The sequence below is a fragment of the Sphingomonas cannabina genome, assembly GCF_021391395.1.
Taxonomy (GTDB): Bacteria; Pseudomonadota; Alphaproteobacteria; order Sphingomonadales; family Sphingomonadaceae; genus Sphingomonas; species Sphingomonas cannabina.
Genome location: NZ_CP090059.1, coordinates 1,650,219 through 1,703,719, shown reverse-complemented (window position 1 = coordinate 1,703,719; position 53,501 = coordinate 1,650,219). Strand labels below are relative to the sequence as shown.

Sequence of the window (53,501 nt, the reverse complement as noted above, 5' to 3'; positions counted from 1 at the left end):
TGACCAGATGGTCCATCTCGTCGATCACGAGCGGTACCGGGTCGTGGATAAGCTGCTCGATGATTTGTTCGAGCAGTCGCGGCCCGGTGCGAGCGAGGCGAACGATCCCCAGCTCGACGGCAATCGCTTCGAGCAGTGTCCGCTGCGTCCAGATCGACTTCGCTTCGATGTAGCCGGCGCGGAAGTGGGCGGCGATGTGCGCAGCCGCCACCGACTTGCCATAGCCGGACGGGCCGTGGAACACCGCGAGCCGCGGCGAGCCCTCGGGCGCGTCGACGCAGTCCAGCATGGTGGACATCGCCAACCGCATGTTGGTGAGCTGTGCCGGGCCGCTCCGGGCCGTGTCGGCGAGATGGGTAATATTGGTCATAGACGGCTCTCCTTGAGCTGGGGGAGGTGCTGGGCGCGCGGGCCGCGCGCGGTGAATTCGCCGCGCAGGATCTTGTCGGCGCGGTATTCGGAGGAGCTGGCGAACAGCCGGGCAGCGGCGAGGGCTTCCGGGTCGACCGGGCGACCGGCTGCCAGGTCGGCCAGGACGCGGTCAGTCTCGGCGATCCGCTGTTCGATGCTCGCGACGGCGCCACGTTTCGGCTGGGTGAGGAGGCGCTCGGCCTTCTGCACCGCATCGGCACTCGGCAGGCGCGAGGTGTCGGACACCGGTGTGTCGAGGAGCGGTGTCGACCGCGGCTCCGCGCGCGTCGGCAGATAAGCGAGCTTGCCCGCCTGCTCGGCGTCGTGCCGAAGGATTTCGCCACGCGCGTCCTCGATGCTGAACTTGCGCTGCTTCGCGCGGATGGCGGCGCGCTGCTCGGTCATCCACGTTGCCTGGTGGCGCTTGGCCGAGGCCGCGAAAGCCTCCTCAGACAGGCCGGACCGAGCGGCATTGACGGCAGTCGCGATGTAACGACCATCCTCGTCGAACACGAAGATGGCGCCGAGATCGTCCTCGTCGCGGCGGAGCGTAACAGGCCGGCCGACCCACGCCGCCAGCTCGCTCGCCCAATAGCGTTCCCGCTTCCACTGGACACCGCGCTTGCCGACGATTGCAGTGCCGATCAGCGCCGACAGTGCCAGCTTGAGCCGACCTTCGTCAGGAGCGGCGGCCGGCGTGTGGCCGGGCGTGAAAAAGCGGGCGACCGGTGCGACGCCGATGGTACCGTGAACCCGCTGATGGTATTCGCCGTCGACCCAGGCATCGAGCACGGCCTGCAGCTCGATTTCGCTCATCTCCGGAACGACGACGGCGCGGCCGGTGATCGACTTCGCGCGGGCGCGAAGCCGTTGAGCCTCCGCGACCGAGTGCCCGATATAGCCGGCGAGCAGCTCGGCACGATCGCGGGTGAAGGTGCCGAAAAGGCGCTCGATATGCGGCTTTTTCTCTGGCGAGCCCGGCGGGCAGGGCTGATGCTCGATGCCGAGCAGCGGCAGCGCCGACGAGATCGACTGATTGATAAAGCCGGAGCCGTGGTCGGTCTTGAGCACCTCGGGCATCACGGCCCACGCCTGGATGGTGGTGACCAGCATCCGGCGCACCGATTGCGCGCTTTCGCTCGGCACGACGAGGAAACGGGCGCGGCGCGAATAGACATCGATAATGCCGAGGATCGACCGGCGCCCCTCGCGTACCAGCACGTCCGCCTTCGTGGTGTCGATTTCCCAAACCTGATGGGCGCGGGTGACGCTCGCGTCGGCGCGGCCGATCGCCACGCGGTATTTGCTGCGATACTCGTCGGGATCGCGGAAGCTGGCGAGCACCGCCGGCTTCTCGGCTTCCAACCGTGCGATATAGCGCGACAGCGATCGGCGCGACGGCAGGCGCGCGGAGGCGAAGCGGCACTTCAATGCTTTGAGGATCACCGCGGCCGAGAGCGGCCGTTCGGCGATCAGCGCCTCAACAGCGTCTGCTACGTCCGGATTGGCGCTCCAATAGTCGGATCCCTTGGGCCGTCCGCGGCGTGCAACCGGCGTGGCGTTCGCCCACCTGTCGTTATAGTCGCGGCGGGCCGTCTCGGGCAGATCGGCGACGGCATAGGCGCGACCACCACCGCGACCGGAGCGCTCGATCCAGCGCCAGCCCTCGCGCTCCGCGCGAATACGGACGCCTTGCGGCGTGGCGGGCAACCCCTCCAGCTCCAGCATCGCGATCTCGTGCGCGCTGAGATGTGTCCCCCCCAGCAGGCTCATTTCGATGGCCCCTGGAGCCGCTCCAGGCGGCGCTGATCAGTGAAGGTCGTGAACTGCTGCTCGATGCCCATCGCTTCGCCGAGACCGGCGAAGAACCGGCCGCGGTCGGTGATGATGGTCTGCGGGGTACGCGGCGCGGTGCGCGCAATCACATTGCGCAGCGCCGTCGTCGCGTCCGCCAGAGACCATCCGCTGATCGGCTCCAGCTCCACCATGCCGCTGACAGGCTCAGTGACCGCGAGCATCACGGTCCCGTCGCGCAGGACCAGGTCAAGCACCCAAGCGTGGGTAGGGGCCGTCATACCGCTGCCTCGGCGTGGGACAGCGATTCGGCATTGCCGAAGCGGCGAGCGGCCCGGTAGTTATCCGCAGGCTGCGGCTGCTTACGCCGGCCGTCGGCATGATACCGGGAGGGCCAGATCACCATGGGATGCAAATCGAGCGCCGCCGCGATGACGCGCTCGGCTTCCGCTCGCGGAAGGCTGAGCGCGAGCCGCAGCGCGTTACCAGCCATCCCCGCATCGCGAGCGAGGTCGGCCAGCGTAATCCCCTTCTTCCGGATCGCTGCTTTGATGTCCTCTGGATGCCAGTCAGACAATTTGATGTTCACCCGTCATCGTTGTGATGTGAAAACATCATGTAGAGACACCAAAGACGTGTCAACATCATTTTTGGGGCTGTCGTGATGTGGGAGTGGACGCAGGCCGCTGCTGCGCGTCTCCGGATGCTCGCAAGGGAATGGGGCAAGCAGCCCGATCTCGCTGAGAAATCGGGCATTCCGATCGCGACCCTGCAGCGGATCCTGGCGGGCAAATCGGATCCCGGTCAGGCCCGGTTAAAGGCGATCGTCGACGTGATCGGAACGACCGAGGATCACATTCTCAAGGGCACCGACCCCCTCGCGGAGTCGATCGTCAACGTTCCGGTGAATGATATTCAGGTCAGCGCCGGCCCCGGCCGATTCGCCCTCGATGAAGATCAGGCGGTTGGAAGGTGGCCGTTTCCGCGCGAGTGGCTGGATCAGTTCGGCGACCCGTCGCTGCTGCGGCTGGTCGAGGTCAAGGGCGACAGCCAGGAGCCCGATCTTCGCGACGGCGATCTCACGCTGATCAACCTCGGTAAGTCGACGCTAACTGACGGTATGCATGTCGTGCGGCTGGATGACGCGCTGATGATCAAGCGGATCCAGATCGAGGGCGGGCAAGTCCGGTTGAAGAGCGCCAATCCGAGCTACGGCGATATCGTCATCGATCTCGCCGCCGACCAGGAGAGGTTTAGGGTGGTGGCCAGGGCAGAAATGGCGGTGAAGCGGCTATGATCACGATTATCGCGGGCTTGTTGCTCCAGGCGGCAGTGGCGCAGGACCAGCCGATCGCGAACACGGCGGTCAAGGATCCGATGACCGATCAGGAGACGGTCGCGGCAGTGAGCCGCAACGCCACCGGATCACTCCTCTACGTCGGATGCGATGTGAAGTCGCAGAGCATGTTCGTGCGGTTCCAGCCGGGACCGCGGTCGCGGGTCTACATCCACCGCGGCGATGTCGTGCAGCACCGGTTCGACGACGATCCGCCCTTGAACGGGATGTGGGAGACCGACGACGTGTCGGCCGACATCAACGATGCCGAGCAGGTCGCGGCTTTCGCATCTCGTATGCTCTCGGCCGGGCGGTTCCTCGTCCGCGTCCACCAAGGCAATGGCCGTCAGGTGGATGCCTCGTTCCAGATATTCGGGGAAACGCCCTCGGTTCGTGATGCCATTGCGAAGGCGGTGAACGCCTGCAGCGCGAGCAAGGAGGCTGCGCTGCTCGCGAAGGTTGTCCCAACAACCGCGGCGTCGCTGGCGATTCCGCAGTAGCCGAATCCTGCCCGTAGAGCGCAATTCCCGCTCTCGGACCTATCCAGCCCCGCATCCGGTGCGGGAATGCGTTCTACGGGCCTGTGCGGGGCGCACACGCCACATTGATCCAAGGGCAAGCGAAAAAGGACTCGCGACTCACTGGCGGGCTCGCATATGTTCCCGATCCGTTCTCATCAACGGAGGTGAACATGGCATCAGCGTTCGGCGCCTGGCTCACGGGTCAGGCTACACGTGACGATTGGGTCGGCGAGCTGGCGGCGAAGGCGGCGCGCGATCCCGGCTTCCCCGTGGACGGCGACCCGCATAGGGTGCGCGTGCATCTGTCGGGCTTCCTCGCGAGTTTCGAGGTAGACGGCGACGTATTCGAGGCGTTGGAAGACGCGGAACGGGAGTGGTTGGCATCGTGAGCCCGGTGGAAGAACGAGCCCGATTGGAAGCGCTGATCGAGAACAGCGACGCCAGCATGGCCGCATTGTCCAAGATGCTCGACCGTAACCCGGCCTATATCCAGCAGTATCTGCGCCGGGGATCGCCCAAGCGCCTGCCCGAAGACGAGCGCGGCAAGCTTGCTCGCTTCTTCGGCGTCGACGAGCGCGATCTTGGTGCCCGTGAGCCCTGGCGCCCGAAAACCCGCGAAGCGGAGCAGGAAGCGAGAACCTCGATCTCTCGGGCCTAGTGCGTCACCAGCCGCGGAGACCGGCGATCAGCAGAAAGCTGATGAGCGCTGTGACCACGACCCACCATATCAGCGTCCTCATGGGGTGACGGGGATCGGGCCGGTCGTCTTCCCATTCCCGCAGACCGACCATTTCCCGCACCCCCTTTTCTTTTGCCCCACCAGAAAGCATAGCGGTCGCGGTCGCGATCTAGCAATCGTAACCGGGCGTCCGTTGTCGGAAGGCAAAGAGCCGGAGCGCCGCGCCCTAGAGCGGCGGGCATGGATAGCCCGACGCCCATCAAGATCCTGAAACCCGGCACGTTTACCGACATTCACGGGAAGACTGTGACGTTCGGCGCGGCCGAGCTTGCCGAAATCGTCGAGAGCTATGACGCCGCGAGCGATCCGGCGCCGCTGGTGATCGGCCATCCCAAGACGGACGATCCCGCGTGGGGCTGGGCCGGCGCGCTGGAGCTGCAGGGCGATACCATCGTCGCCATGGGCACCGACGTCGAGCCCGCCTTCGCCGAGACGGTGCGCGCCAAGCGCTACCGCAAGATCTCGCCGAGCTTCTATCCGCCCAAGCACCCCGCGAACCCCAAGCCGGGCAAGTGGTATCTCAAGCACATCGGCTTCCTCGGCGCCGCCGCGCCCGCGATCAAGGGGCTGGGCACCGTATCCTTTTCCGACGCCGACGACGGCGGCGCGATCACCCTGGACTTTGCAGAGGAGAACACGATGCCCGACGAGCAGGCGCTCGCCGAACGTGAAGCCGCGCTCGCGGCCCGCGAACAGGAAATCCGCGACAAGGAGGCGGCCTTCGCCCAGCGCGAAACGCAGGCGCGGCATGACGAGCATGTCGCCTTCGCCGAGGCGCTGATCGCCGATGTGAAGCTGGCGCCGGCCGCCAAGGATAAGGTTGTCGGCCTCCTCGACCAGCTCGCCGTGCTCGACGTCGTCGCATTCGGCGAAGGCGACAGTGCCGTCGAGCTGGCGCCGGTCGACGCGTTCAAGAGCCTGTTCGACGGTGCGCAGCCGATCGTCGCGCTCGGCGAAGCCGCCAAATCGGAAGGTGATGACACCGCTGCGGCCGTGAGCTTCGCCGCCCCCGCCGGCTACAGCTTCGACACCGGCGCCGCGCAGCTCGCGGTGCGTGCGCAGCAGATCCAGGCCGCCGAGCCGAGCCTCTCCTACTGGCAGGCGTTCAAGCGCGCCCAGGCCGAGCAGGCGAGCTGATCCCGCCCCCTTCAATCGCAGCAGGATAGACCGATGCAGCAGACCCCCATTCTCATTCTCACCGCTACCGCTTCGGCCGCGGTCGCCGCCCATCGTTTCGTCAACTTCGGTGGCGCCCACGCTGCGGCCGGAAAGGCCGCGTTCGGCGTCAGCGACTTCGACGCCGCCATCGGGGAAGAGTTCCCGGTCAAGGTGCTCGGCACCTCCAAGGTGGAGGTCAGCGAGGCCGTCGATCCCGGCGAGAACATCGAGGTCGGCGCCAACGGTATCGGCAAGGTCGCGACGACCGGTGCCGTGGTCGCGCGCGTCGTGCCGGGTGGCGGCACGTCCGGCGCCGGCATCGCCGAGGTGCTGTTGTTCCCGTCCACCGCCGCGCTCGTCTGACGGCCGGCCGCACAGTCCCCGTAGAAGGAACCTTCATCCATGATGTCCCCGAACCAGGCTCGCGTCGTCGATCCGATCCTTACCGGCCATGTCCGCGGCTACACCAACGCCGAGTTCATCGGTCATCTGCTCTTTCCGACCGTCGACATGCCGACCCGCGCCGCCAAGCGCATCGAGTTCGATCGCGCCAGCTTCCGTCGCCGCAAGACCAAGCGCGCGCCGGGCGCGACCATCGGCGAGATCGATTTCGGCTATGAGGGCAAGCCGGTTGCCCTCCACCAGCACGCGCTCGCGGCGAAGACGCCGATCGAGCATCAGGAAGAAGCCGAGAAGGTTCCCGAGATCGATCTGCTGCGCGAGAACGTCGACGTCGTGCTCGCCGTGATCGGGCTCGAGAAGGAAATCGCGCAGGCGGAGCTGGCGCGCAACGCTGCGCTCTACGCCGCCTCGAACAAGACCGCGCTGGCCGCGGGCGATCAGTGGGACAATCCGGACAGCGATCCCGGTATGCTGATCGGCGACGCCAAGGAGGTCATCCGCGCCCGCACGGGTCGCCGGGGGAACACCCTGGGGCTTCCCGGCTCGGTCGCGACCAAGCTCAAGAAGCACCCCAAGATCGTCGAGCAGTTCAAGTATACCAACTCCTCGACTGTCACGAACGAGATGCTGCGCGCCTATTTCGATGTCGATACGCTGGCGATCGGCGACGCGATCTACGACGACGACAATGGTCCCGTCGACATCTGGGGTCGCGACGTCATCCTCGCCTATGTGCCTCCGGCCGGTCAGCGCAACATGAAGTTGCCGGGCTACGGCTACACCTACCAGCTTCGCGGCCACCCCTTCGTCGAGCCCGCCTATTACGACAACAAGGTTCGGTCGTGGCTCAACAACGTGTTCGACGAATATTCGCCGGAGCTGGTCGGCCCGGACGCCGGCTTCCTCATCCAGAACGCGATTGCGGCTCCGGCCCCCTGACCCCTGACCCCTGATCCCGTCGACGCGGCGTAACGGCGTCGACGGTGCAGGAGCTGGGGTAGCGACGCCTTTCGGGCGCGGTGGCGCGCCCCAGCTCCGACCTTTCCGCCCGCTTGCGCCCGACTTGCAAGGAACCTGCAATGCCCTGGTATCTTGTTCACACGCCTCTGCGCGGCATCCGGCCAAAGCCGGTCCCGGCCGAGAGCACGATCGAGCTCGACGAGGACACCGCCGCACCCCTCCTGGCCGTGAAGGCTGTCTCGCTCATTCCTGGGCAGGTGGTCGCCGAAGGTGAGGCGGACGATCGCGGAGTGCCTTCGCCTCCGCCGCCTCCGCCGCCTCCGCCGCCTCCGCCGCCTCCGCCGCCTCCGCCGCCTCCGCCGCCTCCGCCGCCTCCGCCGCCTCCGGCTGGGTCGCAGGGCGGCAAGGGTGCCGGCAAGCCCAAGGCGCCCTCCGGTGCCAAGTCAAAGGCATCCTGACCATGATCTGCGCCCTTATCATCGCATGGCTGGCAATCGCCGCCCTTATCGCCATCGACCTGAAGGCTGACATAGGCGCTGCGGCGGCGATCGTTACGGCCATTTTCTGGCCAGCCATCGCCCTGCTCGCGGCTCTCTGGCTGGCCTTTGACGGCCTCGGCCGTCTGACTGCAAAGAGGGCGAAATGACGTCCGCTTTCTCCGGCTGGGCCATCCTCGAACTGATGGGCCATCGCCAGCGGCCCGGCTTCGTCGAAGAAGTCGAGATCGCGGGCGGCAAGATGCTGCGCGTCGACATCCATGGCGCCGATGGCGAGGTGGTGACCGAGTTATACGGCGTCGCCTCCGTCTATTCGCTTCGTCCGGTCAGTGAAGACATCGCCCGCCACGCGGCACGTCATGTCACGCTCCGTCCCCTTCGCCCGGTCGAATATCGTGATCGCCCGCAGCTCACCGGCCCGGCCGGCGAGGATGATCTCGACGATGACGATCAAGACGAGATGCCGTTCTGATGATCGTCGTTCGCGTGGAGCTATGGTCCGCGGTGACCGGCGACGTCACCGAGCTGGCGCGCATGACGCTCGACAATATCGGCGGCACCCAGCAGCTCGGCGACTACCGCGTCCGCACGCTTCGCGGCCGGTCGGCCGAGGCGCTGCAGCGGGCGATGCTGACTGGCGGAGTGCAGCGCGAGGGTAAGGTGCTCCGCCACCCGCGCCTGCGCGAGCACGTCTGGAACCTTGTCGCCAAAGCGCTGACCGGCCTCGGCTATGGCGGAGGCAGCAAGTGATCACCGCGCAGATCAAGCAGCCGGGCGAGACGCTGCAGCTCGTGCCGGCGTTCGACACGCGCGCGGATCTCGCCGAGCTGGTCGACATCGTCGCTATCGCGCGCGGCTTGGTCCCCGGCGCGGATCCGCTGAGCTACGAAGGGCTGCTCGTCGCCGGCCGGCTCAAAGTCGAGGTCTCGGGCGGCACGGACGGCGAGCGTTACCTCGTCACCGTCCGCGTGCGCGATACCGATGGCCAGATCCTCGAAAGCGAGATCGACCTCGTCGTCATCGACGGAAGCTGGCAGCTCCCCGACGGCGGCGCGCCGTATCTCTCGATCGCGGAATTCGTGAAGGCGGTCGGACTGGAGGAGGTGGTGCGCGCCACCGATCCCGATGGCTCCGGCCGAATCGATCGCGACATGGTGATCAAGGCGCTGACCTACGCCCAGGGGCTCGCCGACGCGCACCTCGCCGGCCGCTATGCTGTGCCGCTGGCGACGGTTCCGACCATCGTCGCGATGGCGATCACCGACATCGCGCGCGCCAGGCTGTATCCTGGCGGCGCGCCGGATGGCGTCGCCGGTGACGCCAAGCAGGCGATGCGGACGCTGGAGCGCATCCAGTCGGGCGCGCTGCCGCTCGGCGAAGCCGCGCCGCCGACGCCGGCCGTCAGCGACAATCCCGTCCTGATCGCGCCCGGCCGGCGCGCCTATCCTGACCTGCTGCAGGACTATTGACGTGAGCGAGCCGTTCCGCGTCGAGTTCCAGATCGAGGACGACCTCGATCTCGCGTTCCAGCGCGCGATCGACGCAGCACTCGATATGACGGCACCGATGCGCGACATCGCCGGCCACTTGGCCGACGCGGCGCGCGATCGTTTCGAGACCAGCACCGGGCCGGACGGCCGGCCATGGAAGCCGTCGGAGCGGGCGAAGGAAGAAGGCGGCAAGACGCTCGTCCTCTCCGGCGATCTCGTCAATTCGATCGTCGAGGATTGGGGACCGACCCATGCCGCGGCGGGGCCGGAGCGGTCGGGCGGCGCTGCCATCTATGCCCGCATTCACCAGTTCGGCGGGACCATCGTTCCGCGGGTCAAGCAGGCGCTGCACTTCGCCGGCAGGATCCTGGCGAAGGTGGTGATCCCGGCGCGTCCGTATCTCGGCTGGACCGCCGCCGACACCGACTACGCCATCGGGTCGATCAGCGAGCACCTGGCGCGGGCATTCCGTGGGAGTGCGACCTGATGCACCTGGCTCTTTCCCCTGTGGTCGAGCAGCTCAAGCAGGGCGGCTATCGCAACGTCGAGGGCCTGCTGGAGTTCGCGGATCTGCGCGAAGCGCCGCGGGCAATGCCGTACCTGGCCGTCGTGCCGATCAGCGAGGACGCCGAGGGCAACAAGCTCTCCGGCCGCCGCGACCAGCTCGTGTACGCCGGCCTGTCGATCATGATCGTCCTCGATGCGTCGCGCCGCCACACCGCCGGCATCGCCGAGGACGTCAAGACCGAGACCGACCGCGTGAAGGACATCGTGGTCGGCTGGACCCATCCGGAGGCGTCGCGCCCGTTCGATTACCGCGGCGGGCGCCTCGTCCAGCGCCTGTCTTCCGCTGGCGGAAGCGCAGTCGTGTGGGAGGTCAGGGTTATGGCCCCGTATCATTTGAGAAAGGCAAGCTGATGGCCAAGCGGCCCTCCACCATCGTCACCGAGCAGCGCTCGACCCAGGCGGAGCCGACGCAGCCCCGTCCGGTCGACCACAACGGCTACCAGCTCGACGAGCATGGCCTGCCGCTGGTCGGCCCTGCCCGTCGTCGCGTGCTGGAGAAACTGCGCGCCGCCGATCCCGAGCGGTTTCCCGACGATTGGGACGGCGTGTCCCTTCCGCCCGAGCGCAGCGCCCCGATCGATGATGATGGTGGCGCCGATCGCGTGCCTGCCGAGATCGAAGGAGCCTGACGATGGTCGATTGGTCCCCAATTCTGCTTGCCAAGAAAGAGCTGGTCTACGCGCAGGACGCGGCGCCGACCGCGGAGGCGAATGCATTCCTGACGCGCAATTTCCAGCGTCAGCCGATCGTCACCGATCGCTTGGAGCGCAACCTCGACCGCCCGGTGCGCGGCGGTTCGCCCGACGCGGCGACGAACGCGCGCCAGACCTACAGCTTCGAGGTCGAGATGGCCGGATCCGGCGCAGCGGGCACCGCTGCGCCATGGATGGAGCTGCATGAGGCGTGCGGAATGCTTGCCCCCGTGCTGACGGCCGGCGCGACTGCCATACAGAAGTTCGCGCCGATCGGCGTGGCGCTGTCATCGCTCACCTCCCATTCGTACATCGGTACTGAGCTGGCGAAGAGCCTCGGCGCCCGCGGCACGTTCGGCTGGAACATCACGGCCGGCAGCTATCCGTTCTGGAATTACGAGTTCACCGGCTTGCTGCCGCCGCCCGGCAGCGAGATCGCCGACGCCGTGCCGGGCGAGCCAGATCTTGACCGGTGGATCGACCCGCTCGAAGTCAACACCGCCAATACCGAGTTCACGCTCGACGGCTTTGCCCTCGTGATGCAGTCGTTCACGGGGGCGGTGAACGCGGAGATCGCCACCCGCAATCTCGTCGGCGCCAACTACATCCGCCGCGGCAACCACGCGATCACCGGGCAGATTGTCGGCGTAGCGACGACGATAACGGCCAAGAACTACTACGCGTCGCTCAGGAGCGGTGCGCAGACGGTGCTCGCGTTCACGCACGGCATCGTCGCCGGCAACATCGTCGGCCTCGACATGGCCCATGTTCAGATCACCGCGATCACCGTCAGCAATGACGGCGGTGAGATGATGGTGACCATCTCCTACCGCGCGAACGTCGGCACCACGAACGACGATCTCATCATCACCGTCAAGTAATCGGAGCCCGCGCCCAATGGCTTACAAGGTCGTCAAGAACCCTCGCGTCTGGTTCCCCGTTAAGTGGGACGGACTGGCCGAGGACGGAACCATCGTCGTCAACGCGATCGAGATGCGCTTTCGGCTGCTCAAGGTCGACGAAGCGGTCGAGTTCATGCGTGATGTCTTCGCCGCCCAGGCCGCGGTTGTGGAAGCCGAGCGCGGCGATGCGGCGGAAAAGGCCGACCTCGCGCAGATCCACGCCGAGCTGATCGCCCGCATCGCCAGCGACTGGCGCCATATCGAGTTCGAGAATGGTGAGCCGATGCGCTGGGATGTGCCCGACGACTGGCTGACGGATCTGGACGGCAAGGGCAAGCGCAAGCCGCTCAAGGCTCCCAACGTGCGGATGTTCTTCAATGAGCCCGGCACCTTCCTCGCCGCCTTCAATGCGTGGCGCGACGCGCAGAACGCCAAGGGCGAGATCCGCGCGGGAAACTGAAAGCCGTCGCGCGGGAGTGGGCCACCGATCGCGGCGGCGGGGAAAAGCCCGACCAGCCCGACGCGCTTACCGCCAAAGCGGCGGAGGCGCTGGCCCGGATCGCCGAGCGCCGCGGACGTGCACTTGCGGACACGGTGATCGAGATTGCCGAGGAGGATGAGGACGTGGTGCGGCTGTTCCGTGCGTTGACGACGCAGTGGCGGGTGCATCCGTTCACCGGACACCGGATCGGCATTGATTTCGCCGCCGTCCCCGCCGTCGCCGCCATGCTGGAGATCGCCGTTACCCCGGCCGTGTTCACCGGCCTGCGCATCATGGAGGGCGCGGCGTTGCTCGCGCTGGCGCGCAAGTGAGCGATCTCGTCCTCGGCGTCCGCGTCAATGCGGACGGCTCCGGCTTCGTCGGCCAGGTCCGGCAGATGGCCGGCGCCAATCAGGAATTCACCGGATCCGCGCACGCGGCCGGCGCCGCTGCCCAGCAGATGGGCCAGGGTGCCGGAGCTGCGACGGCGAGCGCCCGCGCGCTCGCCGCGGCCGAGACATCGGTCGGTGCCGCCGCCGAAGAGCTGGCGCGCGACCAGCGCCAAGCCGCGCAGGCCACCCAGGCGGCCACCGCCGCGACCATTGCGCATACCCGTGCATCCAACGACAACGTCCGCTCAGCCGGCCAGGTGAAGGCGGGTTGGTTCGGGGTAACTCAGAACCTGCAGGACGTGGGTGTCCAGCTCAGCATGGGCACCGACCTGATGCGCGTCATGGCGCTGCAGGGCGGACAGCTTGCCACGGCGATCGACCAGATCGGCCCTGGCGGCGCTGCCGGCGCCGCGGCCCGGTTCTTCATGGGGCCGTGGGGAACGGCGCTGTTCTTCGCGGGCGCCGTTCTCGAACCCGTAATCGCCAACCTGTTCAAGCAGGACGATGCGCAGAAGCAGGTCACGCTCGGGTCCAATGCGCTCGCCGACGCGCAGGGCGTGCTCGGCGACATGTTCGATCTGCAGACGGGCAAGATCAAGAACAACACCGAGGCGCTGCTGCTGAACGCCCGCGCGAAGGCGATCAACCTTCGCGCCGAGGCGGCGTCGCTGGAAAAGTCGTCGACCAGCACGTTCCAGAACGTCGGTTCGCCCGGCACGGCGATGACGGCGCTGGGTATTGGCGCCATCATCGCTGGCGCAGGCTCCACCGAGATCGGCGCCGGCCTGCTGACCGGGAACCGCTCGGCCCGCGCCCTCGGCCGCGCCGCGCGTGCGGCCGACCGGCTGAGTGGAGAAGATCGGACGCGTGCGTTCGACCAGTTGCTGCGGATGAGCGAGGGAGTCGACTTCGCGGGATCCGGCATCAGCAAACAGCAGTTTCAGCAGGCGATTATCGACAACGCGACTGCGCGCGCGAATACCGAGATCGCGACGCTGATCGACCAGTCGCTCGATGACGGCAAGCTCGCCGACGGGCTCAAGCGCAGTTCGAAGGCGAAGAAGCCGCCCAAGCCCAAATCCACCGCTGCGCTGGAGGAGTTCGGCCGCGATGCCGCCGACCGCATCGCCGACATCCTCGATCGGTTCGACGACACGCCCCCGGCTCAGCGCCAAGCCAACCAGGCGCTCCGCCAGCTCGACGACCTCATGGAGGATCTGGAACGGCGCAAGCCGCCCGGCTTCGAGAAGACGATCGAGCAGGCGAAGGAGGCCAAGGTTGCGGTCATGGATGGCCTCAACCGGCCGTTCGACGACTATCTCGAAGCGCAGGGTCAGCAGCTCCAGATCCAGCGGCTCGTCAACGCCGGCCGCGTCGACGAAGCGGAGGCGCTGCGCGCAACGATCGCAATCGAGCGTCAGCGCGGGCCGCTGAGCGAGGCGCAGAAGCGCACGATCCTCGAAACGGTGCAGGGTATCCGTCTCCAGCAGCGGGAAACGGAGAAGCTGCAGCGTCAGCAGCAGATGTACCTCGGCACGCTCGGCGACATCCGCTCGACGATCGAGGACACGATCTATCGCGGCCCAAATTCGCTGGCCGAAGTGCCCGCGCGCCTGTTCGACAGCTTCAAGCAGCTCTCAGCGAAGGACATCACCGAACGGCTGTTCGGGCCGATCTTCGACAAGCTGGAGGATCAGATCCTCGGCCTTGATCCGATGACGAATGCGGCGAAGGCGGCAGCGGCAGATATCACGGATCTTGGCGCCGCCGCGCGTTCCGCCGCCGCCGCGCTGCGCGGTGAGGAACCGGACATCGTCGTCACCGGCAAGCGGGAGAAGTCAAACCGCAACACTCCCGAGGGGCTGTTCGGCGACGCGATCGGCGGCATCCTCAAGAAAATCGGTCTAGACGACGAGAAGGCCGACAAGATCGGCAAGGCCGCGGGCAAGGGACTCAAGGGCGCGTTCGAGGGCCAGGCCGCCTCCGGGTTCCTCGGAATGCTGGGCATCAAGCAGTCGAACACCGGCGCGGCGATCGGCGGTGCCATCGGCTCGGCGCTCCCGATCCCCGGTGGCAGCATCATCGGCGGCCTTCTTGGCGGCACGATCGGCGCGCTGTTCGGGCCGAAGCCGAAACCAGGCGGCGTGACGATCGGCGCCGTCGATGGCGAGGCTGTTCAGACGGGTACGAGCGGCAGCAATTCCAAGCTGATCAGCCAGTCGGGGAGCTTGGGCGACGCGGTCTCCAACGGGCTCAACCAGATCGTCGATCGCCTCGGTGCCACGCTCGGCAATTTTTCCGTGTCGATCGGCATGTATAAGGACGACTATCGCGTCAACGAGAACGGCCGCCCGCTCGGCGGTGTGAAGGGCTCGCGCGCAGTCGGCTTCGACAATGCCGACGACGCGATCAGCTATGCGATCAGCCGGGCGATTGCGCAGGGCGCGGTGCAAGGGCTTTCCCCTGCCGTTGCAAAGGCCCTGAAATCCTCCTCGGACGTCAACAAGGCGCTGGAGGAAGCGCTCAAGGTCGCCGACCTGGAGAAGTTGCTCGGCGGTCTCGGCGGGCAGCTCGCCCAGATCTTCAAGGATTTCGACGCGCAGGCGTCGGAGCGCGTCGACCTGGCGAAGAAGTACGGCCTGGATCTGCTGGCGGTCGAGAAGCTTAACGCCGAGCAGCGCGTCGATCTGGTCAATCAGACGCTTAAGTCCCGCATCGGCTCACTCACCGATCTGCTCGACAACCTGACCTATGGCGACCTGTTCGAGGGTACCGCGAGCGAGCGGCGGACGCAGATCCTGGCCGAGATCGACGATGCGATGGCCGATGCTCGAGCCGGGGTTGACGGCGCTGCCGATCGCCTTGCCGAGCTGGAGCGCCTGCTCGTCGATACGTCGAAGGAGGCGTTCGGCACGGCTGGCCCGGAATACACCGGCGACCGCAGCTCGGCGACCGACAATATCCAAGAGATCATCAAGCTTGAGCAGGATCGCATCGCGGAGGCGGCGGGGATCAGCAAGGCGCAGCTTGACCAGATCATGGCCGGAAACACGCTGACCAACGGCACCAACGACCTGCTGGCGCGCGCCAATACCGAGCTTTCCGGGATCCGCGACGCGCTTGAGCGCCTTGGTGCCGGTGGCGTCCTCGGCCCCGATCTCTCGCTCACGGCTCGCTGACCATGGCGCGAACGTTCCTCATCGAGGCCCAGCCCTGGTCGGCGACGACAGGCGCCGTCGTACCCGTCCGCCTCGCTGGCGGCGGATCGCGCGGCTATACGCATCGGGGGCATGACGACTGGATTGCCGGTGTCGTTGGCGAACCGCTCGCCACCTCGCTGATCGGCTTCGATCAGACCGGGTTCACCGGAGGCGCGATCCCCACCACCACCGCCATCGCGTTCGCGCCGTCGAGTCGCGACAAGATCGATTGGCTACGCACCTTGGTGTGGGCAGGCACCGCGATCACCATCTATGTCGGCGACGATGCTCTCGCCGCCCCGGTGTGGACGGTCGACCTCGCCGGCACCGTTGCCGGCATGACGATCGCCGGGAACACGATGTCGCTGACGATCAGCGATCTTTCAGGCGATCTCGCGAAGCCTGTGCTTGTCGATCACTTCACCGGCGACGGCGGGGTCGAGGGCATCCCCGAGGCGAAGGATCGGATCAAGCGGCGGAGCTGGGGACGATGCTGGAACGTCGAGGCGCGGATCCTCGACAAAGCCAACAACATCTATGAGGTCGGCGATCCGGCACGGCCTCTACAGGGCATCACCGCGTTGAAAGACAAGGCCCGCGAAGGGCCGATCGTGGTGCTGGAGTGGGCCGGGAGTATCGCGGCGACGTTCGCGGCGCTCCAGGCCGCTCAAGCGCCAGCCGGTGGCGGCGTCGTCGCCCCGTCGATCGCGTGCGTGAAATGGTGGACTCAGGCGCCCGGCCCACTCACCGCGGACCTGCTCGGCGAGGTCGGTGGCGGTTATGTCGACACCGCGGCGCAGATCGCCGAGCGGATCGTCGCCGCGAAATCGACGCTGACGATCGCCAATGTCGCGGAGGCCGCTGGGTGGCGGCCGGATCCGGCCGGTCTCCATGTCGACAGCGACGGCGAGACCGCGGCGGCGGCGCTCGACCGGCTACTGCTGCGCACCTCGCTGATGTGGAATCTTGATCCAGCCGGCGTGATCCAACTCGGGCAGTTGAGCTGGGTGCCAGAGGGCGATCCGATCGACGCGTACCGCACCGATCGTGAGGCAGTCTACAAGCCGATCACCTCGGTCATGCTCGGGTATCAGCACAACCATCGGCTACATACCGATGCCGAACTGTCCGCGGTGTTTCAGGCGTCGGATGGCTCCTATGCCGATGGCACGCCGATCGAGGATCTGAAGCCGGCGACGCCGGGCGCTACAGCAGGTGCGCCTTCGGGCACGACGGTTGGGGGCACGATCAATCCCGATACGGGCGAGGTCGAAGGTGGCGTGCCGGCCGACGACATCGCCGAGCTGCCGCCGCGGGTGCAGACGATCGAAGACGACGTCGCCACGGTGAAGGGCAATATTGCCGAGCTGTTCGATGTGTTCGGCGATAGCGAGTCCGCCTCGGCCTCTGCCGCGATTGCCCAGCAGGCGCGCGATCAGGCGCAAGCGGCGCTCGCCGGCTCTGAGGACGCTCGCGATATCTCGATCGCGAAGGCCCAGGAGGCGGGGATCAAGGCCGCCGCTGCCGATGCCTCGGCCACCCTCGCTGGGGCGCGTGCAACCGATTCGGGCAACTCAGCCGACGCCGCCGCCACATCGGCCCAAGCTGCGCACACCGACGCGACCAACAGCGGCACCAACGCTGCGGCGGCGCTCGCCAGTCAGGTGTCGGCAACGGCGGTGGCCCGCGGGTTGCTACCCAGCGACTTCCTCTCGGACGGCAAGTTCTGGTTCGAGGGCTATCAAGGCGATCCCGCCAGCCTGCCGTCCATCGCTCAAGATGCGCGCGTCACCTTTCCGGCCATCGCCGGCATCGGGAAAGTGCTGCAAGTTAAGCCGAGTCTGCTCGGCGCCACCTATTACGACGCCGGCCAGCTCGGCGTCACCAAGCTCGTGCCGGGGCGCCGCTATCGTGTGAGCGTCGACTACCGGGCCACGGTACTTGGCGACAATCCTCGGATCGACGCGTGGGCAATCTACCTCAGTTCCAGCTACGCCTATGTGAATAGCCCGTCGACGTCGCGAACGGTTCCGGCCGCCAACACGCGCGAAACCGTCGTGATCGAGATTGCCGGGTCGACGGCGATTGCGGCCGGCGCCGTTTACCTCCGCGGCATGGCGCGGATGTACGGGAGCGGAACCTACCAACTGATCGCCGTTGTCGTCGAGGACATCACTGAGAGTGCTGCCGCGGCAGGCTCGGCCACGGCCGCCCAGGGTTTCTCCGCCAGTGCCGCGGCGAGCGACACCGCCGCGGGGCAGAAGGCGAGCGTCGCGACCGAGCAGGCGGGGATCGCCACCACGAAGGCAGGACAGGCCGGCGCGAGCCAGCAGGCAGCGGCGATCAGCGAGACCAACGCCGCTGGTTCCTCCGCCGCTGCCGCCGCTTCGCAACAACTCACCGCGAACGCCTACAGAAGTACGGTCCTGGTCGGCGGCAATCAGCAGTTCGACAATGGCACCGACGGGTGGACGAACGACCCCGCGCCGAACACCGTGATGCCCGCGGGCCAGTGGGTGTTCAACGCCTCCTATGGCGGGCGCACCAACGTCATCTCTACCGCCAGCGCTTCCGGTCGAAATATCTGGAGCATCAAGACCTACCCGATCACGGCGGGCCGCAAGTACAAGCTGAGGGGAAGCTTTCACGTCGGCACCGGCGCGGCGGCCAGAATGTACATGGGCGTCCAGTGCTACGACGCCAACGGGAACACGGTCGGCTCGAACGTCGGCTACATGTACATCCTGGTCGGTGGCTCGATCTATCCGTCCGGCAGTGGCTGGGTCGACGTCGAGAGCGCCGTCTATCCGGCATCCAGCTTCAACGCCGGGACCGCCTATGTCCGCCTGATCTGCTGGGCGAACTACGACAACGGCGCGGTTGTCACGGCGCTCGATTACCTGACCTTCGAGGACGTGACCGGCGCGGCCGACGCCGAAACGCAGGCGGCGATCTCGACCAATCAGGCCGCCATCGCCACGAACGCGGCCGCCGCGGCGCAGACGAGCGCAGTCGTGTCGGCGAGCGTCAACTCGAACGCGATCAATCCGAACGGGACCTTTTCCGACTATCCGAGCGCCGCTGTCGGTGCGCCTCCGGGAAATTGGAGCACCGGAACTGGCTTCGGCGGGATGCAGCGGGTCGTTGGCGAGAACGGCATCGGTTACGCGCTCCGCCTTCCCGGCAACGCCGGCGGCGACAGCTACATCTATTCCGCCAGTTTGAACGGATCGGTTCGGACGGGTGACTGGTTCGTGGTCGAGGCCGATGTCAGGCTCGTGTCGGGCACGCTTACCGGGGCGGCAGCGCTTTTTCAGGTGCTCGACAGTAGCGGCAACACAATCCAAAATCTCTCCCTCAACATCGGCGCCAAGTACGGCGCCGGAGTGGCGGGGCAGACGTACCGTGCTCGGCAGCTTTTCCAGGTCACTGCTGCGAACGCGTCGAAGTCATATACCTACGCCATGTCGCATTGGGCGGGAGCGGGATCGAACGCTACGGCCAACGTCATCGACTGGTATCGCTGCCTTGTTCGGCCGGCGACCGATCAGGAGATCGCATCCAAACAGGCGACCTCGGATATCGCCTCGCTGAATGCCACCGTCACCCAGAACGTCGGCGCAATCGCCGACATCAATGGCTCGGCCGCGTTCCTGGAGCAGATTGTTGCGGCTGGCGACGGCAATCCCGCGATCTTCCGCTTGCTCGCCGGAAAGGACGGCAGCGCGCTGTGGTTGATGGGCGACCGCATCATTGTCGGAAACCGGATCACTGGTCAGTGGGTCGAGGTCGCCCGGTTCGAGGATGGTGTCGCCAAGCTCAACAATGCGCTAATCCGCAACCTGTCAGTGTTCCCGAACGCCACGGCCACGTTGGGTTTTCCGGTGGCCCTGGACCCCAAGATTTTCCTGGCCAACGATGGGCAGGTGGTCAGTTATGGCGGGTCGATCGGCGCGCCCGCGGCGCGGATCGAGCCCGACTTGTCGGGTATCGCGGTCCCCGCCGGCTCCTCGCTCGACGTGCGCGCCCTGTCGTCGACCGCCAACGGGTTCACCGCCCGCGCGAAGATCATCGGCTCGCCGACCTATGCCAACCAGGCCGCCACGGGCGGCACCAACGTTGGCGGGACGCCGGCATGGCAAATGGACAAGCCGACCGCTGCGGACGCCTACAACGGGCTCTATCAGGTCAGCGCCACGGGCACGCTGACGCGGACCAGCTACTACCGAGACGACACCAACTCTTGGGTCGGCATCTATTCCGGCTCGATGAGCTTCTACGTCAACAACGGCAGCGGCTTCGTGTTCGTCGGCGCCGTCGATGGCGGCGGCGAGTTCTATTACCCGACGGTCCCCCCGGCCACGATCCCGAACACGGCGTTCAACCACACTTTCCAATACAACGGCGCGATCGGCTCTCACGGCGGGAAAGAGTTCGGCGTCGACGGGCCGATCACCGCATTCAGCCGGGTCGCATACACGACGCTGTCGGCCGCGACCGAGACACCGATCACCCAGAACATCCCGTTCAAAGTCTACCCATCTCGTTGAGGAGGGCTTGTCATGCCTGAAGGAGAAGTGACCATTCCTACCGCAGCCGAAGTCGAGGCCATGCTGACCCAGCTCCAGGCCTATTATCAGCAGGCGCCCACGGCTGAGCTGGCGGCGACGATCGCCAGTATGCAGGCGATCGTCACCGCTGCCCAGCAGCGCACCGCCGACGAGGCGGCGGCGGAACGTGCAGCGTTCCTCGCGCCTCTGACCAACGTCACCGACTCGGCCGAGTTCGCCAGCGTGAAGGCGGCGATCCTCGGGATCGACAATCGCTATGACCAGGAGCCGTTCGGGCAGCAGCTCCGCTGCCTCAAGATCGGTTTCCAGTCGCTGGTGGTGGCCTGATGCGCGCCGCGCTCGCCGTGTTGCTGTTGCTCGCCGGCTGCGACCAAGCGGGTGCGGACGGCTATACGTTCGATCGAAAGGAGCTGGACCGCAAGACGGTCTGCATCACGCAGATTGAGCACCGGTCGCTCGCCGAGCTGCGCGCGGCGTCACCGCCCAGCACGCCGGGGCGCGATAAGCTGTTCGGCTGGTCCCGCCTCCAGAGCGGCAACAGGTGCGAGATGCACGTCATGGACCCGATGATCACGTGGGCGCCGGAGCATCGTGGGCATGAGGACGCTCATTGCTTCCATGGGCGGTATCACCGGTGAGCAGCGTCGATCCAGCCGCTGCGCTCGCGTTCAAGTCAGAGGCGCTCTATTTGCGCCAGCCGACCGACAGCGTCGTCGCGTGGGGCGATCGGGGGGTCGAGGTCAAGTTCATTTCCCCGCTCGCGACCAGGGCAGGAGCCGTCGCCGAAACTCAGCGCATGGCGGCGTTCTTCGGTATGCCCATCGTCCGCGAGACTGTCGTGGTCGCGGGGAAGCGTCGTGATCTCCAAGGCAAGACGAGGATCATCGGCGGCATCGTCTCGATCGTGATCGGCGCCAAGGAGAACGGCTCCGACACCACGCTTACCGTACTTCGGAGGCTCGCATGAGCGGCGCGATCGTTCGGCCCTTGCCATTCACCGTCACCGCCTCCGGGATCTCCGGCGCGGCGAGAATCGGTACCGCTGAGCCGAAGGAGGTCGCGGTGGCCCTGGGAGGCGCGGCGACCATCACGCTCGACCTCGGCGGGGTTACGCCGGTCGATACGATCTTTCTCGGCTACACCAACGACGGCGGGGCGACGCCGCTTGCGCTGAGTTGTGGCACGGCCAATCCTAACACCACCGTGCTTGCGCCCGCGCTCACCTCGCTCTCGACGAAGATCCCCGGTGAGCGGCGGCACTACGCATTCGCTGCCGCCGCGCCCGTGAATGCGCGCTACATCGGCATATCAGGCAACCTGCCGGCCGGCTTCCAGATCGGGGTGGCGGCGGTCGGCAAGCGGTTCTGGCCGATGTACGGTCATGATCTCGGCAGCGGCCGGCCGGTGATCGACACCGGCACTGCGTCGCGTCGTGTCGACGGCGGCTTCGGCATCGAGGATGGCGCCGGTGCCGGTGGATGGCAATGGACCTTCGGCGATCTTTCCGACGCCGAACGCGACGAGCTGTACGGGATCGCCCGCGATCGTCGCATGAGCCGCTCGATCCTTGTCGCGGAGGACGTCAACGCGACGCTGTCGGAGGCGTGGCACTGGTCGCTGCTGCAGCGCATCGAGCCGTATGAACGGTTCGACGTCGGCGCTACAAAATGGGCCCTGCGCATCGAGGATTGGGCTTGACCGTCCGTTGGCGGAAGGCATCTGCAGCCGGCGCGGTGTGGGAGACGGGTGTCATGCCCGTGACCCTACCCAAGCCAGGCAAGAAGACGCTCGCCGCCATCGTCGGCGCGGTTACCGCGCTGGGGTTGTTGGTCAGCATCCCAAAGGACGAGAGCGGCCGCACCGTCGACGCCGCCATCAAGCCAACGGGCGAGATCGTCGTCACGCACAAGGCGGGCGATCAGCATCTCGATGCCTATCGCGATATCGCCGGGATCTGGACGATCTGCGATGGCGACACCGCCAACGTGAAGCCCGGCCTGCGCGAAACGCAGGCTGGGTGTCAGGCGCGGCTGGAGCGCCAGCTCATCGCACATGCTGAGCCGGTGATGGCGTGCACGCCGCGGCTGCGCGAACGTGGCCGCGACTATCAGCGGTGGGCGGCGATCAGTCTCGCCTATAACATCGGGACCGCGGCCTACTGCGGGTCCACGGTCGACCGCCGCTTCGATGCCGGCGATTGGCGCGGCGGCTGCGACGCGTTCCTGATGTGGGTGAAGGCTAGCGGCAAGATCGTTCGCGGCCTTCAGCTTCGTCGGCAGCGCGAGCGCGAGATCTGCTTGAGGGGGCTCACGTGATCGCGTGGAATGCGCTCGCCGCTCTGGCACTGCGGAACTGGAAGCTCGTCCTTTCCGCCATCGTCTTCGCTGCCCTGGCGTGGATGCTGGTCGACGCGCGTAGCTCAGCAGCCGAATGGGAGCGGGTCGCCTCCGATCGTCAGGCGACGATCGACCAGGCGCGGCGAGCGATCACCGTCGCGAACGGTTGGCCCGAGGGCAAGGTGATCCGCGCCGATCAGATCGCCATGCAGATCGGGTACTACGGCAACCTCATCCGCGACATCCGGGCCAAGCGCGCCGAGGCTAAGGCGGAGGACATCGCCCATGCCCGTGCGGTCGAGACCGCGCAGGCGGCAATCACTCAGGAGACCGAAGATGCGCTACGCGCTCAACTGGCCGCGGCTCGCGCCGCTGCCGCTGCTTTTGCTGAGCGCTTGCGGAGTGCCGAAGGCTCGACCGCAGACGTTCGAGGTAACCGCAGCGCAGCGGGCCTGCCCGTTACCACCGGCCCCTCCCAGCGCACTGCGGGAGCCGGTGGAGCGCCCGTCGTGGATGCCAGCGACCTCCGCATCTGCTCCGAAAACACGGTGAAGGCGCAGGGCTGGCAGGACTGGTATCAACGTGTCTTCGCGGACGGCTCGGGCTCGGCCGAGCGCTAAATCAGCACCGTTGCAACGCGGGTGCACGGCTCTTTCTCATCGGGAATTTTTGGCCAACTTTTTTGGCCCGCTACAGACGAGCCTCGTCGCCGGCCCGCCGAGCACCGCCTCGTCCACTCCGAAGAAGCGCGCGAGCCGCCCGCGATCTTCCTCCGGCAGCAGCCTCGGCGTGCCGCGCTTCAGATACTGCTGCAGCCACGCCGGATTGCGGCCGAGCATGCGCGAGAGCGCGGCGAAGCTCGCGCCCCCCTCGGCGATCAGCGCCTCGAGCGCCCGGCGTTGCTCGGCTCCATCCACATCCGATCCATAGCGTAGGAAATTTCCTAGACAAGTTGGAAATGGCAAAACAGAACATATCAGGAACATAACCAGCGAGTCGGAGGTACGAATCGTGGCGGAAGTGCTGGCGCGCGTGCGCCGTTACATGAAACAGACCGGCATGCCGGCGACGGAATTCGGGCGGAGGGCAGCCAACGATCCGCGGCTCGTTTCCGATCTCCTCAACGGCCGCGAGCCGGGGGCGAGAATGATCGCGCGGATCGAGGCCTTCATCGCCGCCCACCCGGAGCGCCGGCCATGAGCCGGGGTCCGGACGCGGCGACGCTGCTCGAGCGCGCATTGATCCACAATGCCGCTCGGGCCGGCGTGGCCGTGCATGTCGCCGAGGCGCAGTCGACGCGCTGGGCCAGCGCGACGTTTAGCGGCGCGCGGCATGTGCTATCGATGACGGTCGGGGGGGACGATGCGAGCGGGCGCTGGCTCGCCGCCTTGCCCGAAGCGGAGCTGCCGCTGCGCGGGCATCTCGTCGCCGACCTGGCGGTCGTGCGCAAGCAGCGTTCGAGCGACCGGATCGAGGCGGTGGTCGAAGCGCTGACGGTGGAGGAACGATGAGGGCGGGCAAAGTGGACGAACGTGAACGAATGCAGCGCGATCCCCTTCACTTTGCCGCCGGCGGCGTAAGCGATGGGATGGATTACCGGCGGCTGCAATGAACCCGAATCGTCATGCCGGACTTGTTCCGGCATCCACGTCTCCACCTGGACTGGCGCCACGGTTGTAGCTGGAGGCGTGAAACCTACGCTCGGCTGCCCGGTGGACCCCGGAACAAGTCCGGGGTGACGGATGAGAGCGGATCCGCCCTACACCCGCACCGCCAGCCGGCGAAGCTCGTCGAGCGCCCGCTCCAACCCTTGCAGCGACGACTCGGCAGGCGATGTTGGCTGCTGCGGTTCAGGGGCCGCCTCGGCGCGGCGCGTGACGCCCTTTTCCAGCCGGTCGAGCAGCGCCTGGATCGTCGCCTCGGTCCGCGGCGCGGCGAGCGGGCGTTCGTCGATCGGCAGCGGCGCCGGGCGGGCGAGCTCGAAGGTCTCGATCCGCTCGCCGGGCCGGAGATCCGGCTTGCGATAGAGCGGCGCCACCGGCGGGACCGGCACCGCCGGTACTTCGGGAATCGCGCCCGGATCGAAAGCGGAGAGCGGCGCCTCCAGGTCGCGCGGCAGGTCGCGTTCGATCGGTTCGGGCTCCGGCTCCGGCGCCGGTTCGGCCCGCTCGGGCGGAAACGGCGGCGGGCCGAGATCGCGGGTGGCGAGCAGCGGCGCGCGCGGCGGCGCGTCGGGATGCGCATCGGCGCGGCGAAGCACCGGCACCGTCTCTTCGTCCGACTGCGGCTGCCGGCCCGGAGGCGGCGAGCGGCGCGGCAGCAGCGTCACCACGGCCCAGCCGGCCGCGCCGGCAAAGGCACCGCCCAACATCGCCAGCAGCGTGCGCGCGGTGGTGCCGAGCGGCGGCTCGGCCGAGGGCACGAAGGCGGCGACGCCACTGTCGACGGCAAGTGATTCGAGAACGTGCGTGGGCAGCGCGACCATTGCCGCCGCCACCGCACCCGCCGCGACGATCGCAGCGAGCGCCGCCGGCGAAAGCGTCAGGCGCTGACGGAAGGAGAACGCGACCATGGCGCCTTCCTTGCCCCGGATTGGGTGATCTTTTGGTAAACGGGATCGTAGCGAGCCACATTCGCGGCCCAATCGCGCTCCGCTTCCACGAAGGCACGGGCACGCTCCCGCCGCGCGTCCCATCCGCCGCGGTCGGCGAACATCGCCGCCACGGCTCCCGCCAGTGCCGCGGGATCGTCGGCGGCGAAAAGCGTGCCGGTATCGCCGTCGCGAATCAGCTCGCGGTGCCCGCCGACGTCGGATGCGGCGACGAGGCGGCGCTGCGCCATCGCTTCCAGCGGCTTCAGTGGCGTGACGAGATCGGTGAGTCGCATTGCCTTGCGTGGATACACCAGGACGTCGATCAGGCTGTAGTAGCGTTCGACCTCACTGTGCGGCACCCGCCCAACGAATCGGATCGCCTCCGCGGCCGGCGAGGCGGCCGCCTGCGCCCGCAACGCCGCCTCTTCCGGCCCGCCGCCGACCAGGATCAGCCTGAGCCCCGGCCGCGCCGCGACCAGCGCCGGCATTGCTGCGATCAGCGTGTCCAGCCCCTCATAGTCGTAGAAGCTGCCGATGAAGCCGATCGTCTCCGCCCCATCGACGCCCAGTTCCGCGGCGAGCGCCGAATCCGGCGGGACGGGCGCGCCGAACAGCGTCATGTCGACGCCGTTGGGCGACACCATGATCTTGTCCGCAGCAATGCCGCGCGCCACCAGGTCCGAGCGCAGTCCTTCGCAGATCACCGCGACCGCATCGGCCTGCCGCACCGCCCAGGTCTCCAGCCCCTTGGTCAGCCGATAGCGCAGCGATCCCTCGCTGCCAGTACCGTTGCCGACCGCCGCGTCCTCCCAGAAGGCGCGGATCTCATAGACCAGCGGCAGGCCGCGCCGCGCCCTGAGTGCCGCCAACGCGTCGATCACCGGCGAATGGGCGTGGAGCACGTCCGGCCGGAAGTCCTCGATCACCTCGCCGATCCGCCGCGCGAAGGCGGCGATCTCGCGCCATTCGCCGAGCGGCGTCGGTGCCGGCGCGAAAGCGGGGGTGCGGAAGAAGCGGATGCCGTCGATCGTCACCTCGCCCGTTTCGCCGTCATGATAGCGCGGGCCGGTGACGGCGGCGATCTCATGCCCTCGCCGCATCTGCGCGGTCAGGATGGCGCGGGTGCGGAAGGCATAGCCGCTGTGCAGCGGCAGGCCATGATCGAGGACGTGGAGGATACGCATGCCGGAGCTCCCCTGCCACGCGACTGTTTAACGGCGCGTCAACCGGCAGCGCGTAAGCGGGCCTCAGGCGCCACCCCGGGGACGAGACGACGAGCCGATGATCGACAATTTCGCGCTCGCGCTCACCCACGGCCTGATGCTGATCGCCGCGATCCGACTGTGGCGGCGGGACGACCTCGACCGCGAGCCGGGCCCGCGCGACGAGGCGGCGGCGCACACGAAGCGATGGGGCCGGCCGGGTGCGTGATCTCGTCTTTCTCGGCTTCATCGCCACATTGCTCGGGATCGGCATCAAGCGGCCGTTCCTGTTCGTGCTCGCCTATGTCTACATCGACACGCTGTCGCCGCAGCTGATGATGTACACGGCGCTGGGCTCGATCCCCTATTCGCTGATCACCGCCGCCCTCGCCGTGCTGTCCTTCGCAGCCGAGGACAAGCGCGACGTGCGCGTGGCGCCGCGCCAGGGTCTGATGTTCCTGCTGCTGCTCTACTGCTGGTACACCACGATCAACGCGGACTTCCCGGTCGAGGCGCAGTTCAAATGGGGATGGGTGTGGAAGGCGATCGCCTTCGGCATCTTCCTGCCGCTGACGTTGCGCACGCGCCTCAGGATCGAGGCGCTGCTGATGTTCTCGCTGCTGTCGGTCGGCGCGATCGTCATCGTCGGCGGGATCAAGACGCTCGCCTCCGGCGGCGGCTACGGCGAGCTCAACCTGATGGTCGCCAACAACACCGGGCTGTTCGAAGGCAGCATCATCTCCGCGGTGGCGATCGCGATCGTGCCGATCCTGCTGTGGTTCACCCGCCACGGCACCATCTTCCCGCCCGACTGGCGGGTGAAGCTGTTCTGCTATGCCCTGATCTTCGCCTGCCTGCTGATGCCGATCGGCACCTCGGCGCGCACCGGGTTGCTGTGCGTCGCGCTGCTCGGCGTGCTGATGCTGCGCGACGTCAAGCGGCGGCTGCTCTACATCGCCGGCATCGGCGTGCTCGGGCTGGTGGCGGTGCCGCTGCTGCCCTCCACCTTCACCCAGCGCATGGACACGATCCGCACCTATCAGGCCGACGCTTCCGCCTCGACCCGGCTCGCGGTGTGGAAGTGGACGCTCGACTATGTCCAGCGCAATCCGATGGGCGGCGGGTTCGAGGCCTATCGCCAGAACCATATCCGCTACGACAAGGTCGCGATCGAGAAGGACGGCAACAACGCTACTGTCGAGCGCTCGCTCGAGGTCGACAAGGCGCGCGCCTATCACAGCGCCTATTTCGAGATGCTGGGCGAGCAGGGCTATCCGGGCCTCGCGCTGTGGCTGCTGATCCAGCTGATCGGCCTCGTCCGCATGGAGGTGCTGCGCCGGCGCTACGCGAAGGCCGAGGGCGACGAAGCATGGATCGCGCCGCTCGCCAGCGCGCTCCAGCACGCGCATCTCATCTACCTGCTCGGCGCCGCCTTCGTCGGCATCGCGCTCAATCCGTTCCTGTTCCTGCTGCTGGGGACCGAGATCGGGTTCGACACCTATGTCGGGCGCAAGCGCAGCGAGACGAGCTGGAAGCCGCTGCGCAGACCGCGTCCCGCCGCCGAGCCGCTGGTGGCCTGATGGCCGGCCTGTTCCTCGTCCGAACCGACGACCGTGCGTTCGCGGGTGCGGCGCTGGCGGAAGCGCGGGCGCAATATGCTCGCCACGGCTTCGACGCGCCGAGCGCGGTCGCGCTGCCCGGCTGGGAGCTGCTGCACTGGCCCTATGCGATCGGCGGGCCGGAATGCCTGCTGACGGAAGGCGAGGATTGCGTCGCGGTGGCCGGTACGATCATCGTCGACGGGCTGATGGGCCGGCCGGCACTGGAACGGTTGCGCACGATGGCCCTGCCGGCGCTCGACTGGTCGCGGATCGGCGGCCAGTTCGTGGCTCTGGTGCGCAGCGCCGGCCGCACCTTCCTGTTCGCCGACTATTTCGCCGCCTTCCAGCTCTTCCACGACGCCGATCGCCGGCTGTTCTCCACCTCCCTCCTGGCGGCTGCCAAGGCGCTGCCCGGCGTCAGCTTCGACGCGCAGGGCGTGTACGAGCTCGCCTTCAACGTCATGCCGATCGGCGACGATACGGTGTTCGCCGAGCTGAAGACTCTCGGCCCCGGCACGATCCTGGAGCTGACCGAGCACGGCACGGTCGCCCATTCCGCTACCAAGCCGCTCCCCGGCATCGCGCCGATGCCGATCGGCGAGCGGCTGGAGCGCCACCGCGCCCGGCTGGAGGCGATCGTCGGCGCCCATGTCCGCCAGTTCGGGAACGGCGTGCATTGCCCCCTCTCGGGCGGCCTCGATTCGCGCCTGCTCCTGGGGGCGCTGCGAGCAGCGGGGTCGCAGCCCGACATCTACGTCTACGGTCCGCCCGGCGATGCCGACGTCACCATCGCCAAGGCGATCGGCGCCGCCGAGGGCTTCCACGTCGAATGGATCAACAAGGCCGCCGAGCCGCTTGCGCCCGACGCTTTCGCCGAGCAGGTCGAGCGCAACTTCCACGCCTTCGACGGGCTGCCGACCTACGGCAACATCTTCGACAACGGCGGCAACCATGCGGCGCAGCAGGCCCGTCACGCCGGCGGCGGGCTCGCGGCATCGGGCGGCTGCGGGGAGATCTACCGCAACTTCTTCTACCTTCCCGACCGGCCGATCAGCGCGGCCGCGGTCGCGCGCACCTTCTACGCCCGCTTCACCCGCGAGGACGCGACCGAGCGGTTCGACCAGGCCGAGTTCCTCCGCCGCATTGCCGGCAAAATCGCGGACGCGGCCGGAACCCAGGACGATCGCCTTTCCCGCGGCCTCGTCGAGCACATCTACCCCCGGGTACGCTGCCGTGCGCTGTTCGGGCGCGAGATCAGCCTGGAGGCGCGTCTCAGCCCCTATCTCATGCCGTTCCTCGACCATCAGGTGGTCGCCGAGGCTATGACGCTGCCGCTCGCGCTAAAGCACGCCGGCCGGTTCGAGGCGATGCTGCTCCACGCGATCGATCCGACCCTGGCGCGGCACATGTCCGCCTATGGCCACGACTTCGCCGGCCCGCCGAGCCTGCGGCACCGTTTCGACGAATGGTCCTCGCGTGTCCGCCCGATCTGGCTGCGCCAGCGCAGCTACGCGATCCACCGCCGCCTGCGCCCGCTCTCCGACGAGCATGGCGGCCTGCTCGGCGCCGATTACATGGGCCGAGTGATCGACCCCACCTTCCCCGCGATGCGCCGCTACTTCCGCATGGACCGGATCACCGACAGCGGCTTGTGGCGGCGGATCGCCAATCTCGAATATCTCGCCGCTCACCTCGGCTCGCGCTTGGCTGGCTGAAGCCGTTAGAAGTAGCGCGAACCCTCCGGCGCGATCCGGTCGGCGAGCTGGTTGTTCCGCACCGTCACCTTGTCACCCGACCAGTTGCCGACGAGGGTCGTCTTCCACTTGAACCCCTCGGCCAGCCAGGCGCGGTTGTTCTCGACCACCAGCCCGGCCGACGAGTTCTTGATCCCCTCCGGCGCGACGGTGATCATCGTCGAATAATTCTCCTTGTTCGGCCCGACCACGAAGCTGTTGCCCGCGATCCGCCCCGAGGCACCGTTGGAGAGGTCGATCATGTAGTTGGTGGCCTGTCCCCGGCTGTCGTCGAAGCTCGAATCGAGCACCTCGATTCTGGGCGCGCGGCTCTTGAGGTAATGGCCGCCGGTGCCGCGTTCGAAGCGCGAGCGGGTGACCTTCAGCGCGCCATATTCGCCGACATAGACCGCGTGCGCGCCGTTGCCGGTCGGGTCCTTGCCGAGCCCGGCGAAGGTCGAGCGGTCGATGATGATCGTGCTCGCCGGATCGCTCGCCGACAGGATGCCGCACTGGCCGTCGATGAACATCGCGTTGGCGACGTTGAGGTTGCCCTTCTCGATACGGATGCCGGCGCCGTTCCCGTCGTTGACGAAGGTGTGCATGAAGACGATGCCGTCGACCCGCGCGCTCGCCCCGCGCAGGACCAGCGTCGCCTTGCCCTCGCAGATCGCGCGCTCGAAGATCACCTTGCCCGGCACCTCGGCGACATAGGCGACGTTGCCCGAATCCTGGACGACGCACTCGTGATAAGTGCCCGGCGCGATCCGGATCGTACCGTCGCCGCCCTGGAGCGACGCCAGCGCCTCGTCGAAGCTGCGGAAGGAGCGGCCGGTCTCGGCGACGGTGAACGGCGCGCGGTTGTCTTGCGACATGGCCGGCGCGGCGAGCACGACAACGGAAGCGAGCAGGAGCGGCAGGCGCATTCACGAAAATCCCAAACGACGCGAGACAGGGATTGTCGCGCGCCGCCGTCCTAAGGCCAATGCGTTATCGGTGGGTTAGGACGTCCCGAATCGATACGCCGCGCCTGGTTCCGGAACCCATCGACCGCCCGGGCATTGGTCGGACCCGATGGCGGCACGACTGATCTACAGCGACGACAGCATACCCGGGATCACACGCCGCAAGGTCCGTCACGGCTGGGGCTATTGGGATGCAGACGGCAACCGCATCACCGACCGCGACGAGATCGACCGGCTGAACGCGATCGGCCTGCCGCCGGCCTATACCGACGCCTGGTTCAACCCGAAGCCCAACGGCCACATCCAGGCGGTCGGCCGCGACGAGAAGGGCCGCAAGCAATATCGCTATCATCCCGACTTTCGGGAAGCGCAGGAGGCGGAGAAGTACGAGGCCTGCGCCCTTTTCGGGCGCAAGCTGCCCAAGCTGCGCGCAAGGGTGCAGGCGGACCTCCGCCGCCCCGGTCTCAGCAAGGACAAGGCCGTCGCGGCGGTGGTGCGGCTGCTCGACCTCGGCCAGCTCCGCGTCGGCAACGAAGGCTATGCCAAAGCGAACAAGAGCTTCGGCGCCACCACGCTGCGCAAGCGCCACGGCAAGGTGAAGGGCGAGACGCTCCGCCTCCAGTTCCGCGCCAAGTCGGGCAAGCTGCGCCAGCTCACCGTCACCGACCGCAGCCTCGCCCGCTTCGTCAAGCGCTGTCAGGACCTGCCCGACCAGCACCTCTTCGCCTGGCTCGACGACGCGGGCGAAGCGCATGGCGTGACGTCAGGCGACGTCAACGACTATATCCGCGAGGCGATGGGCGAAGACTTCACGGCCAAGCATTTCCGCACCTGGGGCGCGAGTGTGATCGCCTTCACCGCGTTGGTGGAGGCGGAGAAGGACATCGGTCTCAACACGATGCTCGAGCCGGTCACCGAGACGCTCGGCAACACGCCGGCGATCGCGCGCAGGAGCTATGTCCACCCGCTGCTGATCGAGCTCGTCAAGTCGGGCGGCCAGGCGGCACTCAGGGCCCAGCCGCTGCCGCGCTCCGCCAGATATCTGAGCCGCTACGAGCGCGGCCTCATCGCCCTGCTGGAAAAGGGCGTCCCGACCGTCCACAAGCGCGCTGCCGCCTGAGGAGCCATCGATGAGCAACACGACCGCCGCCAACGCGGCCGCGACCGTCAAGGACCCGATCACCGCCGAGGAGGTGCAGGCGCACGCCGACGCCCTGTTCACCGACAGCCTCGCCTGGCTCCAGACGCACTGGCTGCAGATCCTGATCGCGGTCGGCATCGCCGCCGCGATCGTCGCGCTGCTCCACGCGGCGCGCGGCATCGGCATGAAGCTGTGCCGGCGTCCGGGGCTCGCCGACGGTTGGGGCGGTGTCATCGGCCGGGCGATCGCGCGCACCGGCAATTTCTTCATGGTGATGCTCGCGGCCCGGCTGGTGGCGGGCTATGCCGCGGCGCCGCCGGTCGTCTCCTCGACGATCACCTTCCTGTTCACCGTCGCCGCGGTGTTCCAGGCGGCGATCTGGGCGCGCGAGCTGATCCTCGGCACGATCGAGAACCGCAGCCGCGCCGACGAGCACGCGACGCTCGGCAGCGCGTTCGGCCTCATCCGCCTGCTCGTCACCTTCGCGCTGTTCGCGATCGCGCTGATCGTGGTGCTCGACAACCTCGGCGTGAACATCACCGGCCTCGTCGCCGGCCTCGGCGTCGGCGGCATCGCGATCGGCCTCGCCGCGCAGGGCATCTTTGCGGACCTGTTCGCCGCGCTCGCAATCATCTTCGACCGGCCGTTCCGCGTCGGCGACAAGGTCCAGTACGACAATACCACCGGCGTGATCATGGCGATCGGCCTCAAGTCGACCCGCATCCGCGCCTTCACCGGCGAGGAGCGCGTGATCGCCAACAAGAACCTGCTCGACAAGGAAATCCAGAACACATCGAACCGCGACCATGTCCGGATCCGGCTGCCGATCGGCGTCGCCTACGAGACACCGCCCGAGACGCTCGCCGCCCTGCCGGCGATGCTGACCTCTATCGTCGAGGCGGAGAAGGCGACCGTCGCCCGCGCAAGCTTCGAGACATTCAGCCCGAGCTCAATCGACTTCGTGCTCGAGTTCGACATTCCCGGCGACAACTGGCCGCTGGCGCACGCGACGCGCGACAAGGTGATCGTCGCGATCCTGCGTAGGTTCGCCGACGAGGGGATCACCATCCCCTTCCCCACCCAGACCACCTACACCGCCGCGCCCGACGGCCGGCTGATCATGCCCTATCCGGAGAGGCAGCCCCCCGCCCGCGCGGCCACCAACGACGGAGGAACCGTCTGATCTTCACGAGCGATTCGGCGATGGCTCATGCGCTCTGCTGACGAGTTTAGAAGTTCGAGTCCGCTCCTTTACGCTACGTCCTCCCGCGTTTCGTAATTCCGGTTCGGCTAGGCCTTGCGACGGGGCCGCAAGCGTGCTGAGAGAAATCCGTCATCCCGTAACAATGACGTCCCAGAGAGGAATGCCGTGTCGACAATCACCGTCCAGGAACGGGCCCAGCAGATCGGGCACGAGGTCGTCTCCGACTGGATCGAGGTCTCGCAGGAGATGATCGACAAGTTCGCCGACGCGACCGGCGACCACCAGTTCATCCACGTCAATCCGGAGATGGCGAAGCTGACGCCGTTCGGCGGCACCATCGCGCACGGCTTCCTCACGCTGTCGCTGATGCCGCTGCTCGCCTCCAAGGCCGAACAGCCTGAGATCGAGGGCATCCGGATGGCGGTCAACTACGGCGGCAACAAGGTCCGTTTCCTGACGCCGGTCCGCTCGGGCAAGCGCGTGCGCGGCCGCTTCAAGCTCCTCGAGTTCAGCGAGAAGCGCCCCGGCCAGTGGCAGCAGGTCAACGAGTTCACCGTCGAGATCGAGGGCGAGGACAAGCCCGCGATGGTCGCCGAATGGATCAGCCAGATTTTCGTCTAAGCCCGAGAGGATAGCCCAATGCGCTCCGCCGTCATCGTCTCCACCGCCCGCACCCCGATCGGCCGTGCCTATCGCGGCGCCTTCAACGCCCTGCCCTCGCCCACCCTCGCCAGCCACGCGATCAAGGCCGCGGTCGAGCGCGCCAGGATCGACCCGGCCGAGGTGCAGGACGTCGTATTCGGCGCCGCGCTCCAGCAGGGCGTGCAGGCCGGCAACATCGCCCGCACCTCGCTGCTGCGCGCCGGGCTGCCGGTCAGCGTCGCCGGCATGTCGGTCGACCGCCAGTGCGCCTCCGGCCTGATGGCGATCGCCACCGCGGCCAAGGAGATCATGGTCGACAACATGGACGTGGCGATCGGCGGCGGCGTCGAGTCGATCTCGCTCGTCCAGACGCCGGAGATGCGCGTCGGCCCCGACCGCGAGCTCTTGGCGATGCACGGCGACATCTACATGCCGATGCTGCAGACCGCCGAGGTGGTGCAGAAGCGCTACAACATCAGCCGCGAGCGCTGCGACGAATATGCCCTCCAGTCGCAGCAGCGCACCGCCGCCGGCCAGGCCGCCGGCAAGTTCGACGACGAGATCGTGCCCGTCACCGCGACGATGAACGTGGTCAACAAGGAGACCAAGGAGGTCACGCAGAAGGAGGTCACCCTCGCCAAGGACGAGGGCAATCGCCCCGACACCACGCTCGAGGGGCTGAAGGCGCTGCAGCCGGTGCTGCCCGACGGCTCGGTCACCGCCGGCAACGCCTCGCAGCTGTCGGACGGCGCCGCCGCTTCCGTGCTGATGGAGGAAAAGCTGGCGGAGCAGCGCGGGCTCCAGCCGCTCGGCCGCTACGTCGGCATGGCGGTGGCGGGCACCAAGCCCGACGAAATGGGCATCGGCCCGGTCTTCGCGATCCCCAAGCTGCTCGACCGCTTCGGTCTCAAGATGGACGACATCGGCCTGTGGGAGCTCAACGAGGCGTTCGCGGTGCAGGTGCTCTACTGCCAGGACAAGCTCGGCATCCCCAACGAGCTGCTCAACGTCAACGGCGGCTCGATCTCGATCGGCCATCCCTACGGCATGACCGGCGCGCGCTGCACCGGCCACGCGCTGATCGAGGGCAAGCGCCGCGGCGCCAAATACGTCGTGGTGACGATGTGCATCGGCGGCGGCATGGGCGCGGCCGGGTTGTTCGAGGTGCTGTAAGCGCCTCGCCGCTGCTCATTCGCCGATCGGCAGGCTCAGCCCCACCTTGGTGCGGCTGAGCACCACCGAGGTGCGGAAGCGGCGGACATTCTCGTCGGCGAAGAACAGGCGCTGCGTCAGCGCCTCGAACTCGGCCATGTCGCGCGCGAGGCAGATCAGCACGAAATCGGCCTCGCCAGTGATGTAATAGCATTGCTGGACATTGGGATCGCGCAGCGCGCGGCGGCGGAAGGCATCGAGCTGGTCGAGCCGCTCGCGCTCGAGCTCGACCAGCACGACGAACGTCATCGCCATCCCGAGCGCGGCCGGCGCGAGCACACCGATCTCGCGCTCGATCACCCCAGCCTCGCGCAAGCGCCGCAGCCGGCGCTGCACCGACGGCACCGACAGCTCCGCCGCCTCGGCGAGCGCGCGAATCGGCGTAGCGCTATCCTCCTGGAAGAGGCGCAGGATCGTGAGATCGGCGTCGTCGAGGGGGATGGTCATCGGATGTCCTCAAACCTGCGGGGGCAGACGATCGATCACGATCACATTTCCCGCATCTCATGCCAAGATCGCGTCGCGCCCGCGCGATAGACTACCGCCTCCATACAAGGAGACGCCGGTGATCGATCATCTCGAACTCTATACGCGCAAGCCCGTCGAGACCGTGGCCTTCTACGCCCGCGCCCTGGCGCCGCTCGGTTACACCCTTCAGGTCGACGGCCCGTCCAAGGGCTTCGGCGACGGCACCACGCTGGACCTGTTCATCGCCGAGGGCGATCCGGTCTCGCATGTCCATTTCGCCCTCGCCGTGCCCGATCGCACCACGGTCGACCGCGTCTATGCCGAGGCGGAAGCGGCAGGGCTGACGCTGGACCGCGCGCCTGCGCTCGCGCCGCATATCCACCCCAATTACTATGCAGGCTATCTTCGGGACCCCGATGGACGGCTCGTCGAGTTCGTCTGCCAGCGTCCCGAACCGGCCACCTGATTTGCGGTGACAAATGTCATCTTGGCATTCCTCCCACCAATCCGCTTGGCCTCACACCCCCACTCCGCTAACTCGCCGCGATGCTCCGGCCTCCGCTCGACCCGCCGACCGCCCGCCCGATGGCGCTCGTCCATTGGCTTTATGTCGTGGCCGCGCTGATCGTGGCGATGGTGGTGGTGGGCGGCATCACCCGGCTCACCGAGTCGGGGCTGTCGATCACCGAATGGAAGCCGATCAGCGGCGTCATCCCACCCCTCAACGACGCGCAGTGGCAGGCCGAGTTCGCCAACTACCAGCGCATTCCCGAATATCAGCAGCTCAACCGGGGGATGACGCTTGCCCAGTTCAAGGGCATCTTCTTCTGGGAATATCTGCATCGGCTGCTCGGGCGGATGATCGGCCTCGCCTTCGCGCTGCCGCTCTTGTGGTTCTGGATCCGCAAGCAGATCCCGCGCGGCTATGGCTGGCGGCTGACGGCGCTGCTCGCGCTGGGCGGGCTGCAGGGCGCGATCGGCTGGTGGATGGTGACCTCGGGCCTGTCGGTGCGAACCGACGTCAGCCACATCCGTCTCGCCATCCACCTCCTCACCGCGCTGGTCATCCTCAGCGGCATCGTCTGGACTGCGCTCGATCTACGCGCCCTCGTCCGCACCTCCGTTGACAAACCGGCGCGGCTGACTGTCGTAGGCGCGATCGTGCTCGTGCTGCTGTTCGTCCAGCTCGGTTATGGCGCGCTGATGGCCGGGCTCGACGCCGGGCTGGCCGCCAGCGACTGGCCACTGATGAACGGCCGCCTCTTCCCCTCCGAGACGCTCGCCGGCCGCTCCGTCCTCGACGCGGCGGTCAACGATCCGTTCCTCGTCCACTTCATCCACCGCTGGTGGGCGTGGATCGCCTTCGCCGGGCTGGTGGTGCTGGCGCGCAAGGCCCGGGCGGCGGGTGACCGACGCGCATCGATCGCGATTCACTCGGCGGTGGGCCTTCAGATCCTGCTCGGCATCGCCACCGTAATGAGCGGCGTGCCGATCTGGCTGGCGGCGCTGCACCAGCTCGTCGGCACGCTCCTGCTGATCGCCACCGTCTGGGGCGCACACGCGGCCGGGCGGCGATGAGCGACATCGCGCTGGTGCTGGCGACCTTCGCCGATCGGGGCGAGGCGGAGACGATCGGCACGGCGATGGTCGAGGAAGAGCTCGCCGCCTGTGTCAACATCGCCGCGCCCTGCACCTCGATCTATCGCTGGCACGGCAAGGTCGAGCGCGCCGAGGAAGTGCAGGCGCTGTTCAAGACCACGATCGCCGTCGCGCCTCGTCTCGTCGCGCGCATCGCCGAGCGCCACAGCTACGACCTGCCGGCGATCGAGATCGTTCCCGCCGCTGCCGGGGAAGCGCTGGCGGCATGGATCGCCGCGTCCACCCGATGAGCGCGTTGCTTGCGGCCCTGCTCGCCATCATGTCGGCCGCGCCGGCCTTTGCCCCACCGGTCGAGCGACCGATCACGCTCACCGTCGCGGAAACGCGCACCCTCGACGGCGCGGAGAGCCGCTTCGCCACCACCCGCCGCGTCGTCTTCCATGCCCGTGACGGCGGCTACGTCGCCGATGTCGATACGTTGTCCGCCTCGGGCGAAGCCGCCAACGCCAGCAGCGCCATCGCCGAGGCCGGGCTGTCTGCATTGATCGGACGCCGCATGACGATAACGCTCGACGGCGCCGGCCAGCCCCTCGCCGTCGCCGACCGCGAGGCGCTGTGGACGCACGTGGTCGACGCGATCGCCGACGCCATCAGACGCCGCAAGCCAGGAAGGGCGCCGGGCAGCGCCGATCCGGCGCCGGTGGTCATGCTGCGCTCGCTGCCGCCGGAACGTCAGCTCGCCATGCTGGCCAGCACCCTCTCTCCGCTGATCGATCCCAAGGCTGCAGCGACAGAGACGCGCGCTCTCCATCCGATCACGCTCACCATGCGTGCACCCGATGGCGTCGCGACACCGCTTACCGGCACCGAACGCAGCGAACGCACCGCGGATGGGCATATCCTCACCACCCGCGAGCTGAACGGAGGCTCCGCCGATCGGCGCGTCACCTTCCGCCTGACCCAGCGCGCCGATCCCGCTACAGGCCTGGTGCTCGACACCAGCCAGACGACGGAGATCGAGAGCGATGCCGGCACCGTGCGGCAGGTCCGCACCTTCTCCGCAACGATCGGGTAAAATAATACCCGTCAGCAAAGCCGCGCTTTGCTTGACTTTCCGCCGCCCATCGAACAAAGGGCCGCATCCGCGCCGCTCCCGATGGGGCGGCGTGCTGCTTTTCTGTGATAGAGGTCCAAGGCCCATGAAGGCGCTGATGAAGACCACCAAGTCGGCCAAGCCGCATGAGGTGGAGAAGAAGTGGCATCTGATCGATGCCGACGGTCTGGTGGTCGGCCGCGCCGCGGTGATCATCGCCAATCTGCTGCGCGGCAAGCACAAGACCAGCTTCACGCCCCACGTCGATTGCGGTGACAACGTCATCGTCATCAACGCGGACAAGGTGAAATTCACCGGCCGCAAGCTGACGCAGAAGCTCTACTACAAGCACACCGGCTATCCGGGCGGCCTCAAGGAAGTCCGCGCCGACAAGATCCTCGAGGGCAAGTTCCCCGAGCGCATCCTGGAGAAGGCCGTGGAGCGCATGATCCCGCGCGGTCCGCTGGGCCGCCAGCAGATGCGCAACCTGCGCATCTTCAGGGGTGCCGAGCATCCGCACGCCGCGCAGAACCCCGAGGTTCTCGACGTCGCGGCGCTGAACCGCAAGAACAAGGTGGGCGCATAATGTCCGACAATCGCCAGTCCCTCGCCGATCTCGGCGCCATCGCCGCCGGCCAGGAGCCGGCCGCCGCTCCGGCCACGGCCGGTGAGGTCGCCGTCGCGCCGGTCCAGACCCAGCCGACCACGCCGCTGCGCCAGCAGGAGCTCGACAAGTTCGGTCGCGCCTATGCCACCGGCCGCCGCAAGGACGCGGTCGCCCGCGTGTGGCTGAAGCCCGGCACCGGCAAGATCACGATCAACGGCCGCGATCAGGAAGTCTATTTCGCGCGTCCGACGCTGCGCCTCGTCATCAACCAGGTGTTCGGCGTCGCCGGGCGCGAGGGCCAGTATGACGTCGTCGCCACCGTCAAGGGCGGCGGGCTTTCGGGCCAGGCCGGCGCGGTCAAGCACGGCATCGCCCAGGCGATCACCCGCTACGAGCCGGCGCTGCGCAGCCCGGTCAAGGCCGCCGGCTTCCTGACCCGCGACAGCCGCACCGTCGAGCGCAAGAAGTACGGCAAGGCCAAGGCCCGCCGCAGCTTCCAGTTCTCGAAGCGTTAACGGCTTTTCCACTTGGAATGCGAGGGGCGGCCTGGCAACGGGCCGCCCTTTTCGTTCGTGGCCGAGCCACATTCCACCGTCACCACGGCGAAGGCCGGGGGCCACCGGCCGGCAAGCACTGGACATGAGCTTCCAGCCGTGGAGCTCGCTGCATGGTGGACCCCGGCCTTCGCCGGGGTGACGGAGATAGCTTAGGTCACAGCTGTCTCAGCCGTCAGCTCGACATCCGGCCCATCCATCACCCGCGCGATCACCTCGATCTCGCGCCCGTCGATCCGCACTTCGTTGAAGCTCGGCCGACTCGCGCGCGTGCGACTGGAGAGCGTGCCGGCGCCAATCAGCCGCACCGTCCGGCCACCCACCTGATGCGGGATATCGAACGGATCATGGACATGCCCGCTCAGCACCGCGTCGATCCCGGCCGTCGCCAGCGCCGCCAGCGCGCGGCGGCCGCCGCGGGTGCGGGCGTTGGCGAGCGTGCCGCCCTCGATCAGCGGATGATGGCAGGCGAGCAGCACCACGCTACCCGCCGGCACCGCCTCGACCAGCGCCAGCGCCTTCTGGAGCTCGCGGGCGCTGACATGCCCCTTCGACCAGTTGAGCCGCCACTGGAACCGCGCGGTCGTCCGCAGCGGCACTACGGAGACGCCGTGGATATCGAGCGGCCGCTCGATCATCCGCTCGAGCGCGAGATAGCGCCCGTAGGGCGTGAAGAAGCGTGCGAAGAGATTGAAATAGGGCAGATCGTGATTGCCGACCTCGACCGTCACCGGCCGTCCCAGGCTCTCTAGCCATTTCGCCGCCGCGGTGAACTCGCGCGAGCGCGCCCGCATGGTGAGGTCGCCGGTCATGATCACCGCGTCGGGCACCTCGTCGCGGACCAGGGCATCGAACCAGGCGAGCGCAGTCCGGTCCTCGCTGCCGAAATGCACGTCGCTGACGTGGAACAGCCGGATCATGCCGCTTTGGTCTTGAGGAACACGTCGCGCGTGGTGCCGCCGGTGATTTCCGCGCCGGGCTCCAGCCGCTCCGCTTCGCCGTCGAACAGCGCGAGAACCGGCCGGGGTTCGGCGATACGTAGCCGATCGCTGTGCGTCTGGTCGACCGCGCGGGCCTCCACCCAGTCGCCGGTCACCCACGTCCAGCCGAGGTCGGCGATCGACCGCCAGTCCCGCGCGTCGACCCCGCGCACGTCCAGCCCCGGCGCGTGCGGCCGCACGAACACCGCCTGATAGCGCCCGCGAAGGCCCGGCGCCCCGGCGATGCGGATCCCGCGCCCGAACGTCCGCCGCCATGCCGCCCGCGCCGCGCGCCATACGCCGCCGAGCCGCCCGCGCCGCACCTCTTCGCGAGCGCGGAACCAGGACGCCGCAGGCCCGATGATCAGACCCACGAACGCGCGATGCTGTCCCGCCTCGACGAAGGGGATCGACACCCGCCGATCGCGCTCATGCGCGGCACGGATGATCTCGGCCGGATCGAGGCTGTCGTGGAGTTCTCTGGCCAGCAGGTTCATCGTGCCACCAGGCAGGATCAGGAATCCGCCGTCCCATTCGGCAAGCGCGCACAGCGCCGCGTTGATCGTGCCGTCGCCGGCGAACAGCACGACGGTGTCGACGCCTGCCCGATCGAGCGATTCGCTACTCGGCAGGTCGTCCTCAGGAAAATGTGTGCGACCGGCAAGGCCCAGCCCGTGTTCGTGGAACACGGCCTCCAGCGCCTCGCATTTCTCGATCGTCGCGGTGCCGGAATTGGGATTGGTGATGAACCAGAGCGTCTTCATGCCATCCGCCAACGCGCAAATCCATCAAAGGACGCACCGACGGGGATATCCGCGGCCGAGTTGTGGAGTAGCGCCACTATCCCCAGGCGCCGATCAGATCAGAGCATCGAACTCCGCGCGAGAGATCACGGACCAATCACGCTTGGCACGACGCTTCATCCGGGTCCGACAATAGCGGCAAATGCTTACGTAGCTGCCGTCGGCTGCGGGTGTAATATGTTTCTCGGAACGTTCATGCTTCCCTTTGGAGCAGCGAGATAATCCTGCGATCCAGTTGAACACCTGCACTCTTCCTCCCTACATTGGCGGCATCCGGCATCTGCAAAGGCCGTCGAGCCTGGTCAAGCGCCAGTTGCCGAGCATTCGATAGCCTGACGGAGACGCAGGCTCGCGCCCTCATTGATCGGTTGTTCTGCCTCACGGCAGCAGCGAGCTTGCGCGCGGAACAACCGCAGGCTAACTGCCGGACAGCTTCCGCCGGGCGAAGGCAAGGCGTTGCGGGTGTAGCTCAATGGTAGAGCAGAAGCTTCCCAAGCTTACGACGGGGGTTCGATTCCCCTCACCCGCTCCAGCGTTATCATCCCTAGGTCGTCGATTGGCTCGCCCGTAGCCAGCTCAATCATTTTTGCGAGGCGCCAGTCATCTCGATATCAATGCTCGGCCGACCTTTGCAGGGGTTCACATTGCTGCTCTCAATAGCCGTCAGTTCCTCTTGAAAAGACAAACGATCGGCTCGCGCTGCTGCGATCTGCTGTCGCCGGCTGGCGCGGGCGGCGCATCCTTCGACAGGAGGATTCCAGCGCCTGCGCTGCCGACCGAACCCACCATCGCCCTTACTCCGCACGTCAAACCAGATCGGGGCGGATATTCCGTACGGTTGCACACAGAACAATGAGCGATTCGATTAGTCTGGCGGACGAGAGCCTGGTTTTTGGGGCGTGCTCGATCGATGGCCAACCACTGGCCAAGCACGCCGCCACGCCCTGCCTCCGTGTTGCTGAAAGTGACTCCCGGTCGACCCGCTGCCTGAAATCTCAATGACGGAGGGGAGCGGCGCGATCGCGCCGCTCCCGCACGCCTCAGTTCGAATAGACCTTGATATCCTTCACGATCATGTCGCCCGAACCATCGGCATAGTCGCCGTTTGTCTTCACCGCGACGTCCATGATCGGATACCAGCGGAAGCCGGCGAACGGATTCACCGCCTGGTAGGTCTCCCTGCCATCGATGAACCAGGTGATGTAATCGGGCTGGATATCGACCGCGAAGCTGTGGAAGCCGGTGGTGAATCCGCCGATGCCGTAGATCTCGTCGGTGTTCATGAACGTGCCTTGCTGGAAGGTGCGTTCGACGTTGGCGCCGCCGTGCAGCGTATTGGCGGTATAGCGGTCGAAGTCCCACCAGCTTTCGAAGCCGAAACCTTCGTAGATGTCGATCTCCGGAGGCCAGCCTGCGGTCGAGATCAGCCAGAAGGCCGGCCAGGAGCCGCGCCGCGTCGGCATCTTGGCGGTGAACTCATACTGGCCATAGCCGATCTGCAGGGGTCGCGTGTTGTGACCGCTCAGGACGATCGCGCCATAGTCGTAGGGGACGCCGTTCCAGGAGATCGGCTCCTTGAGCTTCTGGGTGTGCATGATCAGGCCGTCATCGGTGTAGCGAAGCGGCGCCTCGATGCCGTAATCGCGATAGACCCAACCATCGAGATAGATGCCGGTCTCCTGATTGCCCGGCTGCGAGCGGCCGTTGGGAAGCTGCGTGGACCAGGCCTTGTCATGCCCCGCGTCCGACCATTTCATGGTCTCGCGGCTCATCTTCCACTGAAGGGTGCCCGACGGCTGGAAGGTGCGCGGCTCGCGGCCCGCGACCTGTTCCGCGGTCGGCTCATGATAGATGTCGCACTGCACGGCCGCGCGGTCGGTCCCCATCTTGCCGCCCCATGGCGCCTCGACGAAGCGCACGGTGAAATCGGCCTGAGGGATGCCGAGAATGATCGGGACCTCGACCGTCTTCGTCAGGGGATCGCCCGGGCGGAAGATCACCGATTTGTAGATGCTCTGATAATTGGTCCCCGCAATACCCCTGACGGGGCCGGTGCCATCTTCGGTCATCACGCGGGCAATGACGGTGTTTGGCGTCGGTCGATCGAGCGAGATGGGGACATAGGCGACACTCGCCCCCGGCTGATAGAAGGCTGGGCCGACCGACGCCGTGGCCTGCTCCGGATACCGGGTACCGTTCGCGAAGTCGAAATCGGCGAACTCGGCAGGCGCCGTGCCCGCGGCGAGCGGCGTGACTGCACTGGCCAGCAGCGTCCGGGCGCCGCCCGTGCTGCCGCTCGAACCATTTGCACCGATCCCGGTCGTGCTGAGCCCGGCGGTCGCGGGAAAGAGCGCACTGGGATTGCTGGTGCCGAGAGCCGTCGTCCAAGGGCTCGGCAGCGGCGGCGTGAATGCGGCGCCGGCTTGACCCGACCTCGCGGTGTTGATGCTGGCCGCAGGGAGAGCGCCCGTCGCGGCGCTTGGCCCGGCCTCCGCCACGATCACCCTGCCTTCGGTTTCCGTCATGGATGGACCTGTTCCGCTTGAACAGGCCGCAAGTGCACAAGCCAGAATAATGCCCGCAAGCGAGCGTAGAGAAACGATACGCATTGCACGTCCCCTATTGTCACGCGGCAGCTCCTGCCGCTTCGTTCAGCCCCTCCTTCCATGGCGGCGGATCATGCCCAGCGCCGTTTGCCGTGAGCCGACGATAGACGGCGCTTCGACGCCATGATCGTCGCCAGTCCTTGAAGCGAATGAGGGCGCCATTGCCCCCGACGGAAGATGGCTAGCCGTTACCGCGGCCTACGGTGCCGGGAGTCCATCCTCAGATGCTGCCGCGCCCTCACATGCTGCGAAATCCGGACGGGTGCGCGACACAGGGACGCCGAAGGGCACCCAGCATGCACCTTTTGAACCGCGGGATTCACAGCCGCAATCGATCGCTAGCTATCCTCATGACAGTCCGCCAAAATGGTTAACAAATGGTTAACACGAAGAACGGTCCGTCGCATTTTATCTAAGAAATCTACTTACTTACACGCGTGTTTGCAGCAAGTACTTTACAACGGATCGAGCCAGCTCGGGGCAATCGATGAAATTCTGCAGCCAGGCGGCACCTCACCCCGTGATTGGTCACAGGATGGCTGGCCCAACAAAGCTCCTTTCGCCACTAGTTGGGCTCTCAGCTTTCGCTCGGTTCGATCAGTAGGTCACGGTGACGACAATGGTATCGCTGTACGCGCCCGCACGGACATTCTGCCTGGCCGGGATCCTGCCATAGACCGTGATCGTCTGGTCGACCGCCAGCAGCGCAGTGAAGCTTCGCACGACATTCACCGTGCCGCCCGTTCCATTGCCCCAGATCTGATTGCGCGCTGCCGTGGTATAGAGATTGTAGCCGAGGTTGGTGGTGCCGTTCCGCAGCGTCCGGCCGGCATAGCTGTTGGACGAACCGGTGCTGAGGTCGACGGTGAACGATCCGGCCAACGCCACGAGCAGCGTGCAGCGTACCCTGACCGATCCGGTCGCATCGTTGGCAGACGAGGAAACGGGATTGTAGGTGCCGAAACTCACTCCCGTGGCGGTGACGGTACAGCTGCAAAGGGAGAGCGGGTTGCAGGCCGCCCGCGCCTCGGATGGCCAGAGAAGGTACGAAGCCAGCAACGCGCCCAGGAGAACGCCGAACCGATGGGCGGTCATCATCGAAAATCCTCTCACTGGCACCGTAGCGGCCCGATCCGCGGCAGCGTCTCTCCGGCCGAACGGTCCGGGACGACGATCCGGCAGGGACCTTTGCCGGTTTCGACCTCGAGGCTCATGCCCGGCTGCAGCTCGCGCACGAAAATCTCGCCGCCATAGCCGACGAAGGCACTCTCGCCGGTGCTGGTCCGCACATTGGCGCCGGTTTCCACGGGACTGCCGTCGGGCATCGTCACGACGATCGTGGCGGGGCGGTCCCGCTCGACCGCGAAGCGGGCCTGCGCCGCGCCGCGGAAGCGCGGCACCACGATCATCGTATCGCTCGGCATACGGACGTCGAGCGGCAGGTCCGACGGCGCGAGTGAGATGCGATTCTCCTCATAGGCCCGCAGGTCCGGGATGATCGCCCGGCCCTGCCGGTCGGTGCGGGTGACGAGCCGGTTCTCCTGATAGATCCGCACCTCCGGCTGCCCCGGCACCTCGACGACGCCAAGCCCGCCCTCGACGCGCCGCGTCGCATAGGCGCGGTCGCCGGCGATCAGCAGGCCGCCGCTCGCGATCGCCCGCAGCCCCTCGCGGCCGTCGAACCGCGCCGCCTCCACGCTGACCTCGCCGACGTCGCCGCGCCAGCGCAGCTCGGCCTGCTGATAGTCGGCCTCCCCTGCGCTCGCCGCCAGCCGATAGCCCCAGCCACCCTCGGTCGGCGTGGTCTGGCGCAGCTCGGCGAGCACGTTGCGGCTGTCGGCCTGCGCATAGGCGCTGGAGCGCGATCCCAGCGGTATCGTCAGCCCGATCCCTGCCATCGTCTCCCAACCGGCATCCTCGACCTTGGTCCTCAGCGCGAACAGATTGAGATAGGCCTTGTCGCCGAGCGCGACGCTGTAGTTGGCCGACGCGAGCCGCGTCCGGTCTCCGGCGGCATAGGTCAGGTCGGTCCAGGAAACGGCGATGCTGCCACCGCGTCCCAGCGACACGCCCGCCGATGCCTGGAGCTGCTCGGTGATCCGGTCCTCGTCGCGGTCGATCCCGAGCTGGTCGAAATGCCGCGAGGCGCGCTGGTAGCTGACCCCGATGTTCCAATCGGGCGAAATGCGGCTGAAGAAGATGCGGTAGAGCGATCCCTTGCCGTCGTCGCCGCGGGAGACGGCACCGGCGACGCCGATCTCGCCGATGTCCGGCACGATGAGGTTCGCGCCCGCTCCGGCCATCTGCACCTCCCCGCCTACCTCTGCCCGACCCTCGACGGTCAGCCAGTCGGTGAGGCCGTAGCGGTAGCTCCCCGCGGCAAAGGGATTATGGTAGCGGAAGCTGCGGATGCCGTAGTCGCGTCTCTCGACGCCACCCTCGAGCGACCAGGCCGCGAGCCCGCGCCGCAGGAGGCGGGAGCTGACGTAATAGGAGGTCCTGACCCGCCGCTCGACGCCGAGCGCGTCCCGCACCACCAGGGTCACGTCGCCGGCGCCGGTTACGACCGGAGCCTGGATGATCGAGAACGGTCCCTGGTCGACCTGAGCCTGGTAACGAACGGCGTCGTTGACCAGCAGCTCGACGTTCGACGGCACGGCGGCGCGTCCGCCGAAATCGGGCACGGGAAAGGTGACCAGCTCCGGCTGCAGCGCGAATTCGGTGCCGAGCCGGACACCGCCGAACCGGACCTGCCGCGACCAATCCCTGGCATCCGTCACCGTGTCGCCGACGACCAGACGCGTGAGCGCATCGGGAAAATCGCGCAGGTAGAAGGTATCGAGGCGGGTGACCGTGCCGGCGCCGCCGTTCCGCCCGACCGTCATGGTGCTCGAGACCAGCCCCCAATCGTCCGAGACGCCGCCCTCGAGAAAGGCGGTGCCGGTCAGGCGGCCGTCATATTGGAACGACAGATCATAGTTCAGGAAGGCCGCGAACGTCGCTGGAGTCGGGCCGGTTCGTCCGGAGGCGGGCGACAGCTGCTGGGGCAGGAAGCGCGCCGGGGGAACAATGAGATCGAGGCGCTGTCGCGCGGCGTCGAACCGCACCGTCACGTCGGGGAAAGCCGATAAGGGTACGAGCCGTTCGTCCTCGATCGTCTCCGGCGCGAGCTCGGGGCGCCGCATGCGCCAGCGATCGAGATCCTCGGGACGGACCCAGAAGCGCTCCCCCTGCCGGGCCACGACATATTCGCCGTCGCGGGGAACGCCGTTGATCGCGACCTCGACGAGCATCAGCTCCGCCTTGCTTGCGGAATCCGCCCGCTGCGGCTGATCGGAGCCGCTCGGTTGCGCGCCGGCGATCAGGCAAAGCGCGCCCATCGCCGCGCTAAGGACGCCCGGCATCACGGCCGGCCGCCTCGGTGACCAGATCGACCGACACGTCCTTCTGGTCGGTCATCGCGTCGAGCCTGAGCGCCTGACCGGCAACGACCGGCGCGGCACTGTCCAGCATCACCGCCTTCGCCGTACCCGGCAGAAGATAGAGGGACACGTCCCTGGCCCCCAGCGCGGCGCCGCCCGGCCGGTGCAGCGCCAGCCGGTTGATCTGGACGTGGGCAGCGCCCTCGTTGCGGACGAGCAGCTGCACCTGCCCCGGCCCGGCCGGCACGGCGCGCCACACCAGCTGCATCGGAGCCTGCTGCGGCGGCGGCACGAAGATCGGGATGCTGATCCTCAGCAAGGTGCGCACCTCGCCCGGGCGCGAGGGACGTTCGGTCGGCACCTCCTCCAGGAAGACGCGATAGGCCTTTTCGGTCGTGCCCGGCGCCGTGCGCAGCCCGAACCGCGCGATCTGCGTTCCGCCGGGCGCCACCTCGAACAGAGCGGGATTGGCGAGGACGTCGCGCGTCTCCTCGAAGACATCCTCGCCCTGGTCCTGCCGCCAGGCATAGACGCGCAGCTGGACCCGCGACGGCTCGTCGCTGTCGTTCTCGATCGTCATCGTCTGGACCGGCTGGGCCGGGGTCAGGACGATCCGGACCGGAAACACCTTGAGCGCCGCGGCATAGCCGACGAACGGAACAAGCGTTGCCGCGACCAATGCCGCGCCGAAGCGCCACGCCGTGCGCACGGGCTGGCCTAGTAGTTCACCGTGACCGTGATCGTGTCGGTGTATCCGCCGGCCGGAACGTTCTGGCCGGCTGGGACGCGCCCGTAGACGGTGAGCGTCGTCGGCAGCGCCCCGGCGGTCGTGGGCGGCGGCGTGTCGGTTCCCGGCGTGTTGCCCCAGTTGTTGGTCCGCGCCGCCTCACGATAGAGCGCGTAACTCAATGTGTTCGCGCCGTTCGTCATCCGCCGAGTCGTAACCGTCGCGCCCGTCGCAGTGCCGGCATTGAGTCCGACGGTGAACGACGTTCCGACGGTGCAGAGCACCGACAAGGTCGTGGTGGCGTCGAGCGCGGTGGCGGCGGTCGGGCTGTAGTTGCCGAACGCCAGCGGATTGGCGGTCACCGCGCAGGCGGTCTGCACGGTCGCGGTTACGGGAAAGGTAGTCGTCGCCGTCTGCGCCCGGGCGGGGCTAACGATCAGCAGGCTCGCGACGGTCGAGCCCAACAGGGTGAGAAGGGTGCGCCAAGTCATGTGGTTCTCCCACTTGCTTACGACGCCCCCCTTGCAGGCAAATTGTCTGCGGTTCGGCTTACCAGAGCAACTCCAGAAGCTGCGATTCACCGACATCGCAGCACGTTCCGCCGCTATTCCGCAATCATGATATTATTACTTTTCTTAGCGCCGCCAAACGGTTGGATTTAGAAGTTTACTTCCAGAACGGACTGATTGCCGCGCCGAAGCTCCGTATCCGGGTCGGTATTCTGCCCCTGCTGGACCAAAGTCTCGGGCTCGACCAATCTCACCTCGGGACGCTGTGCCTGCGGGCACGAGACCGCTGCCGACGGCATGGGGTGCTGCCCGTTCCCGACAGGTTCGATACGACACGGCGAGACCACGGTCGCACCGACGATCAATCGGCCGCGGACATGGGTATCACGCAGCGGCTGAGCCCCCACCGCAACGGCAGACAGCGCCACAACGAGATTGCATCCAACGACAAGGACACGACGCACGACCATCACCCTCCCGCAAAGCCGGAAAGGCCCCTAGGCGCATCATGTAAAGATATTCTGTACCGGCGCAGCTGTCGCCGCCTACGGAATTCCTGCGGCCATAATTCGGTGAGCACAGCACTGCTGTTGCAGCCCTCCGAGCTGGCGCCATGAGACGGCGATGACGCGGCGGGCGACCCGTATTGCTTGCTTCCAAACCTTCTAGTGTGGCTCCGGCCGGAGCTAGGTCACCGCGCTGGCAGGCGCCTGAGCAGAGGCACCGGGTTATTCGGGGGTGAAGTTCGACCAAAGGTCAGTTCAGTCCGCTGAGCCTCCGCACGAGCGCGCGACGGAGAAGTCGGTCCTCGAGCGAGTAGTAGAGAAAGATGTCCGGCGACCGATCAAGAAGTGAGGCGGCAAAGGCAATGTCAGTCCCGGCGCGTTGCTTCGGCGGTGGCGGTACCAAAAGCGGTTCGATGCAGCGGTCGAGGACTCTCGTGAAGTTCTCATCGAAAGCGATCCAGCCGATACGCCAGCGCGCATCGGCGGTAGCACCGTTGTAAAACATCACCGGTGGCTCGCCCGGGCGGGAAAGGATCGGCCCGGTCGAAAGGTGCCAAGTGTCCCAAAGACGGGGCCGAACCGTAAAGAGGTCCTCGACCGCTTCCCATGGGCCAGTGAGATTATCCGCAACCGCAAGGCCGATCCGCGAGGCGTTGTCCTTCGCATATTCGTAGAATATCCGATAGCGGCCGTCAGTCCCCTGCGCCACCGTCGCTTCCTTGATGTTGCCTTCGCCTGCTCGCGCCTTGAGCAGGACTTTGTCCTTGGTCAGATGGGTTAGGTCAGGTCCGGTGGCGACGAGCAGCGAACCCTGGTCCCGCTTGCCGTCCACCCCGGTGTAGAATACCAGCAGGTGCGGCTCGTCTCCGATCACCACGGTGGGATCCTCCACCCCGCCAGCGTCGACGTCATCGGGGCCAGGGACGATCGCCGGAGTGGGTTCCGTCCTGAAGAACAATCCATCGGCAGACTCACCGGCATAGATGATCCCGGTCGGATCGCCGGGGCCGAGCGGATTCTTCAGCACCCTCACTAGCAATCGCATGCGGCCTTCGGCCTCCCACACATAGGGGCTCATCAAGTCGTGCGCTGCGAGCAGACCATCGGGGCGCTCGGCGATGTCGAGCTGGACCACATCGATCTGCTCGACTGCGAAATCGAGCGCCGTCTTCTTGGCCAATTTCATGCCCCTTGCGCCACCGTCAGCGACAGGGCACCGTCGATGGTCACTGTCGCGCCCGTGATATAGTCGGCCTTCTCCGACAGCAGAAACAGGACGAGCTCGGCGACCTCCTCGGCCGTCCCCGCGCGGCCCCAAGGGATCGCCGCCTCCTTGCGGCGCAGCTCGTCGGGATCGTCGAGCGCGGACTGATTCATCGGCGTCAAGATCATGCCGGGCGCAACGGCGTTCACCGCGATACGCTGCGGCGCCAGCTCGAGCGCGAGTGTCGCGGTCAGCTGCGCCAGCCCACCCTTCGCGCTGTCGTACTCAACCCCGCCAGAGCGAGGCGCGCGCTCGTGGATCGAGGAAATATTGACGATTCTCCCACCACCCTGCTTGCTTTCGAGCCCGCGAACGAAGCGCCGGCAGGTGAGGAAGGGACCATAGAGGTCGGCGCGTAGCACGCGGTCAAACTGGGCCAAGCTCATGTCGGCGATCGGCGTGTCGCTCATGTTGAGGCCGGCGGAATTGACCAGCAGACGCACCGGCCCGAATGCTCTCTCGGCTGCTGCAAACAGAGCGTCGACCGCCGCCTCGTCAGCAACGTCGGTCCGGCAGGCGATGGACCGGCCACCGCTGCGCTCGATCTCGCCTGCGACCGCCGCGCCCGCGGTCTCATCTCCGAAATAGGTTATCGCAACATTCGAGCGCCGCGCGCCCAGCGCCAGCGCACACGCTCTTCCTATCCCTGACTCTCCCCCGGTGACGATGGCGCAGCAGTCCACTTTGACGAAACGCCGGCGCTGCGCGATTGGTTGCGGCTCGAGAATGATGACGCAAATACGAGGCATCGCTTCGATGGGCGAGGCGCCGCGTTAGCGCCCGCACTATGCTGTCTCCCGGAGCGCTGGAGTGTGGCCGGCGGTTTTCTGATGTAGACAATATGCTGCCAGGATTGCCGCGCCCGCGATCGCTGCACCTGCCATCAGATCAATGATGTAATGTCCGCCCATCGGAACCGCGGCCACAAACATGGCCAGGTTCAGCGTGAGGAACGGCCAGCGCAGATAGCGAAGCTGGGCAAATCCCCAGGCCAGCACCACCGCGCCGCCTGCATGAAAGCTCGGCATGGTGATGATGCCGCCAAGAGTTTCGGTACTGAGCGCGCGGATGGTCCCGTCCCGCAACCCTTCGATCAGCGGCAGAAATTTCCAGGCTGCCAGCACCCTGATCGCGGGAACCTGCTCCGGTACTATCCCGTGATGGACATAGGCGCCGCGGGCCGGAAACCATGGGAAGATCAACAGGCAGACGAGCAGCGTGAGCGACCAAGCAGTCAAGAAACGCCACCCGAGCTGCTCCCGGCCCATTGCGCTCGCGATCGCAACCAGCGCCAAAGGCTGCCAGCCGAGCGAGGTATAGGCATAGGCCAGCGCGAGCAGGCTGGACCGATATTCCTGGATTGCGACGATGGTGCGCGGCCAGTCGAAGCCCGGCAGCATCTGCCGGTCAAAGGCTGCCAGCCACCCGTCCATATAGGGTCGGGCACTGGTAGCGAGCAGAGCCGATGCCAGCGAGGTGAGCGTCCCGACGGCGATCAGGAGGACGGCGAGTTGAATGAAACCGCCGATACGGCGTGCGCCCAGTCGGCGCAGTACGACGCCGATCCCCCACAATCCGGCAAACGTCAGAAACACGGGATCGAGACTGCGGTGGTCATAGCCGATCGCGCCGGTACCGAGGCCGGTGGCGAGTACCGATGCCATGAACCCCGCTATTGCGAGGGCGGGCATCGCCTCGGACGGTGCCAGGGACCATCGCCGCGCGGGCTCCTTTGCCGGGACGGATTGGAACATGCGCAATGCCATGGAGGCTGCATGACCGGACGTGGTTGATTTCGCGTTAAGGTCTTGCCGCGGGAACGCCCTATATTCCCCCGCTGACGACCTCGCGCCCCGCCGCCTCCAGCGCCGCGGTGAGATCGGCGATGCAGGCGTCGACCAGCGCCTGCTCGGTTCCGCGGACCACGAAATTGGCGCCTGTCCGGCCATCGCGGAAAAAGGGATAGCTGCCGATCGCGATGCCCTCGTGGCTGCGCTCGGCTTCGCGCAGCAGGTCGGCGACCTCGCTTTCGGGTACCCAGCAGCCGATCGTCGCCGAGAGCACCGGCCGGCCGCCTTCGAGCTGCCCCGTCAGCGCATCGAGCATCCCGGCGGTGATATGCGGCACGCCCGCCATGACGAACAGGTTGGCGATGCGGATGCCCGGCGCGCCGGACATGCGGTTGGGGATCAGATCGGCGCCGGCCGGCACCCGCGCCATCCGCATCCGCGCGTCGGTGAGGCCGCCGCGGGTCTCATAGTAGCGCTCCAGCACCGCCAGCGCCTCGGGATGGTAGACCACCTCGACGCCCAGCGCCTTCGCCACCGCGTCGACGGTGATGTCGTCGTGCGTCGGCCCGATGCCGCCGGTGGTGAAGAGATAGTCGTTGCGGGCGCGGAGCTGGTTCACCGCCTCGACGATCGCCTCCTCGACGTCGGGCACGATCCGCACCTCGGCGAGGCGGATGCCCTGGACGTTGAGCCAGGTCGCGATCTGCGCGACGTTCCTGTCCTGGGTGCGGCCCGAGAGGATCTCGTCACCGATCACCGCCAGCGCGGCCGTCCAGATCCTCTCGCTCATGGCTCCGCCCCATAGCGAAACCGCGTGTCCCTCGCTATATGGCGGCGATGACCGAATATGTGACCGCCGACGCCCCGCTGACGCGCACGGGCGCGATCCGCCTCCATCGCCCCGAGGATTTCGAGGGCATGCGCCGCGCCGGCCGGCTCGCCGCAGAGGTGCTCGACGCGGTCGTGCCGCACATGGTGCCCGGCGTCACCACCGCCGAGATCGACGACATCGTCCACAGGACGGTCGAGGCGGCGGGCGGCATCCCGGCGACGCTCGGCTATCGCGGCTACACCCATTCGAGCTGCATCTCGATCAACCATGTCGTCTGCCACGGCATTCCGGGCGACCGCGTCCTTAAGGACGGCGACATCGTCAACGTCGACGTGACGCCGATCCTCGACGGCTGGCATGGCGATTCGAGCCGCATGTACCTGATCGGCGACGTGCCCCTGAAGGCGAAGCGGCTGGTCGAGGTCACCTATGAATGCCTGATGCTCGGCATCGAGCAGGCGAAGCCCGGCAATCACCTCGGCGACATCGGCTATGCGATCCAGAAACATGCCGAGAAGCACCGTTTCGGCGTGGTCCGCGACTTCTGCGGCCATGGCCTGGGCCGCCTGTTCCACGACGCGCCCGAGGTGGTGCACGTCGGCCGCCCCGGCACCGGGCCTGAGCTGCGCCCCGGCATGTTCTTCACGATCGAGCCGATGATCAACATCGGCAAGCCCGACGTGAAGCTGCTCGACGACGGCTGGACCGCCGTGACCCGCGACCGTTCGCTGTCGGCGCAGTTCGAGCATTCGATCGGCATCACCGAGGACGGCTGCGAGATCTTCACGCTGTCGCCTCGCGGGTTCGACAAGCCGCCCTACGCCTGAACCTCTGCCGCGCGCCGGGTCGCGTTGGCGGCATCATGCGCCAGCCGGATCGGCAGCGGCAGCCGGCGTCCGTCGCACAGCTTCAGCACCCAGGCGACCGCGGTCTCGAGCGACACGCGGTGGCCGATGCTGACGTAGATCGGCTGCGCGCGAGGGCGCGTGCGGAGCGCCA

General features: G+C 67.1%; 62 protein-coding genes and 1 tRNA gene (2 of these 63 cut by a window edge). 42 read left to right on the top strand and 21 right to left on the bottom strand.

Annotation, left to right across the window (positions count from 1 at the left end):
* The 4 genes in view from LZK98_RS08240 to LZK98_RS08225 are tightly spaced (each overlapping or abutting the next) and all read right to left on the bottom strand, a layout consistent with a single transcriptional unit that may run on beyond the window.
* On the bottom strand, positions 1–370 hold the 5' end (the start) of the coding sequence (locus LZK98_RS08240) for an AAA family ATPase (protein ID WP_233785951.1). 383 nt of this gene lie to the left of the window's left edge; the window shows 370 of its 753 coding nt (coding positions 1–370); its start codon is at positions 368–370; the stop codon falls past the left edge of the window.
* Complete coding sequence (locus LZK98_RS08235; protein WP_233785949.1) at positions 367–2,184, bottom strand: DDE-type integrase/transposase/recombinase; 1,818 nt, start codon at positions 2,182–2,184, stop codon at positions 367–369. The genes LZK98_RS08240 and LZK98_RS08235 overlap by 4 nt, the downstream gene beginning before the upstream one ends.
* Complete coding sequence (locus LZK98_RS08230; RefSeq protein ID WP_233785947.1) at positions 2,181–2,486, bottom strand: hypothetical protein; 306 nt, start codon at positions 2,484–2,486, stop codon at positions 2,181–2,183. Before LZK98_RS08230 ends, LZK98_RS08235 begins: the two co-directional genes overlap by 4 nt.
* Entirely contained in the window at positions 2,483–2,794 is a 312-nt protein-coding gene (locus LZK98_RS08225) for a helix-turn-helix domain-containing protein (protein WP_233785945.1), read from the bottom strand. Before LZK98_RS08225 ends, LZK98_RS08230 begins: the two co-directional genes overlap by 4 nt.
* A 75-nt stretch (positions 2,795–2,869) precedes the next feature.
* Here LZK98_RS08225 and LZK98_RS08220 point away from each other — a divergent pair, with 75 nt between their 5' ends.
* From LZK98_RS08220 to LZK98_RS08100, 25 genes are all read left to right on the top strand, one after another.
* Positions 2,870–3,502, top strand: coding sequence for a LexA family transcriptional regulator (locus tag LZK98_RS08220; protein ID WP_233785943.1), 633 nt, complete (start codon positions 2,870–2,872; stop codon positions 3,500–3,502).
* Between the two features lie 35 nt (positions 3,503–3,537).
* Entirely contained in the window at positions 3,538–4,041 is a 504-nt protein-coding gene (locus LZK98_RS08215) for a hypothetical protein (RefSeq protein WP_233785941.1), read from the top strand.
* Positions 4,042–4,232: 191 nt separating this feature from the next.
* A complete protein-coding gene (locus LZK98_RS08210) occupies positions 4,233–4,451 on the top strand; it encodes a hypothetical protein (protein WP_233785939.1) in 219 nt (72 codons plus the stop codon).
* A gap of 23 nt (positions 4,452–4,474) precedes the next feature.
* The gene (locus tag LZK98_RS08205) at positions 4,475–4,720 is read left to right on the top strand and encodes a hypothetical protein (protein WP_233785938.1); all 246 of its coding nucleotides are present in this window, start codon (positions 4,475–4,477) and stop codon (positions 4,718–4,720) included.
* A gap of 261 nt (positions 4,721–4,981) precedes the next feature.
* On the top strand, positions 4,982–5,938 hold the full coding sequence (locus LZK98_RS08200) for a hypothetical protein (RefSeq protein WP_233785936.1): 957 nt from the start codon (positions 4,982–4,984) through the stop codon (positions 5,936–5,938).
* 33 nt (positions 5,939–5,971) lie between these two features.
* Positions 5,972–6,322, top strand: a complete 351-nt coding sequence (locus tag LZK98_RS08195; protein ID WP_233785935.1) for a capsid cement protein — start codon at positions 5,972–5,974, stop codon at positions 6,320–6,322.
* 39 nt (positions 6,323–6,361) lie between these two features.
* Positions 6,362–7,300 carry a hypothetical protein gene (locus LZK98_RS08190; protein ID WP_233785933.1) on the top strand — a complete coding sequence of 313 codons (939 nt, stop codon included), beginning with the start codon at positions 6,362–6,364 and terminating at the stop codon, positions 7,298–7,300.
* A 481-nt stretch (positions 7,301–7,781) separates the two neighbouring features.
* Complete coding sequence (locus LZK98_RS08185; RefSeq protein ID WP_233785932.1) at positions 7,782–7,967, top strand: hypothetical protein; 186 nt, start codon at positions 7,782–7,784, stop codon at positions 7,965–7,967.
* Complete coding sequence (locus LZK98_RS08180) at positions 7,964–8,290, top strand: hypothetical protein (protein WP_233785930.1); 327 nt, start codon at positions 7,964–7,966, stop codon at positions 8,288–8,290. The genes LZK98_RS08185 and LZK98_RS08180 overlap by 4 nt, the downstream gene beginning before the upstream one ends.
* Entirely contained in the window at positions 8,290–8,568 is a 279-nt protein-coding gene (locus LZK98_RS08175; RefSeq protein WP_233785929.1) for a hypothetical protein, read from the top strand. Before LZK98_RS08180 ends, LZK98_RS08175 begins: the two co-directional genes overlap by 1 nt.
* Entirely contained in the window at positions 8,565–9,287 is a 723-nt protein-coding gene (locus tag LZK98_RS08170) for a DUF1320 domain-containing protein (RefSeq protein ID WP_233785927.1), read from the top strand. Before LZK98_RS08175 ends, LZK98_RS08170 begins: the two co-directional genes overlap by 4 nt.
* 1 nt (position 9,288) lies before the next feature.
* On the top strand, positions 9,289–9,795 hold the full coding sequence (locus tag LZK98_RS08165; RefSeq protein WP_233785926.1) for a phage virion morphogenesis protein: 507 nt from the start codon (positions 9,289–9,291) through the stop codon (positions 9,793–9,795).
* Positions 9,795–10,226, top strand: a complete 432-nt coding sequence (locus tag LZK98_RS08160) for a phage tail terminator protein (protein WP_233785924.1) — start codon at positions 9,795–9,797, stop codon at positions 10,224–10,226. Before LZK98_RS08165 ends, LZK98_RS08160 begins: the two co-directional genes overlap by 1 nt.
* Positions 10,226–10,504, top strand: coding sequence for a hypothetical protein (locus LZK98_RS08155; RefSeq protein WP_233785922.1), 279 nt, complete (start codon positions 10,226–10,228; stop codon positions 10,502–10,504). Before LZK98_RS08160 ends, LZK98_RS08155 begins: the two co-directional genes overlap by 1 nt.
* A gap of 2 nt (positions 10,505–10,506) precedes the next feature.
* Positions 10,507–11,448, top strand: coding sequence for a hypothetical protein (locus tag LZK98_RS08150; protein ID WP_233785920.1), 942 nt, complete (start codon positions 10,507–10,509; stop codon positions 11,446–11,448).
* 16 nt (positions 11,449–11,464) lie between these two features.
* Positions 11,465–11,929: a histidine kinase gene (locus LZK98_RS08145; protein ID WP_233785918.1), complete on the top strand. Its 465-nt coding sequence runs from the start codon at positions 11,465–11,467 to the stop codon at positions 11,927–11,929.
* On the top strand, positions 11,881–12,282 hold the full coding sequence (locus tag LZK98_RS08140; protein ID WP_233785916.1) for a DUF1799 domain-containing protein: 402 nt from the start codon (positions 11,881–11,883) through the stop codon (positions 12,280–12,282). The genes LZK98_RS08145 and LZK98_RS08140 overlap by 49 nt, the downstream gene beginning before the upstream one ends.
* A complete protein-coding gene (locus tag LZK98_RS08135; RefSeq protein WP_233785914.1) occupies positions 12,279–15,521 on the top strand; it encodes a hypothetical protein in 3,243 nt (1,080 codons plus the stop codon). The genes LZK98_RS08140 and LZK98_RS08135 overlap by 4 nt, the downstream gene beginning before the upstream one ends.
* Before the next feature lie 2 nt (positions 15,522–15,523).
* On the top strand, positions 15,524–20,092 hold the full coding sequence (locus LZK98_RS08130; protein ID WP_233785913.1) for a hypothetical protein: 4,569 nt from the start codon (positions 15,524–15,526) through the stop codon (positions 20,090–20,092).
* A 12-nt stretch (positions 20,093–20,104) separates the two neighbouring features.
* Positions 20,105–20,440, top strand: coding sequence for a hypothetical protein (locus tag LZK98_RS08125; protein ID WP_233785911.1), 336 nt, complete (start codon positions 20,105–20,107; stop codon positions 20,438–20,440).
* Complete coding sequence (locus LZK98_RS08120; RefSeq protein WP_233785909.1) at positions 20,440–20,751, top strand: hypothetical protein; 312 nt, start codon at positions 20,440–20,442, stop codon at positions 20,749–20,751. The genes LZK98_RS08125 and LZK98_RS08120 overlap by 1 nt, the downstream gene beginning before the upstream one ends.
* A complete protein-coding gene (locus LZK98_RS08115) occupies positions 20,748–21,080 on the top strand; it encodes a hypothetical protein (RefSeq protein ID WP_233785907.1) in 333 nt (110 codons plus the stop codon). The genes LZK98_RS08120 and LZK98_RS08115 overlap by 4 nt, the downstream gene beginning before the upstream one ends.
* Entirely contained in the window at positions 21,077–21,811 is a 735-nt protein-coding gene (locus LZK98_RS08110; protein WP_233785905.1) for a hypothetical protein, read from the top strand. Before LZK98_RS08115 ends, LZK98_RS08110 begins: the two co-directional genes overlap by 4 nt.
* A 53-nt stretch (positions 21,812–21,864) precedes the next feature.
* Positions 21,865–22,428: a lysozyme gene (locus tag LZK98_RS08105; protein ID WP_233785904.1), complete on the top strand. Its 564-nt coding sequence runs from the start codon at positions 21,865–21,867 to the stop codon at positions 22,426–22,428.
* A complete protein-coding gene (locus LZK98_RS08100; RefSeq protein ID WP_233785902.1) occupies positions 22,425–23,069 on the top strand; it encodes a hypothetical protein in 645 nt (214 codons plus the stop codon). Before LZK98_RS08105 ends, LZK98_RS08100 begins: the two co-directional genes overlap by 4 nt.
* Positions 23,070–23,105: 36 nt before the next feature.
* Here the strand turns inward: LZK98_RS08100 and LZK98_RS08095 are convergent, their stop codons facing one another.
* Positions 23,106–23,366: a hypothetical protein gene (locus LZK98_RS08095; RefSeq protein WP_319937547.1), complete on the bottom strand. Its 261-nt coding sequence runs from the start codon at positions 23,364–23,366 to the stop codon at positions 23,106–23,108.
* Between the two features lie 94 nt (positions 23,367–23,460).
* Here LZK98_RS08095 and LZK98_RS08090 point away from each other — a divergent pair, with 94 nt between their 5' ends.
* Positions 23,461–23,649 (top strand): hypothetical protein, encoded by a 189-nt coding sequence (locus LZK98_RS08090; protein ID WP_319937546.1) that lies wholly within the window; start codon positions 23,461–23,463, stop codon positions 23,647–23,649.
* Positions 23,646–23,960, top strand: coding sequence for a hypothetical protein (locus LZK98_RS08085; protein ID WP_233785900.1), 315 nt, complete (start codon positions 23,646–23,648; stop codon positions 23,958–23,960). Before LZK98_RS08090 ends, LZK98_RS08085 begins: the two co-directional genes overlap by 4 nt.
* Before the next feature lie 248 nt (positions 23,961–24,208).
* Here LZK98_RS08085 and LZK98_RS08080 read toward each other — a convergent pair whose 3' ends face one another.
* Positions 24,209–25,021, bottom strand: coding sequence for a hypothetical protein (locus LZK98_RS08080; protein ID WP_233785898.1), 813 nt, complete (start codon positions 25,019–25,021; stop codon positions 24,209–24,211).
* Positions 24,991–26,226, bottom strand: coding sequence for a TIGR04063 family PEP-CTERM/XrtA system glycosyltransferase (locus tag LZK98_RS08075; RefSeq protein ID WP_233785896.1), 1,236 nt, complete (start codon positions 26,224–26,226; stop codon positions 24,991–24,993). The genes LZK98_RS08080 and LZK98_RS08075 overlap by 31 nt, the downstream gene beginning before the upstream one ends.
* A gap of 97 nt (positions 26,227–26,323) precedes the next feature.
* On the opposite strand from LZK98_RS08075, the gene LZK98_RS08070 reads away from it, so the two are divergent.
* Genes LZK98_RS08070 through LZK98_RS08060 form a run of 3 tightly spaced genes read left to right on the top strand, consistent with a single transcriptional unit; the run spans position 26,324 to position 29,560 of the window.
* Complete coding sequence (locus LZK98_RS08070; RefSeq protein WP_233785894.1) at positions 26,324–26,473, top strand: hypothetical protein; 150 nt, start codon at positions 26,324–26,326, stop codon at positions 26,471–26,473.
* Positions 26,466–27,824, top strand: a complete 1,359-nt coding sequence (locus LZK98_RS08065) for a DUF5935 domain-containing protein (protein WP_233785892.1) — start codon at positions 26,466–26,468, stop codon at positions 27,822–27,824. Before LZK98_RS08070 ends, LZK98_RS08065 begins: the two co-directional genes overlap by 8 nt.
* Positions 27,824–29,560 (top strand): asparagine synthetase B family protein, encoded by a 1,737-nt coding sequence (locus LZK98_RS08060; protein ID WP_233785890.1) that lies wholly within the window; start codon positions 27,824–27,826, stop codon positions 29,558–29,560. The genes LZK98_RS08065 and LZK98_RS08060 overlap by 1 nt, the downstream gene beginning before the upstream one ends.
* Before the next feature lie 5 nt (positions 29,561–29,565).
* Here LZK98_RS08060 and LZK98_RS08055 read toward each other — a convergent pair whose 3' ends face one another.
* Positions 29,566–30,504, bottom strand: a complete 939-nt coding sequence (locus tag LZK98_RS08055; protein ID WP_233785888.1) for a right-handed parallel beta-helix repeat-containing protein — start codon at positions 30,502–30,504, stop codon at positions 29,566–29,568.
* A gap of 148 nt (positions 30,505–30,652) precedes the next feature.
* Here LZK98_RS08055 and LZK98_RS08050 point away from each other — a divergent pair, with 148 nt between their 5' ends.
* The 4 genes from LZK98_RS08050 (at position 30,653) to LZK98_RS08035 (ending at position 34,703) form a co-directional block, all read left to right on the top strand.
* Positions 30,653–31,663 (top strand): DNA topoisomerase IB, encoded by a 1,011-nt coding sequence (locus LZK98_RS08050; RefSeq protein ID WP_233785887.1) that lies wholly within the window; start codon positions 30,653–30,655, stop codon positions 31,661–31,663.
* A 10-nt stretch (positions 31,664–31,673) separates the two neighbouring features.
* Positions 31,674–32,867, top strand: coding sequence for a mechanosensitive ion channel family protein (locus tag LZK98_RS08045; protein WP_233785885.1), 1,194 nt, complete (start codon positions 31,674–31,676; stop codon positions 32,865–32,867).
* A 186-nt stretch (positions 32,868–33,053) separates the two neighbouring features.
* Positions 33,054–33,509, top strand: a complete 456-nt coding sequence (locus LZK98_RS08040) for a MaoC family dehydratase (protein ID WP_319937545.1) — start codon at positions 33,054–33,056, stop codon at positions 33,507–33,509.
* 18 nt (positions 33,510–33,527) lie between these two features.
* Positions 33,528–34,703 carry an acetyl-CoA C-acyltransferase gene (locus LZK98_RS08035; RefSeq protein ID WP_233785884.1) on the top strand — a complete coding sequence of 392 codons (1,176 nt, stop codon included), beginning with the start codon at positions 33,528–33,530 and terminating at the stop codon, positions 34,701–34,703.
* A gap of 15 nt (positions 34,704–34,718) precedes the next feature.
* On the opposite strand, the gene LZK98_RS08030 is transcribed toward LZK98_RS08035, so the two are convergent.
* Positions 34,719–35,189 carry an Lrp/AsnC family transcriptional regulator gene (locus LZK98_RS08030; protein WP_233785883.1) on the bottom strand — a complete coding sequence of 157 codons (471 nt, stop codon included), beginning with the start codon at positions 35,187–35,189 and terminating at the stop codon, positions 34,719–34,721.
* 118 nt (positions 35,190–35,307) lie between these two features.
* On the opposite strand from LZK98_RS08030, the gene LZK98_RS08025 reads away from it, so the two are divergent.
* The 6 genes from LZK98_RS08025 to rpsI all read left to right on the top strand — a co-directional run bounded on the left by LZK98_RS08025 (position 35,308) and on the right by rpsI (position 39,024).
* On the top strand, positions 35,308–35,676 hold the full coding sequence (locus LZK98_RS08025; RefSeq protein ID WP_233785882.1) for a VOC family protein: 369 nt from the start codon (positions 35,308–35,310) through the stop codon (positions 35,674–35,676).
* 80 nt (positions 35,677–35,756) lie between these two features.
* Entirely contained in the window at positions 35,757–36,788 is a 1,032-nt protein-coding gene (locus LZK98_RS08020) for a COX15/CtaA family protein (RefSeq protein ID WP_233785881.1), read from the top strand.
* A complete protein-coding gene (cutA, locus tag LZK98_RS08015; protein WP_233785880.1) occupies positions 36,785–37,099 on the top strand; it encodes a divalent-cation tolerance protein CutA in 315 nt (104 codons plus the stop codon). Before LZK98_RS08020 ends, cutA begins: the two co-directional genes overlap by 4 nt.
* Positions 37,075–37,884, top strand: coding sequence for a hypothetical protein (locus LZK98_RS08010; RefSeq protein WP_233785879.1), 810 nt, complete (start codon positions 37,075–37,077; stop codon positions 37,882–37,884). The genes cutA and LZK98_RS08010 overlap by 25 nt, the downstream gene beginning before the upstream one ends.
* 124 nt (positions 37,885–38,008) lie before the next feature.
* Entirely contained in the window at positions 38,009–38,488 is a 480-nt protein-coding gene (gene rplM / locus LZK98_RS08005; RefSeq protein ID WP_233785878.1) for a 50S ribosomal protein L13, read from the top strand.
* Positions 38,488–39,024 (top strand): 30S ribosomal protein S9, encoded by a 537-nt coding sequence (gene rpsI / locus LZK98_RS08000; protein WP_233785877.1) that lies wholly within the window; start codon positions 38,488–38,490, stop codon positions 39,022–39,024. Before rplM ends, rpsI begins: the two co-directional genes overlap by 1 nt.
* A 191-nt stretch (positions 39,025–39,215) precedes the next feature.
* Here rpsI and LZK98_RS07995 read toward each other — a convergent pair whose 3' ends face one another.
* A complete protein-coding gene (locus LZK98_RS07995) occupies positions 39,216–39,983 on the bottom strand; it encodes a metallophosphoesterase family protein (protein ID WP_233785875.1) in 768 nt (255 codons plus the stop codon).
* Entirely contained in the window at positions 39,980–40,807 is an 828-nt protein-coding gene (locus LZK98_RS07990; protein WP_233785873.1) for a diacylglycerol/lipid kinase family protein, read from the bottom strand. The genes LZK98_RS07995 and LZK98_RS07990 overlap by 4 nt, the downstream gene beginning before the upstream one ends.
* Positions 40,808–41,304: 497 nt before the next feature.
* On the opposite strand from LZK98_RS07990, the gene LZK98_RS07985 reads away from it, so the two are divergent.
* Positions 41,305–41,378, top strand: a tRNA-Gly gene (locus LZK98_RS07985).
* A gap of 508 nt (positions 41,379–41,886) precedes the next feature.
* Here LZK98_RS07985 and LZK98_RS07980 read toward each other — a convergent pair.
* The 9 genes from LZK98_RS07980 to LZK98_RS07940 all read right to left on the bottom strand — a co-directional run bounded on the left by LZK98_RS07980 (position 41,887) and on the right by LZK98_RS07940 (position 52,460).
* Positions 41,887–43,455, bottom strand: coding sequence for a family 16 glycosylhydrolase (locus LZK98_RS07980; protein ID WP_233785871.1), 1,569 nt, complete (start codon positions 43,453–43,455; stop codon positions 41,887–41,889).
* 594 nt (positions 43,456–44,049) lie between these two features.
* Positions 44,050–44,550, bottom strand: coding sequence for a Csu type fimbrial protein (locus LZK98_RS07975; protein ID WP_233785870.1), 501 nt, complete (start codon positions 44,548–44,550; stop codon positions 44,050–44,052).
* Between the two features lie 11 nt (positions 44,551–44,561).
* Positions 44,562–46,856, bottom strand: a complete 2,295-nt coding sequence (locus LZK98_RS07970) for a fimbria/pilus outer membrane usher protein (protein ID WP_233785869.1) — start codon at positions 46,854–46,856, stop codon at positions 44,562–44,564.
* On the bottom strand, positions 46,840–47,583 hold the full coding sequence (locus LZK98_RS07965; RefSeq protein ID WP_233785868.1) for a fimbrial biogenesis chaperone: 744 nt from the start codon (positions 47,581–47,583) through the stop codon (positions 46,840–46,842). The genes LZK98_RS07970 and LZK98_RS07965 overlap by 17 nt, the downstream gene beginning before the upstream one ends.
* A gap of 8 nt (positions 47,584–47,591) precedes the next feature.
* Positions 47,592–48,092: a Csu type fimbrial protein gene (locus LZK98_RS07960; protein WP_233785867.1), complete on the bottom strand. Its 501-nt coding sequence runs from the start codon at positions 48,090–48,092 to the stop codon at positions 47,592–47,594.
* Positions 48,093–48,866: 774 nt separating this feature from the next.
* Positions 48,867–49,802, bottom strand: a complete 936-nt coding sequence (locus LZK98_RS07955; protein ID WP_406694034.1) for a glycoside hydrolase family 130 protein — start codon at positions 49,800–49,802, stop codon at positions 48,867–48,869.
* Positions 49,799–50,629 (bottom strand): SDR family NAD(P)-dependent oxidoreductase, encoded by an 831-nt coding sequence (locus LZK98_RS07950; protein WP_233785865.1) that lies wholly within the window; start codon positions 50,627–50,629, stop codon positions 49,799–49,801. Before LZK98_RS07950 ends, LZK98_RS07955 begins: the two co-directional genes overlap by 4 nt.
* A 36-nt stretch (positions 50,630–50,665) precedes the next feature.
* A complete protein-coding gene (locus LZK98_RS07945) occupies positions 50,666–51,544 on the bottom strand; it encodes a phosphatase PAP2 family protein (protein WP_233785864.1) in 879 nt (292 codons plus the stop codon).
* Between the two features lie 160 nt (positions 51,545–51,704).
* A complete protein-coding gene (locus tag LZK98_RS07940) occupies positions 51,705–52,460 on the bottom strand; it encodes a competence/damage-inducible protein A (RefSeq protein ID WP_233785863.1) in 756 nt (251 codons plus the stop codon).
* A 47-nt stretch (positions 52,461–52,507) separates the two neighbouring features.
* On the opposite strand from LZK98_RS07940, the gene map reads away from it, so the two are divergent.
* Positions 52,508–53,329: a type I methionyl aminopeptidase gene (map, locus tag LZK98_RS07935; RefSeq protein WP_233785861.1), complete on the top strand. Its 822-nt coding sequence runs from the start codon at positions 52,508–52,510 to the stop codon at positions 53,327–53,329.
* Here map and LZK98_RS07930 read toward each other — a convergent pair.
* Positions 53,320–53,501, bottom strand: partial view of an endonuclease V gene (locus LZK98_RS07930; RefSeq protein ID WP_233785860.1) — the 3' portion only. Its footprint extends 517 nt past the window's final position; only the last 182 of its 699 coding nucleotides appear in the window; its start codon lies beyond the right edge, outside the window; the stop codon is at positions 53,320–53,322. The two genes, map and LZK98_RS07930, sit on opposite strands and share 10 nt — an antisense overlap.

What these genes read in the sequence shown, in the direction of transcription:
- LZK98_RS08120 (WP_233785909.1), top strand. Translation starts at nt 20,440, where the DNA reads ATGCGCGCCGCGCTCGCCGTGTTGCTGTTGCTCGCCGGCTGCGACCAA.
- LZK98_RS08230 (WP_233785947.1), bottom strand. Translation starts at nt 2,486, where the DNA reads ATGACGGCCCCTACCCACGCTTGGGTGCTTGACCTGGTCCTGCGCGAC.
- LZK98_RS08150 (WP_233785920.1), top strand. Translation starts at nt 10,507, where the DNA reads ATGGTCGATTGGTCCCCAATTCTGCTTGCCAAGAAAGAGCTGGTCTAC.
- LZK98_RS08045 (WP_233785885.1), top strand. Translation starts at nt 31,674, where the DNA reads ATGAGCAACACGACCGCCGCCAACGCGGCCGCGACCGTCAAGGACCCG.
- LZK98_RS08130 (WP_233785913.1), top strand. Translation starts at nt 15,524, where the DNA reads ATGGCGCGAACGTTCCTCATCGAGGCCCAGCCCTGGTCGGCGACGACA.
- LZK98_RS08080 (WP_233785898.1), bottom strand. Translation starts at nt 25,021, where the DNA reads ATGGTCGCGTTCTCCTTCCGTCAGCGCCTGACGCTTTCGCCGGCGGCG.
- LZK98_RS07950 (WP_233785865.1), bottom strand. Translation starts at nt 50,629, where the DNA reads ATGCCTCGTATTTGCGTCATCATTCTCGAGCCGCAACCAATCGCGCAG.
- cutA (WP_233785880.1), top strand. Translation starts at nt 36,785, where the DNA reads ATGAGCGACATCGCGCTGGTGCTGGCGACCTTCGCCGATCGGGGCGAG.
- LZK98_RS07980 (WP_233785871.1), bottom strand. Translation starts at nt 43,455, where the DNA reads ATGCGTATCGTTTCTCTACGCTCGCTTGCGGGCATTATTCTGGCTTGT.
- LZK98_RS08010 (WP_233785879.1), top strand. Translation starts at nt 37,075, where the DNA reads ATGGATCGCCGCGTCCACCCGATGAGCGCGTTGCTTGCGGCCCTGCTC.
- LZK98_RS08020 (WP_233785881.1), top strand. Translation starts at nt 35,757, where the DNA reads ATGCTCCGGCCTCCGCTCGACCCGCCGACCGCCCGCCCGATGGCGCTC.
- LZK98_RS07960 (WP_233785867.1), bottom strand. Translation starts at nt 48,092, where the DNA reads ATGACTTGGCGCACCCTTCTCACCCTGTTGGGCTCGACCGTCGCGAGC.
- LZK98_RS08110 (WP_233785905.1), top strand. Translation starts at nt 21,077, where the DNA reads ATGAGCGGCGCGATCGTTCGGCCCTTGCCATTCACCGTCACCGCCTCC.
- LZK98_RS08060 (WP_233785890.1), top strand. Translation starts at nt 27,824, where the DNA reads ATGGCCGGCCTGTTCCTCGTCCGAACCGACGACCGTGCGTTCGCGGGT.
- LZK98_RS08220 (WP_233785943.1), top strand. Translation starts at nt 2,870, where the DNA reads ATGTGGGAGTGGACGCAGGCCGCTGCTGCGCGTCTCCGGATGCTCGCA.
- LZK98_RS07995 (WP_233785875.1), bottom strand. Translation starts at nt 39,983, where the DNA reads ATGATCCGGCTGTTCCACGTCAGCGACGTGCATTTCGGCAGCGAGGAC.
- LZK98_RS08195 (WP_233785935.1), top strand. Translation starts at nt 5,972, where the DNA reads ATGCAGCAGACCCCCATTCTCATTCTCACCGCTACCGCTTCGGCCGCG.
- LZK98_RS08190 (WP_233785933.1), top strand. Translation starts at nt 6,362, where the DNA reads ATGATGTCCCCGAACCAGGCTCGCGTCGTCGATCCGATCCTTACCGGC.
- LZK98_RS07990 (WP_233785873.1), bottom strand. Translation starts at nt 40,807, where the DNA reads ATGAAGACGCTCTGGTTCATCACCAATCCCAATTCCGGCACCGCGACG.
- rpsI (WP_233785877.1), top strand. Translation starts at nt 38,488, where the DNA reads ATGTCCGACAATCGCCAGTCCCTCGCCGATCTCGGCGCCATCGCCGCC.
- LZK98_RS08145 (WP_233785918.1), top strand. Translation starts at nt 11,465, where the DNA reads ATGGCTTACAAGGTCGTCAAGAACCCTCGCGTCTGGTTCCCCGTTAAG.
- map (WP_233785861.1), top strand. Translation starts at nt 52,508, where the DNA reads ATGACCGAATATGTGACCGCCGACGCCCCGCTGACGCGCACGGGCGCG.
- LZK98_RS07955 (WP_406694034.1), bottom strand. Translation starts at nt 49,802, where the DNA reads ATGAAATTGGCCAAGAAGACGGCGCTCGATTTCGCAGTCGAGCAGATC.
- LZK98_RS07940 (WP_233785863.1), bottom strand. Translation starts at nt 52,460, where the DNA reads ATGAGCGAGAGGATCTGGACGGCCGCGCTGGCGGTGATCGGTGACGAG.
- LZK98_RS08200 (WP_233785936.1), top strand. Translation starts at nt 4,982, where the DNA reads ATGGATAGCCCGACGCCCATCAAGATCCTGAAACCCGGCACGTTTACC.
- LZK98_RS08235 (WP_233785949.1), bottom strand. Translation starts at nt 2,184, where the DNA reads ATGAGCCTGCTGGGGGGGACACATCTCAGCGCGCACGAGATCGCGATG.
- LZK98_RS08105 (WP_233785904.1), top strand. Translation starts at nt 21,865, where the DNA reads ATGCCCGTGACCCTACCCAAGCCAGGCAAGAAGACGCTCGCCGCCATC.
- LZK98_RS08055 (WP_233785888.1), bottom strand. Translation starts at nt 30,504, where the DNA reads ATGCGCCTGCCGCTCCTGCTCGCTTCCGTTGTCGTGCTCGCCGCGCCG.
- LZK98_RS08070 (WP_233785894.1), top strand. Translation starts at nt 26,324, where the DNA reads ATGATCGACAATTTCGCGCTCGCGCTCACCCACGGCCTGATGCTGATC.
- LZK98_RS08085 (WP_233785900.1), top strand. Translation starts at nt 23,646, where the DNA reads ATGAGCCGGGGTCCGGACGCGGCGACGCTGCTCGAGCGCGCATTGATC.
- LZK98_RS08125 (WP_233785911.1), top strand. Translation starts at nt 20,105, where the DNA reads ATGCCTGAAGGAGAAGTGACCATTCCTACCGCAGCCGAAGTCGAGGCC.
- LZK98_RS08075 (WP_233785896.1), bottom strand. Translation starts at nt 26,226, where the DNA reads ATGCGTATCCTCCACGTCCTCGATCATGGCCTGCCGCTGCACAGCGGC.
- LZK98_RS08050 (WP_233785887.1), top strand. Translation starts at nt 30,653, where the DNA reads ATGGCGGCACGACTGATCTACAGCGACGACAGCATACCCGGGATCACA.
- LZK98_RS08030 (WP_233785883.1), bottom strand. Translation starts at nt 35,189, where the DNA reads ATGACCATCCCCCTCGACGACGCCGATCTCACGATCCTGCGCCTCTTC.
- LZK98_RS07970 (WP_233785869.1), bottom strand. Translation starts at nt 46,856, where the DNA reads ATGCCGGGCGTCCTTAGCGCGGCGATGGGCGCGCTTTGCCTGATCGCC.
- LZK98_RS08185 (WP_233785932.1), top strand. Translation starts at nt 7,782, where the DNA reads ATGATCTGCGCCCTTATCATCGCATGGCTGGCAATCGCCGCCCTTATC.
- LZK98_RS08180 (WP_233785930.1), top strand. Translation starts at nt 7,964, where the DNA reads ATGACGTCCGCTTTCTCCGGCTGGGCCATCCTCGAACTGATGGGCCAT.
- LZK98_RS07975 (WP_233785870.1), bottom strand. Translation starts at nt 44,550, where the DNA reads ATGATGACCGCCCATCGGTTCGGCGTTCTCCTGGGCGCGTTGCTGGCT.
- rplM (WP_233785878.1), top strand. Translation starts at nt 38,009, where the DNA reads ATGAAGGCGCTGATGAAGACCACCAAGTCGGCCAAGCCGCATGAGGTG.
- LZK98_RS08160 (WP_233785924.1), top strand. Translation starts at nt 9,795, where the DNA reads ATGCACCTGGCTCTTTCCCCTGTGGTCGAGCAGCTCAAGCAGGGCGGC.
- LZK98_RS08035 (WP_233785884.1), top strand. Translation starts at nt 33,528, where the DNA reads ATGCGCTCCGCCGTCATCGTCTCCACCGCCCGCACCCCGATCGGCCGT.
- LZK98_RS08210 (WP_233785939.1), top strand. Translation starts at nt 4,233, where the DNA reads ATGGCATCAGCGTTCGGCGCCTGGCTCACGGGTCAGGCTACACGTGAC.
- LZK98_RS08175 (WP_233785929.1), top strand. Translation starts at nt 8,290, where the DNA reads ATGATCGTCGTTCGCGTGGAGCTATGGTCCGCGGTGACCGGCGACGTC.
- LZK98_RS08155 (WP_233785922.1), top strand. Translation starts at nt 10,226, where the DNA reads ATGGCCAAGCGGCCCTCCACCATCGTCACCGAGCAGCGCTCGACCCAG.
- LZK98_RS07945 (WP_233785864.1), bottom strand. Translation starts at nt 51,544, where the DNA reads ATGGCATCGGTACTCGCCACCGGCCTCGGTACCGGCGCGATCGGCTAT.